At 71.9% G+C, this 49,735-nt stretch carries 49 protein-coding genes and 4 tRNA genes; 29 read left to right on the top strand and 24 right to left on the bottom strand.

Going from position 1 to position 49,735, the window contains the following annotated elements; all coding sequences use genetic code 11:
* The 5 genes from ACIRYZ_RS29980 to crcB (ACIRYZ_RS29960) form a co-directional block, all read right to left on the bottom strand.
* The coding region (locus ACIRYZ_RS29980) for a DEAD/DEAH box helicase (protein ID WP_402950115.1) at positions 1 to 1,765 on the bottom strand (1,765 nt) is incomplete at its 3' end.
* A 194-nt stretch (positions 1,766 to 1,959) separates the two neighbouring features.
* On the bottom strand, positions 1,960 to 2,685 hold the full coding sequence (locus ACIRYZ_RS29975) for a hypothetical protein (protein ID WP_402950112.1): 726 nt from the start codon (positions 2,683 to 2,685) through the stop codon (positions 1,960 to 1,962).
* 182 nt (positions 2,686 to 2,867) lie between these two features.
* Positions 2,868 to 3,242: a fluoride efflux transporter CrcB gene (gene crcB / locus ACIRYZ_RS29970; RefSeq protein ID WP_402950109.1), complete on the bottom strand. Its 375-nt coding sequence runs from the start codon at positions 3,240 to 3,242 to the stop codon at positions 2,868 to 2,870.
* Complete coding sequence (locus ACIRYZ_RS29965) at positions 3,239 to 3,607, bottom strand: DUF190 domain-containing protein (RefSeq protein ID WP_402950106.1); 369 nt, start codon at positions 3,605 to 3,607, stop codon at positions 3,239 to 3,241. Before ACIRYZ_RS29965 ends, crcB (ACIRYZ_RS29970) begins: the two co-directional genes overlap by 4 nt.
* Positions 3,604 to 4,116, bottom strand: coding sequence for a fluoride efflux transporter CrcB (crcB, locus tag ACIRYZ_RS29960; RefSeq protein WP_402950103.1), 513 nt, complete (start codon positions 4,114 to 4,116; stop codon positions 3,604 to 3,606). Before crcB (ACIRYZ_RS29960) ends, ACIRYZ_RS29965 begins: the two co-directional genes overlap by 4 nt.
* A gap of 70 nt (positions 4,117 to 4,186) precedes the next feature.
* On the opposite strand from crcB (ACIRYZ_RS29960), the gene ACIRYZ_RS29955 reads away from it, so the two are divergent.
* The 6 genes from ACIRYZ_RS29955 (at position 4,187) to ACIRYZ_RS29930 (ending at position 5,961) form a co-directional block, all read left to right on the top strand.
* Complete coding sequence (locus ACIRYZ_RS29955) at positions 4,187 to 4,528, top strand: metallopeptidase family protein (protein WP_393035019.1); 342 nt, start codon at positions 4,187 to 4,189, stop codon at positions 4,526 to 4,528.
* A 113-nt stretch (positions 4,529 to 4,641) separates the two neighbouring features.
* Positions 4,642 to 4,714, top strand: a tRNA-Glu gene (locus ACIRYZ_RS29950).
* 57 nt (positions 4,715 to 4,771) lie between these two features.
* Positions 4,772 to 4,845 (top strand) — tRNA-Asp (locus ACIRYZ_RS29945).
* A 27-nt stretch (positions 4,846 to 4,872) separates the two neighbouring features.
* Positions 4,873 to 4,946: transfer RNA gene (locus ACIRYZ_RS29940), tRNA-Phe, on the top strand.
* A gap of 176 nt (positions 4,947 to 5,122) precedes the next feature.
* Positions 5,123 to 5,539, top strand: a complete 417-nt coding sequence (locus tag ACIRYZ_RS29935) for a prevent-host-death protein (protein ID WP_402950101.1) — start codon at positions 5,123 to 5,125, stop codon at positions 5,537 to 5,539.
* Positions 5,536 to 5,961, top strand: a complete 426-nt coding sequence (locus ACIRYZ_RS29930; protein WP_402950098.1) for a cytotoxic translational repressor of toxin-antitoxin stability system — start codon at positions 5,536 to 5,538, stop codon at positions 5,959 to 5,961. Before ACIRYZ_RS29935 ends, ACIRYZ_RS29930 begins: the two co-directional genes overlap by 4 nt.
* 135 nt (positions 5,962 to 6,096) lie before the next feature.
* Here the strand turns inward: ACIRYZ_RS29930 and ACIRYZ_RS29925 are convergent, their stop codons facing one another.
* Together ACIRYZ_RS29925 and ACIRYZ_RS29920 are read right to left on the bottom strand one after the other, a co-directional pair.
* Complete coding sequence (locus ACIRYZ_RS29925; protein WP_402950096.1) at positions 6,097 to 8,523, bottom strand: helicase-associated domain-containing protein; 2,427 nt, start codon at positions 8,521 to 8,523, stop codon at positions 6,097 to 6,099.
* A gap of 183 nt (positions 8,524 to 8,706) precedes the next feature.
* On the bottom strand, positions 8,707 to 9,840 hold the full coding sequence (locus ACIRYZ_RS29920; protein ID WP_402950093.1) for a hypothetical protein: 1,134 nt from the start codon (positions 9,838 to 9,840) through the stop codon (positions 8,707 to 8,709).
* A 73-nt stretch (positions 9,841 to 9,913) separates the two neighbouring features.
* Between ACIRYZ_RS29920 and ACIRYZ_RS29915 the strand changes: the two genes are divergently transcribed.
* The 7 genes from ACIRYZ_RS29915 to ACIRYZ_RS29885 all read left to right on the top strand — a co-directional run bounded on the left by ACIRYZ_RS29915 (position 9,914) and on the right by ACIRYZ_RS29885 (position 15,159).
* Positions 9,914 to 11,152: a plasmid pRiA4b ORF-3 family protein gene (locus ACIRYZ_RS29915; RefSeq protein WP_402950090.1), complete on the top strand. Its 1,239-nt coding sequence runs from the start codon at positions 9,914 to 9,916 to the stop codon at positions 11,150 to 11,152.
* Positions 11,153 to 11,324: 172 nt separating this feature from the next.
* The gene (locus ACIRYZ_RS29910) at positions 11,325 to 11,552 is read left to right on the top strand and encodes a FitA-like ribbon-helix-helix domain-containing protein (protein ID WP_402950087.1); all 228 of its coding nucleotides are present in this window, start codon (positions 11,325 to 11,327) and stop codon (positions 11,550 to 11,552) included.
* Positions 11,549 to 11,941, top strand: coding sequence for a type II toxin-antitoxin system VapC family toxin (locus tag ACIRYZ_RS29905; RefSeq protein WP_402950084.1), 393 nt, complete (start codon positions 11,549 to 11,551; stop codon positions 11,939 to 11,941). Before ACIRYZ_RS29910 ends, ACIRYZ_RS29905 begins: the two co-directional genes overlap by 4 nt.
* A 59-nt stretch (positions 11,942 to 12,000) precedes the next feature.
* Positions 12,001 to 12,318, top strand: coding sequence for a hypothetical protein (locus ACIRYZ_RS29900; protein ID WP_402950081.1), 318 nt, complete (start codon positions 12,001 to 12,003; stop codon positions 12,316 to 12,318).
* Positions 12,319 to 12,624: 306 nt separating this feature from the next.
* The gene (locus tag ACIRYZ_RS29895; RefSeq protein WP_402950078.1) at positions 12,625 to 12,936 is read left to right on the top strand and encodes a hypothetical protein; all 312 of its coding nucleotides are present in this window, start codon (positions 12,625 to 12,627) and stop codon (positions 12,934 to 12,936) included.
* Positions 12,933 to 14,579: an alpha/beta hydrolase gene (locus tag ACIRYZ_RS29890; RefSeq protein WP_402950075.1), complete on the top strand. Its 1,647-nt coding sequence runs from the start codon at positions 12,933 to 12,935 to the stop codon at positions 14,577 to 14,579. The genes ACIRYZ_RS29895 and ACIRYZ_RS29890 overlap by 4 nt, the downstream gene beginning before the upstream one ends.
* Before the next feature lie 22 nt (positions 14,580 to 14,601).
* The gene (locus ACIRYZ_RS29885; RefSeq protein WP_402950072.1) at positions 14,602 to 15,159 is read left to right on the top strand and encodes a hypothetical protein; all 558 of its coding nucleotides are present in this window, start codon (positions 14,602 to 14,604) and stop codon (positions 15,157 to 15,159) included.
* A 333-nt stretch (positions 15,160 to 15,492) separates the two neighbouring features.
* Here ACIRYZ_RS29885 and ACIRYZ_RS29880 read toward each other — a convergent pair whose 3' ends face one another.
* Both ACIRYZ_RS29880 and ACIRYZ_RS29875 read right to left on the bottom strand, forming a co-directional pair.
* The gene (locus ACIRYZ_RS29880; RefSeq protein ID WP_402950070.1) at positions 15,493 to 16,566 is read right to left on the bottom strand and encodes an alpha/beta hydrolase family protein; all 1,074 of its coding nucleotides are present in this window, start codon (positions 16,564 to 16,566) and stop codon (positions 15,493 to 15,495) included.
* Between the two features lie 31 nt (positions 16,567 to 16,597).
* Positions 16,598 to 17,509, bottom strand: coding sequence for a zinc-binding dehydrogenase (locus ACIRYZ_RS29875; protein ID WP_402950068.1), 912 nt, complete (start codon positions 17,507 to 17,509; stop codon positions 16,598 to 16,600).
* A gap of 235 nt (positions 17,510 to 17,744) precedes the next feature.
* Here ACIRYZ_RS29875 and ACIRYZ_RS29870 point away from each other — a divergent pair, with 235 nt between their 5' ends.
* A complete protein-coding gene (locus ACIRYZ_RS29870; RefSeq protein WP_402950066.1) occupies positions 17,745 to 18,779 on the top strand; it encodes a LysR family transcriptional regulator in 1,035 nt (344 codons plus the stop codon).
* Here the strand turns inward: ACIRYZ_RS29870 and ACIRYZ_RS29865 are convergent.
* The 3 genes from ACIRYZ_RS29865 to ACIRYZ_RS29855 all read right to left on the bottom strand — a co-directional run bounded on the left by ACIRYZ_RS29865 (position 18,694) and on the right by ACIRYZ_RS29855 (position 21,445).
* On the bottom strand, positions 18,694 to 19,902 hold the full coding sequence (locus ACIRYZ_RS29865; RefSeq protein WP_402950063.1) for a serine hydrolase domain-containing protein: 1,209 nt from the start codon (positions 19,900 to 19,902) through the stop codon (positions 18,694 to 18,696). The genes ACIRYZ_RS29870 and ACIRYZ_RS29865 overlap by 86 nt on opposite strands.
* 98 nt (positions 19,903 to 20,000) lie before the next feature.
* Positions 20,001 to 20,930 carry a hypothetical protein gene (locus tag ACIRYZ_RS29860; protein ID WP_402950060.1) on the bottom strand — a complete coding sequence of 310 codons (930 nt, stop codon included), beginning with the start codon at positions 20,928 to 20,930 and terminating at the stop codon, positions 20,001 to 20,003.
* Positions 20,927 to 21,445: a SigE family RNA polymerase sigma factor gene (locus ACIRYZ_RS29855; protein ID WP_402950057.1), complete on the bottom strand. Its 519-nt coding sequence runs from the start codon at positions 21,443 to 21,445 to the stop codon at positions 20,927 to 20,929. The genes ACIRYZ_RS29860 and ACIRYZ_RS29855 overlap by 4 nt, the downstream gene beginning before the upstream one ends.
* Before the next feature lie 141 nt (positions 21,446 to 21,586).
* On the opposite strand from ACIRYZ_RS29855, the gene hrpA reads away from it, so the two are divergent.
* Both hrpA and ACIRYZ_RS29845 read left to right on the top strand, forming a co-directional pair.
* On the top strand, positions 21,587 to 25,564 hold the full coding sequence (gene hrpA / locus ACIRYZ_RS29850; protein WP_402950054.1) for an ATP-dependent RNA helicase HrpA: 3,978 nt from the start codon (positions 21,587 to 21,589) through the stop codon (positions 25,562 to 25,564).
* Positions 25,565 to 25,670: 106 nt separating this feature from the next.
* Positions 25,671 to 25,744: transfer RNA gene (locus ACIRYZ_RS29845), tRNA-Asp, on the top strand.
* Between the two features lie 381 nt (positions 25,745 to 26,125).
* On the opposite strand, the gene bldC is transcribed toward ACIRYZ_RS29845, so the two are convergent.
* On the bottom strand, positions 26,126 to 26,332 hold the full coding sequence (bldC, locus tag ACIRYZ_RS29840; protein ID WP_014137253.1) for a developmental transcriptional regulator BldC: 207 nt from the start codon (positions 26,330 to 26,332) through the stop codon (positions 26,126 to 26,128).
* Positions 26,333 to 26,819: 487 nt separating this feature from the next.
* Positions 26,820 to 27,731, bottom strand: a complete 912-nt coding sequence (locus ACIRYZ_RS29835) for a hypothetical protein (RefSeq protein WP_402950051.1) — start codon at positions 27,729 to 27,731, stop codon at positions 26,820 to 26,822.
* Positions 27,732 to 27,927: 196 nt separating this feature from the next.
* Between ACIRYZ_RS29835 and ACIRYZ_RS29830 the strand changes: the two genes are divergently transcribed.
* Both ACIRYZ_RS29830 and ACIRYZ_RS29825 read left to right on the top strand, forming a co-directional pair.
* The gene (locus ACIRYZ_RS29830; RefSeq protein WP_393034946.1) at positions 27,928 to 29,085 is read left to right on the top strand and encodes a Glu/Leu/Phe/Val dehydrogenase dimerization domain-containing protein; all 1,158 of its coding nucleotides are present in this window, start codon (positions 27,928 to 27,930) and stop codon (positions 29,083 to 29,085) included.
* Positions 29,086 to 29,470: 385 nt separating this feature from the next.
* The gene (locus ACIRYZ_RS29825; RefSeq protein ID WP_393034949.1) at positions 29,471 to 29,725 is read left to right on the top strand and encodes a DUF3073 domain-containing protein; all 255 of its coding nucleotides are present in this window, start codon (positions 29,471 to 29,473) and stop codon (positions 29,723 to 29,725) included.
* Between the two features lie 157 nt (positions 29,726 to 29,882).
* Here the strand turns inward: ACIRYZ_RS29825 and purM are convergent, their stop codons facing one another.
* The 3 genes from purM to ACIRYZ_RS29810 form a co-directional block, all read right to left on the bottom strand.
* Positions 29,883 to 30,968 (bottom strand): phosphoribosylformylglycinamidine cyclo-ligase, encoded by a 1,086-nt coding sequence (purM, locus tag ACIRYZ_RS29820; protein WP_387618686.1) that lies wholly within the window; start codon positions 30,966 to 30,968, stop codon positions 29,883 to 29,885.
* Positions 30,969 to 31,107: 139 nt separating this feature from the next.
* A complete protein-coding gene (gene purF / locus ACIRYZ_RS29815) occupies positions 31,108 to 32,691 on the bottom strand; it encodes an amidophosphoribosyltransferase (RefSeq protein WP_402950046.1) in 1,584 nt (527 codons plus the stop codon).
* A gap of 343 nt (positions 32,692 to 33,034) precedes the next feature.
* On the bottom strand, positions 33,035 to 33,913 hold the full coding sequence (locus ACIRYZ_RS29810) for a diacylglycerol kinase family protein (RefSeq protein WP_402950044.1): 879 nt from the start codon (positions 33,911 to 33,913) through the stop codon (positions 33,035 to 33,037).
* Positions 33,914 to 34,039: 126 nt separating this feature from the next.
* On the opposite strand from ACIRYZ_RS29810, the gene ACIRYZ_RS29805 reads away from it, so the two are divergent.
* Together ACIRYZ_RS29805 and ACIRYZ_RS29800 are read left to right on the top strand one after the other, a co-directional pair.
* Positions 34,040 to 35,323, top strand: a complete 1,284-nt coding sequence (locus ACIRYZ_RS29805; protein ID WP_402950041.1) for an adenylosuccinate synthase — start codon at positions 34,040 to 34,042, stop codon at positions 35,321 to 35,323.
* Positions 35,324 to 35,451: 128 nt separating this feature from the next.
* A complete protein-coding gene (locus ACIRYZ_RS29800) occupies positions 35,452 to 36,054 on the top strand; it encodes a GNAT family N-acetyltransferase (protein ID WP_402950038.1) in 603 nt (200 codons plus the stop codon).
* 468 nt (positions 36,055 to 36,522) lie between these two features.
* On the opposite strand, the gene ACIRYZ_RS29795 is transcribed toward ACIRYZ_RS29800, so the two are convergent.
* Positions 36,523 to 36,678, bottom strand: a complete 156-nt coding sequence (locus ACIRYZ_RS29795) for a hypothetical protein (RefSeq protein WP_402950035.1) — start codon at positions 36,676 to 36,678, stop codon at positions 36,523 to 36,525.
* 340 nt (positions 36,679 to 37,018) lie between these two features.
* On the opposite strand from ACIRYZ_RS29795, the gene ACIRYZ_RS29790 reads away from it, so the two are divergent.
* The 3 genes from ACIRYZ_RS29790 to metG all read left to right on the top strand — a co-directional run bounded on the left by ACIRYZ_RS29790 (position 37,019) and on the right by metG (position 39,942).
* Positions 37,019 to 37,867 carry a helix-turn-helix domain-containing protein gene (locus tag ACIRYZ_RS29790; RefSeq protein WP_402950032.1) on the top strand — a complete coding sequence of 283 codons (849 nt, stop codon included), beginning with the start codon at positions 37,019 to 37,021 and terminating at the stop codon, positions 37,865 to 37,867.
* Complete coding sequence (locus tag ACIRYZ_RS29785) at positions 37,864 to 38,076, top strand: DUF397 domain-containing protein (RefSeq protein WP_387618665.1); 213 nt, start codon at positions 37,864 to 37,866, stop codon at positions 38,074 to 38,076. Before ACIRYZ_RS29790 ends, ACIRYZ_RS29785 begins: the two co-directional genes overlap by 4 nt.
* A gap of 132 nt (positions 38,077 to 38,208) precedes the next feature.
* Positions 38,209 to 39,942 carry a methionine--tRNA ligase gene (gene metG / locus ACIRYZ_RS29780; RefSeq protein WP_402950029.1) on the top strand — a complete coding sequence of 578 codons (1,734 nt, stop codon included), beginning with the start codon at positions 38,209 to 38,211 and terminating at the stop codon, positions 39,940 to 39,942.
* Positions 39,943 to 40,062: 120 nt separating this feature from the next.
* On the opposite strand, the gene cutA is transcribed toward metG, so the two are convergent.
* From cutA to ACIRYZ_RS29760, 4 genes are all read right to left on the bottom strand, one after another.
* Positions 40,063 to 40,392, bottom strand: a complete 330-nt coding sequence (gene cutA / locus ACIRYZ_RS29775) for a divalent-cation tolerance protein CutA (RefSeq protein WP_402950027.1) — start codon at positions 40,390 to 40,392, stop codon at positions 40,063 to 40,065.
* Between the two features lie 138 nt (positions 40,393 to 40,530).
* Positions 40,531 to 41,433 (bottom strand): class I SAM-dependent methyltransferase, encoded by a 903-nt coding sequence (locus ACIRYZ_RS29770; protein ID WP_402950024.1) that lies wholly within the window; start codon positions 41,431 to 41,433, stop codon positions 40,531 to 40,533.
* A gap of 61 nt (positions 41,434 to 41,494) precedes the next feature.
* On the bottom strand, positions 41,495 to 42,169 hold the full coding sequence (locus ACIRYZ_RS29765; RefSeq protein WP_402950022.1) for an NAD(P)/FAD-dependent oxidoreductase: 675 nt from the start codon (positions 42,167 to 42,169) through the stop codon (positions 41,495 to 41,497).
* 106 nt (positions 42,170 to 42,275) lie between these two features.
* Entirely contained in the window at positions 42,276 to 43,226 is a 951-nt protein-coding gene (locus ACIRYZ_RS29760) for a hypothetical protein (protein WP_402950019.1), read from the bottom strand.
* A gap of 165 nt (positions 43,227 to 43,391) precedes the next feature.
* Between ACIRYZ_RS29760 and ACIRYZ_RS29755 the strand changes: the two genes are divergently transcribed.
* The 3 genes from ACIRYZ_RS29755 to ACIRYZ_RS29745 are packed head-to-tail and all read left to right on the top strand — an operon-like array spanning position 43,392 to position 45,180.
* Positions 43,392 to 44,447 (top strand): aldo/keto reductase, encoded by a 1,056-nt coding sequence (locus tag ACIRYZ_RS29755; protein WP_402950016.1) that lies wholly within the window; start codon positions 43,392 to 43,394, stop codon positions 44,445 to 44,447.
* 59 nt (positions 44,448 to 44,506) lie between these two features.
* A complete protein-coding gene (locus ACIRYZ_RS29750) occupies positions 44,507 to 44,779 on the top strand; it encodes a type II toxin-antitoxin system Phd/YefM family antitoxin (RefSeq protein WP_402950013.1) in 273 nt (90 codons plus the stop codon).
* On the top strand, positions 44,776 to 45,180 hold the full coding sequence (locus tag ACIRYZ_RS29745; RefSeq protein WP_402950010.1) for a type II toxin-antitoxin system VapC family toxin: 405 nt from the start codon (positions 44,776 to 44,778) through the stop codon (positions 45,178 to 45,180). The genes ACIRYZ_RS29750 and ACIRYZ_RS29745 overlap by 4 nt, the downstream gene beginning before the upstream one ends.
* Before the next feature lie 45 nt (positions 45,181 to 45,225).
* Here the strand turns inward: ACIRYZ_RS29745 and ACIRYZ_RS29740 are convergent, their stop codons facing one another.
* A complete protein-coding gene (locus ACIRYZ_RS29740) occupies positions 45,226 to 45,795 on the bottom strand; it encodes a GNAT family N-acetyltransferase (protein WP_402950007.1) in 570 nt (189 codons plus the stop codon).
* Between the two features lie 23 nt (positions 45,796 to 45,818).
* Entirely contained in the window at positions 45,819 to 46,727 is a 909-nt protein-coding gene (locus ACIRYZ_RS29735) for an NAD(P)-dependent oxidoreductase (protein ID WP_402950004.1), read from the bottom strand.
* 97 nt (positions 46,728 to 46,824) lie between these two features.
* Between ACIRYZ_RS29735 and ACIRYZ_RS29730 the strand changes: the two genes are divergently transcribed.
* Genes ACIRYZ_RS29730 through ACIRYZ_RS29720 form a run of 3 tightly spaced genes read left to right on the top strand, consistent with a single transcriptional unit; the run spans position 46,825 to position 49,600 of the window.
* Entirely contained in the window at positions 46,825 to 47,172 is a 348-nt protein-coding gene (locus tag ACIRYZ_RS29730; RefSeq protein WP_402950001.1) for a winged helix-turn-helix transcriptional regulator, read from the top strand.
* A gap of 44 nt (positions 47,173 to 47,216) precedes the next feature.
* A complete protein-coding gene (locus tag ACIRYZ_RS29725) occupies positions 47,217 to 47,726 on the top strand; it encodes a GNAT family N-acetyltransferase (RefSeq protein ID WP_402949998.1) in 510 nt (169 codons plus the stop codon).
* A 59-nt stretch (positions 47,727 to 47,785) separates the two neighbouring features.
* A complete protein-coding gene (locus ACIRYZ_RS29720) occupies positions 47,786 to 49,600 on the top strand; it encodes an NHL domain-containing thioredoxin family protein (RefSeq protein WP_402949995.1) in 1,815 nt (604 codons plus the stop codon).
* Positions 49,601 to 49,735 lie beyond the last annotated feature (135 nt).

Here is a 49,735-nt window from a genome sequence, read left to right as displayed (position 1 = left end):
AGCGACGGTCGTCACGGTCACGGCCGCCGCCGAAGCCACCGGAACGACGCTCGTCACGGTCACGGTTGAAGCCACCCGAACGGCGGTCGTCACGGTCCCGGTCGCGGTCACGCGCGAAGGCCGGACGCTCGGTGCGCGCCTCGCGGTACGACGAGGTGCGCTCCTCCGCCTGCGGCGCGGCCGCGGCAGCGGGGGCCTCGGCGGCGGCCGGGGCGTCGGTCGCGGCCTGCTCGCCCGCCTCCTCGGCGGCCGGGGCCTCGTCCTCGATGCCCAGCTCGGCCCGCTCGCGCGCCGCACGGGCGGCCAGACGGTCGGCCTCCTCGCGCAGCTCGGTGGCGCGGCGCTGGGCGCGCTCCAGCTGGCGGGTCATGTCGGCGAGCTCGCGCTCGGCGGCACCGGCGATGTTGGCGGCGCTCTCGGCCTGGACCTCGGTGAGCGAGCGGGCGCCGGTGATCTTGGCGACCTCGGCGTCGAAGGCGTGGTCCAGGATGTGGCGGCTGGCGTCGACGCCCGCGTCCTCCATCAGGCGGAAGACGCCGCGGCGCTGGTGCGGCAGCACCAGGGTGACGACGGCGCCGGAGCGGCCGGCACGGGCGGTGCGGCCGGAGCGGTGCAGGTAGTCCTTGTGGTCGCCGGCCGGGTCCACGTTGAGGACCAGATCGATGCCGTCGACGTGGATGCCGCGGGCGGCGACGTCGGTGGCGACGACGACGTTGACGTAGCCGTCCTTGAAGTCGCCGAGGACGCGGGTGCGGGCGCCCTGGGTCATGCCGCCGTGCAGCGCGTCGGCCTTGACGCCGGCCTCGATCAGCTGCTCGGCGACGCGGTCGGCGCCCATCTGGGTGCGGACGAAGATGATCGTGCGGCCCTTGCGGGCGGCGATCGCGTTGGTGATCGGCGCCTTGTCCTTGGGCTTCACCACGAGGATGTGGTGGGTCATGGTGGTGACGGCGCCGGCCGACGGGTCGACCTCGTGGGTGACCGGGCTCTTGAGGTAACGCTTCACCAGGGTGTCGATCTCGTTCTCCAGGGTGGCGGAGAACAGCAGGCGCTGGCCGCCGGCCGGCACCTGGTCGAGGATCTCGGTGACCTCGGGCAGGAAGCCCATGTCGGCCATCTGGTCGGCCTCGTCGAGGACGACGGTCTGGACGTCGTCCAGCTTGGCGGAGCCGCGGTTCAGCAGGTCGCGCAGACGGCCGGGGGTGGCGACCAGGATGTCGACGCCGCGCTCCAGCGCGTAGATCTGGTTCGACATCGAGGTGCCGCCGCAGACGACCTTGAGGCGCAGGCCGAGCACCGAGCCGAAGGGCTCCAGGGCGTCGGCGACCTGCATGGCGAGCTCGCGGGTCGGGACCAGGATCAGGCCGCGCGGGTGCTTGGCGCGGGTGCGCTCGCCGTCGGCGAGGCGGGTCAGCAGCGGCAGGCCGAAGCTCAGGGTCTTGCCGGAGCCGGTGCGGCCGCGGCCCAGCACGTCCTTGCCGGCCAGGGCGTCCGGGATGGTCGCGGCCTGGATCGGGAACGGGGTGGTGACGCCGCGCTTGGCGAGGGCGCGGACGACGTCGTCGTGCAGGCCCAGGTCGCCGAAGGTGATGGTCGGCTCGGCGGCCTCCGCGGCCTCCGCGCTCTCCTCGGCGGTGTCGGCGGCGATCTCCTCGGCCATCTCCGCGGCCTCGGCGATCAGTTCGGTGTTGTCGGTGGCGTCGGTGACATCGGCGGCGGCCTCGTTCGCGGGCATGGCGAAGCGGGCGTCGTCAACGAGAGACATGCAAAACCTTCCGGAAGTGGCACGCGCCAAAGTCCGGGTTCTGTTTCACAACCGCCTCTATGCGGTCAGCCACGGATCGCCGGAACGCGCCAAGGGCGCCAGATGGGAGTAGGGCGCCAGTCAAATGGATCAAACGAACGATCTACCACCATAGAGGACCAACGGGACCGGAGGCAAACGTCCTGGCCAGCTTGCTAGTGCGCACCCGCGTGCGGACTCGGGGCCGCGGAACCGGAGCTCCCCGGGGAGGGTTCCGGGGCCGGCGGGACGGTTGCGGCGGGCGTGGTGTGCTCCGGCTCGGGGGAGCTGGACGGACGGCCGCTCGGGGTGGCCGACGGGGTCCCGGCCGAACCGCCGCCGGAGCGGCCCTCGCCGGTGCCGCCCGCCCCGCCCGTGCCGCCGGGACCGGCGGTGCCTCCGCTGCCGGCCGAAGCGCCGCCCGGGTGGGGCGCGGGGCTCGGCCCACCGCTCGTCGAAGCGCCGCCCGGCGCGCTCTCGGGAGCGCCCGCCCCCGGCACCGGGACCACGCCGGCGACCACGCCGTTCGCACCCGGCGCGACCTCACCCGCCACGGTGGGCGTGGCCCCGGCGGGCGCGTTCTCTGCCTGCAAGCCCCCAGGACGCTCCGGGCGCCCCGAGACGCCCCCCGGGTGCCCGGCACCGGGCGAGGCCGGGGGACCGGCCGTCGCCCCCGGCTTGCCCGCCGGACCGGCCTGCCCGACCGGGGCCACCCCGCCGTGCTTCTCGTCCGCCGTCGGACCGACCGACATGCAGCCGGTCAGCCCCAGCCCGGCCACCGCCAGCACCGCCGCCGCCCGTACCGCGCGTGACCGCCGCAGCGCCGTCTCCCGCAGCGCCGTCTCCCGCAGCGGCGCGGCCACCCGCGCCCGAACCGCCCGCACCGTCCGCACCGAAGCCACCGAGCTTCCTCTCCACCGCCCCACCCGGGCCGCCCACTGGCGCGCGGCCGCTTTCGGTGCCCAACGCGCGCCGGGCGCGGCGGGACACGGGCTGCACGGCAGTTCTCGGGCGGCTCCCGACGGCTCCCGACGGCTCCCGACGGCTCGCGGACGGCTCGCGGACGGCTCGCGGACGGGCCCGCTCAGCCCCAGAGCGCCGAGGCCAGCTCCGCCCCCGCGTAGACCGCGGTCAGGCCGGCCGCCAGGCTGCCGGCCACGTTCGCCACCGCGTACCGCACGGCGCCGGCCTCGGCCAGTCGCAGCGTCTCGTACGAGAAGGTCGAGTAGGTGGTCAGCGCCCCGCAGAAGCCCGTCCCGACCAGCAGTTGGACGTGCGAGGAGGCCGCGCCGGCCGCCACCGCCCCGGCCAGCAGGCCGAACACCAGGCAGCCGAACACGTTCACCGTGAAGGTGCCCCACGGGAACACCGAGTCGTGCCGGGACTGCACCGCCCGGTCGGTCAGGTACCGCAGCGGCGCGCCGACGACGGCGCCCGCCACCACCAGCAGCCAGTTCACCGTGCTCCCCCGCCCGCGCCGCGCTCGGCCGCACGGCCGGTGTACCGGACGACCTCGCAGTGGTCCAGCACCACCAGCCCCTCGGCCACCAGCCCCTCCAGCTGCGGCAGGAACGCCCGCACCCGTTCCTCCTCGTCCACGATCACCACCGCCACCGGCAGGTCCTCGCTCAGCGACAGCAGCCGGGCCGTGTGCACCAGCGACGAGGCGCCGAACCCCTCGATGCCCCGGAACACGCTCGCCCCGGCCAGCCCGGTCGCCCGCGCCCGGTGCACGACCTCGCTGTACACCGGGCGGTGGTGCCACATGTCGCTCTCGCCCACCAGCACGGTCAGCCGCAGCGCCGGCCCGCTCAGCCGGATCACCGGGCACCCCCGTCGCGGACCGGGCGCCGGATCAGACGCCGGGTCAGCACCGCCGCCGCCCACACCGCGCCGAGCGCGCCCAGCAGGGTCAGCCCCAGGTACGCCAGCCCGGGCCCCGGCCGCCCCGCCTCCAGCAGCCGACGGATGTCCACCGAGTAGGTCGAGAAGGTGGTGAACCCGCCCAGCACCCCGGTGCCGAAGAACGGCCGCAGCAGCGGATGCGCCGGACGCCCCTCGGTGATCGCCACCAGGAACACCCCGATCACCGCGCAGCCGACCACGTTGATCAGCAGCGTCGTCCACGGGAACGCCGTCGGCCCGGTCTCCCAGCCCAGCCCGGCCGCGTACCGGGCCACCGCCCCGATCGCGCCGCCCACCGCGACCACCGCCACGGCCGGCCCCTGCCCGCGCAGCACCGGCGGCCGGCCCCGCACCGCCGCCGGGGCCGGCGACCCGGTCCGCACCGGGCCCTCCGTGGTGTCGTCCAAGGCGTCCTCCGAAGTCGTCACGGCCCCATCAAACACCGGCGTCCGCTGTCTGGCACGCCGTCACCCGAGACCCGACAATGATCCGGTGGAGATGACCCGGGAAGAGTTCGAAACACTGGTCAGCGACGCCCTGGACCAGATCCCCCCGAAGCTCGCCGCCATGATGGACAACGTCGCGGTCTTCGTCGAGGACGAACCCGACCCCGACGACCCCGAACTCCTCGGCCTCTACGAGGGCACGCCGCTGACCGAGCGCGGCGAGTGGTACGCCGGGGTCCTGCCCGACCGCATCCTGATCTACCGCGGCCCCACCCTGCGCCACTGCGAGACCCGCGAACAGGTGGTCGAGGAGGTCCGCACCACCGTCATCCACGAGGTCGCCCACCACTTCGGCTTCGACGACCACGAGCTGGACGAGCTCGGCTGGTCCTGACCCCCGCCCAGGCCCGGCCCCCCACCCGGCCCAAACCCGTTTTGGCGATCCGCCCCGCATCCCATATGCTTCTCGACGTCCCCGAACGCTGGAAACAGCGGGACAGGCCGCAAGCCCTCATCGTCTAGTGGCCCAGGACGCCGCCCTTTCAAGGCGGTAGCACGGGTTCGAATCCCGTTGGGGGCACGCAGTACACCGTAGTAAAGTGCAGTACCGCAAGACCTTAGTGGTTCGCCACTACAAGGTCCCGTGGAGCAGTTGGTTAGCTCGCCACCCTGTCAAGGTGGAGGTCGCGGGTTCAAGTCCCGTCGGGATCGCTCGTCTCGCAAGAGACGGTGCAGTACGGCCAGGTAGCTCAGTTGGTACGAGCGTCCGCCTGAAAAGCGGAAGGTCGCCGGTTCGACCCCGGCCCTGGCCACATAGCCTGACCAGGCACGATGCCCTCGAAGCAGATCGCTTCGGGGGCATTTTTGCGTTGTTTGACGCCAACGGACGGCGGACGGTCAGCGTCCTCCTGCCCGAGGACGAGTACGTGACGTACTTGACGTACTTCACGCCCGGCGCGACCCTGGTTCTCGGACGAGGAGGCTCCCCATGACAGCAGTCCACTACGAGAGCTACACCGAAGCCCGAGCGCACCTGAAGGACCTACTGGACGCGGCAGGGCAAGGTCGGGTCGCGACCGTTCGCCGGGACACCGGGTACGCGGCGGTGGTCGACGCGGGGCGGCTGCGCCACGCCCTCATGCTGCTGTGTCCGTCCAAGGCCGAGGTGGTCGCCGAGGGAGGTGGCTGGTCGGTGTTCTTCCCCGGCCTCCCGGTCGCCGCGGACGGCGGCACGTTCGATGAGGCCATCGACGAGATGGTCGACGCGCTCCGCGAGTACGCGGAGGACTGGCAGGACCGACTCCTGAGTGCTCCGAACCACCGTGACAACTGGGGCCTGGTCCAGCTGATCGGTCTCAGCGACGACGCGCAGCTCCGCGACTGGCTGCTCGGAGTCGCGAAGTGACCTGGCCTCAGCCGACACGCGAACGACACGAGCAGTTCTGCAAGGCTGAAGGCTGGGATCGCGTACGTGACGCGCGCGGTCGCACCGGCACCCACCACATCACCTATGAGTTCGGGCTCCCCGATGGGCGGATCCTGCGTACTCGGGTGTCGCATCCGGTCGACCGCACCGTGTACGGCGCGAGCATGTGGGCGCACATCCTCCGCGATCAGCTGGACGTGACGGAGGATGTCTTCTGGCCATGCGTCCTGGACGGCACGCTTCCCGATCGAGGCGCGCCCGAGCCACCACGCGAGGCGCTTCCCGTAGATCTGGTCTACATGCTGATCAACCGCGTCGGGCTCACCGAGGACCAGGTCGCCGAGCTGGACAAGGCCCAGGCGATCGCGCGACTCCAGCAGTTCTGGACCGAGGGCCACTGACACGCTGCCCTCGCTGCCGATTCAACGCGCCCAGCGTCCCGAGCTCCTACCCCGGGCCTGGAAGCTCCGAGGCGACTTCACCGCCACGACGCGGCGCACATCGCCCTGCCTGAGCGTTTGGGGCGATCCCCCTGGTCACCGGTCGGCCAGCAACGCGGCCGCCATCGACTGGGCGGTGCCCGGTCCCTTGCCGTGGCGCGGTCGTGCTCCGGACAGTGACGGCATGCGCTTGGGAGCGCGTTCCTGGCGAGCCTTCTCGATGACCGTCGTCCCGGTCTCCGCCTCCAGCACGGGGGCGTAGCCGGCAGCCCGAAGCGCGGCAAGGGTTGCTGCGGGCTCGACCGTGCTGATCAGCACGGTCGGCGCGATCCGTCGCAACCCGAGCCTGGACAGCGCACGGGCCGCGGCGAGTTCCGACACCAGCGCCTCGTCGTCGGAACGGATGCAACATGCCGAGCGCACCACACGCATCCGGCCGTGGGTCCGCGCGGTGTCCTTGATCAGGTATTCCAGGGGCTGCGGAAGCGGCCGCCCGCCCGCGGAGACGTCGGCCAGCCGAGCCAGCAGGTCGGCGGCGTCCCATCCGGAGTCCAGCGCCCGGCGGACCGCCGCAGGGGTGATCCGCCACACCACGGCATGGCCCTCCGACTCCCGGTCCGCACAGGCGGCCAGCAGGTCGGTCAGCTCCGGTGCGGCAGCTCCGGCGACCACGGCCGTAAGGTCCGCCTGGAACCGGGCGGTGGTCTGCGGCGCGGGCAACAGCGCGTCCAGGGCTGTGGACAACTGCCGAACCGCGTCGTCCAGAGCAGGACGGTCGCGCAGCACCGGCCCGGCGCCCGGAACGGCGGGGAAGTGACGGTGTGCACCCGCCCTCAGGAGCCCGAGCACGGCGCGCCCGATCGGAGTCAGCGCTCCGTGGGCGACGACCCCGAGCAGCTCCGCCTCCGCCAGGGTCGCCTCGACCCGCTCAGCCTTCCACGAACCTTGGGCGAGGGCAGTCGGGCGGAACCAGGCCGCCGTGGCGATGAGAGCGGCGAGAGCGGTCGCCCGCGCGCGAGCGGACTTGCCGGTGGCGACTCCGTGCCCGGCCGGAAGGGTGGCCAGAGCCTCCAGCACGGCATAGCGCAGATCGACAGCCTCGCCGTCCTCCGGCGTGATCAGCGCGACCGGGGTGTCATTCTCGTCCGGCCAGTAGCTGAATACCTCGGGCACCACCGCCCAGGTGGCGACGAGCGGCAGCAGCCGCCGAGCGGGTGGAGCCGCCAGCCACTCGCCGTACCGCTCGGTGGGCAGCATCCGGGCAGGTGGCTGGGATGCCGGCAGCCGCGCGCGGCCCCGTCCCCTCGCCGGGGCCTCCGGTTCCTCGGCGCAAGGGGTGATCAGGTCCGCGTTGTTCGCCAGGTCGAGCCACAGCCGGGCTTGTTCCTCCGGCATGCCGACCGCCTTCGCCAGCCGGCGGGTGTCCCGGACTGCGATTCCGCCCGCCTTGCGTACAGCGAGCGGCTGCACGGCCACCTGGCGGAGCATCAGCTCGACCCGGGAGGCCGCCTCGGCCAACGCCGCCTGCGCCTGGCTCTCGACTGCACCGTCCGGGATCTCCACCGTGCCCTCGGCCGGAGGCGGGGCGGACAGGTAGCTCGGCGCGCGGTCGTGGTCGCGCAACGCGTCGGCCACCTCGCGCGGCAGTTCCACCAGGTCCTCATCCACCGGAAGGACCAGGCCGCAGGCGGCCAGCCAGTCCGTGCCGGGATCTCCCGAGCCGCCTTCCCGGAAGGTGAACTTGCCTCCGGAGCCCGGGTAGAAGCCACCGCCGTACCGGGAGACGAAGCAGTGCGTGCGCAGCAGTGGCGGGCCCGGAACCAGTTTGTCCAGCAGGTCCAAGGCCGCGGGCGGCGCCTCGGCGGCCATGGCGCGCACGCGCTTCGCGTCCCTGAGCACGTCCACGATCTGCCGCTGCGCCTCGTCTCGAGTCCGCGCCTTCGCGAGCCCCAGCCCCTGCGCGATGTGGTGAATCTCCGGAGCGTTGAAGGCCTCGGTGAGCAGTTGTTCGGCGGGCCGGCCGTAACCGCCGCCTTCGCCCGCCTGGCGGTGGAGCAGGATCGGAACGGTGACCCTGCTTCCGGACGAGGGCAGTACCAGGGCCCTCTCGGTCAGCCGGGACAGCGCGGCCGCGGCCGCGGACCGACCCGCGCCGTCGAGCTGCAGGAATCGGAAGAGCTGGTCCCGGGTCACGGACCGGTCAGCGGGGTCGACCGCAGGCGCGTCGAGCCGCGGTGAACGGCCGCCGTAACCCATGAACAGGTGATGAGCAGGCGGGACGGCCGGTAGCGGACCGTGCAACTGTTCGGCCAAGGTCGCCACAGCGACGAGCAGTTGAAGGTCCCCGAGGCTGATCTCGCTCAGCCCCAGGGCCGTCGAGGCGTCTGTCAGCAGGTGGCCGGCCAGGTCGGTCAGGCTCGTCACCCTGGCCGCGTAGGGAAGTTCGCGCTGCTCCAGCAGTTCGGTCAGCTGCGAAGGGGTACGGTCGGCCAGCCAAATCGCGAGGCTTCGTGCTGCTTTCACCGCACCAAGCGTAGTGAATCGCCAGTGGGGACGGGACCAGAGGTTTGAAGCCAGGGGCCCTTCCACCCTCGCTTGACGCCGACGCAAACCGAAGTGGACGAGGGCATCCGAGGACGCACTCTCCCCCAGCCTTCGGCCGGGAGGTGCCCCCAGCGGACGGTGTCCCTCGCGAAGTGACTGGCGTCAGCCCCGCAGGGCCCGGTCGTCGAGCCTGCGCAGCAGACCGGGCAGGTGCCGGTGCTGGGCGCGAAGGGCGGCCAGCCGCTGCCGGAACTGGAGGCCGCGTCCGACGTGGTCGCAGGCGTCACGGAGCTGGACCAGGAGTGCCACGGCGGTGTCGTAGCGGGCCACCTGCTTACGGGCGACGTGGTTCTCGACCTCGCGCCAGATCGCTTCCTCGTCAGCGGCCAGGGCGGTCAGCTTCGTCGCCCGCGCCTCGGCTCGAACCCGCTCACCGCGCTGCCGGCGTTCGGTGGCCCGCGCGTGCGCCGCGTCCAGCAATTCCGCGACGGAGCGCTGCCCCGGCACGGTCGCGACAGTGGGTTCGCCACGCAGGCTGCGCACGAGTTCTGCTCCCAGCTGAGGCTCATCGCCCACCGCCAGGCGCAATAGGAGGTCGTCCTTCTCCGTCTCGGGAAGTGCGGCGATCAGCGGCGCCAGTTCCTTCTTCCCGGGCCGTTTCCGAGGTGCGGGGGCGGGCGGGCTGGCCTGAGCGGCGACCGCCAGCAGGTCGGCGTCGACCCGCAGGAAGTCCGCGAGCGCTCGCTGCGGTGCGGTGAGCCGGTCGAGCCCGGCCGGGACCGGGGGCTCGACCGCTTCCTGGTAAGCCTCCTCGTCATCGTCCTGCAGCGCCCAGGCGCCGATGGCGGACAGCCACGCGAGGTACAGGGCGCGGTGATCCCCGGAAGCCAGCTCGGCCCGTACCCCGGCGATGGCACCGAGCGAGTCCTCGGCGCCCTCCTCCCAGTCCCCGCCCTCGTCCTCGCTGCGTAGGTCCAGGACGAGGTGGGTCTTGGTCGTCCATGCCTCGACGCACTCGTCGAAGCAGTACGGCTCCAGCGCCCGCAGCGTGAGCTGCCCCTTGGGCACGCGCAGGATCACCTGGTGGGTGCCCCAGTTGGTCAGGTAGAGGTGAGCGTCGTAGTACTGCTCCACCATCCGCCTCGGATCACCGCGGAAGTTGCCCCACTGATATTCGTTGGTGAAGCTGGTCGCGGTGATCCGGGCTCGGGTGGACAGCGCCCGCAGTTGCTCCTGCTCGTCGCTGGTCAGCGGCCGGTCGATCGCCAGGAACTCGTAGTACTGGTACTCACTCATCGCTGCGACCCTAGCGGGACCCCCGACCCCTGATGATGAAATCCGCCAAGCCCGAGGCAGACAGGAAGCGCTGATGGAACCCGAGCAGCCACGCACCGTCGAGCAGATCCGAGGTCTCGTCAGCTGGATCGACCCGGGACGCAAGCTCACCCAGACGGGCAAGGTCACCCTCGCGGATGCGCGGGCCCTGGTCACTCTCCTGGAGACCGGCGACACCATCGACCCGGCCATCGGCGACAGGACCTTCAAGACCAAGTCCAGCCAGGAGCTGTATCACCTGAACCTGCTGGTGGAATGGGCCAAGGCGGCCCGGCTGCTGCGGGTCGCGAGCGGCCGCCTGGTGCCCGTCAAGAAGAACGCGCGCCTACTGGAGGACCCCGCGCGCGTCCTCGACGCGCTGTTCGAGGCCCTGCCGCGCATCGGCGAGGCGGTGCTGCCCTCCGGGTGGCTCGGCTCGATGTTCGCGGAGGAGTACCCGGCCGGGCTGCGGGCGGTACTGACGAGCCTCTACGCCGCCGGCCTCCCGGTGCCGGAGCAGAAGCTGCGGACTGCGGTGTGGGAGACACTGTCCGGGTTTTTCGTCCTCGACGACCTTCCCGAGGACCGTCTTCGCCTCCTGCGTCAGAGCAACGACCGCGACGTGGACCGCCTCCTCGCTGCGCTCAGGGGCCTCGGGGCCGCCCAGCAGACTGGCAAGTCCGTCACTCTCACCTCGGCCGGCCGTCAAGCCATGGCCCGGCTCCGCGGGGAGCTACGCGCTGGTGACCCGGTCTACGAACTCCGCGTCCAGCTCTCCGACGTGGATCGGCCTTCGGTCTGGCGTCTCGTCCAGGTGCCGGCAGGCATCCGCCTCGACAGGCTGCACCAGGTCATCCAGGCCGCCATGGGCTGGCAGAACTGTCACCTGCACGCGTTCAGCGCGAACGGCGTCCAGTACGGACGCCGCTCCGGTGAACTGGACTTCGCGGACGAGACCACCGCTGTCCTGGACATCCTGGTCAAGGAAGGTGGACACCTCGATTACGACTACGACTTCGGCGACTCGTGGGAGCACCGCATCACCGTCGAACGCCGGATGACAGCCGAGGCCGACCGCCACTATCCCGCCTGCGTGGACGGCGCCGGAGCCTGCCCACCTGAGGACTGCGGAGGCCCGGGCGGGTACGAGGACCTCAAGCGAACCCTCCTGGACTCCACCGACCCGGAGCACGAGGACCTGCTTCGCTGGCTCGGTCTCAAGACAGCAGCCGACTTCGACCCGGCCCACTTCGACCTGCACGAGATCAACCAGCAACTGCGCACCCTCGACTGACGAGCACAGTCCGATCCCGAGACTCCGGGTGACGCCAACGCTGACGCCATGCCCTCGAAGCAGATCGCTTCGGGGGCATTTTCGTGCTGTTTGACGCCAACGGCACAGCGGACGGTCACACCCCGAGAGCAATAGCGCTGAATTCAAGGCCGAGCAGCGCTACTATGCATGCATGGCTACCGTGCAGATCAGGAACCTGAACGACGAGGCCTACGCGATACTGCGTCGGCGCGCGGACGAGTCGGGACGATCGCTGCAGGAGTACCTCCGGCTACGACTCGAGGAGGAGGCTGCGCAACCCACCGTCGAGGAGGTGTTGACCACCGCCCGCGAGAACCTGTCGAGCAGTGTCTCGATGGCCGATATCCTCGCCGCACGGCGGGAGGGCCGGGGCGAGTGATCGTCGTCGACAACTCGGTGCTCGTAGCCGCGCTTGTTGATCGGGGCCCTGTCGGGAAGGCCTGCGCGAGCCGGATTTCGGGAGAACGCCTCGCCGCCCCAGCGCTGATCGACATCGAGGCCACGAGTGTCGTCCGAGGACTGCTGCTCGGCCGAAAGATCGAGTTCGCCGACGCGGATCGCGCACTTCGACTGTTGCCCTCACTGCCGATTCAGCGAGCCCAGCACACGGAGCTCCTGCCGCGGATCTGGGAACTCCGAGGCAACTTCACTGCATATGACGCCGCGTATGTAGCCCTTGCCGAGCATCTGGGCGTACCTCTGGTCACTGGCGACGCCAAGCTGCAGCGAGGTTCCGGGGCACGGTGCGTCATCGAAGTAATCAACTGACGGACGGGTGTCAGCCCCCGCAGTGCCCGGTCGTCGAGCCGGCGCAGCAGGCCGGGCAGGTGCTGGTACTGGTCGCGGAGGGCGGCCACCCGCTGCCGGAACTCAAGGCCGCGTCCGACGTGGTCACAGGCGTCACGGAGCTCGACCAGGAGGGCCACGGCGGTGTCGTAGCGGGCCGCCTGCTTACGAGCGACGTGGCTCTCGACCTCGCGCCAGATCGCTTCCTCATCGGCGGCCAGGGCGGCCAGCTCCGCCGCCCGCGCGTCCACTCGAACCCGCTCGGCGTGCTGCCGACGCTCGGTGGCGCGCGTGTGCGCCGCGTCCAGCAGTCAGCTGGATCGGCGCGGGACGCAAGCTCACCCAGACGGGGAAGGTGACCCTCGCGGATGCCCGAGCCCTGGTCACTCTCCTCGCCCTGGTCGTCTTGCCCTCCGCCTTCCTCCTTGCGGTCGGCCCGGGCCGCACCTCGGGCTGGGGCCAGGCGGGCATCTTCACCCGTTCCCCTCCTCCAGGTGAGGGCGGCAGGCCTCGGGATGAGCGGGCAGAAGGCTGGTGCCGTACCACGTCATCCCCATAGTGCTCATATCATCTGAGTGTCTGTATGGATGCTTAACGCCGCACGAACGAAGTGCCGTCGGGCTGGTCCGTGCGCACACTCATCATCTGATTCGGGGGGAATCACCATGGCCGACACGGTCACCGTTGATCCACAAGCGCTCACCGCCTCCTCGGGGGTGGCGAAGAACCTCGCCGAGGAAGCCGCCAAACCTGTTCAAGACGCGCTGTCTTCGGCCACCACCGCCTCTGGTCAGCTCACCGGCTGGTCGATTGCCGCAGGGCTCGGAAAGCTCGGCAGCGACTGGGCCGCGCCGCTTGACGCGCTCCGGAAGCGACTCACCGACACCAGCGCCAACCTGCAGACCAACGCCGACGCCCACACGCACAACGAGCAGGCAACCGCAGGCGCTTGGAGCCAGCAGAAGGCAGCACAGTGAGCAGTGCCTACGAACTGTTGGCCGCGTTCGACCCGCACGGACTGCGCGACGCCGCGAAGGCGTGGAAGGCGCTCGCCCACAGCATGGAGACCACGGCCACCCGGCACCGCAACCAGGTGAACGGCCCGCTGCGCCGGGGGTGGAAGGGCGCGGACGCCGAGGCCGCCTTCCCGTTCATGGACCGGACCGAACAGCGACTCGGCATCGTCCGGGTCGAGGCGGAGGCCGCCGCACTGGCCCTGAACACGGTCGCGGACCGGATGTACCAGGCGCAGACCAACCTGACCAACGCCGTGCACCGCGCCCAGGACGCCCAGTTGACGGTGTCCGCCGAGGGGATCGTCGACCTCCCGCCCGAGGGGCCAGGTGAGCACAACGACCCCGACGCGCAGGCCGCGCGCCGCAACCTCGCCGATCTCATGACCGGCTTCCAGCAACGGATCGACACGGCCATCAAGGACGCCCAGACGGCCAGCGACCAGGGCAACAAGGCCCTCGGCCACCTCGGCGCCGACATCCTCGGCGACCAGCGGGCGAACGGCGCCATGGCCGAGACCCGGACCGACGTCGCCGACGTCATGAAGGACCTCGGGCTGGCCGATCCGTACATCCCCGACGGCAAGGATCCGCAGAAGAACGCCGACTGGTGGAAGGGCCTCACACCCGACCAGCAGGAGACCTACCTCGCCCTGAACGCGGCCCAGATCGGAAACCTGGACGGCATTCCGGCGAGCGCCCGCGACGAGGCCAACCGCCTCGTCCTCGATCAGAAGCTCGACGCCCTCCAGGCCGGGACGCCCGCCTCCTTCGGCCTCGACCAGACCGCGTACGACAAGCGCAAGGCCGCGCTGACGGAGATCAAGAAGAAGCTGGAGGAGAACGCCGACGCGAAGGACGAGGAGCACCAGCTGTTCCTCCTCGCGATCGACCCCGAGGCGTACGGGGGCGATGGACGCGCGATCGTTGCGACCGGCAACCCCGACAAGGCGAGCCACACCTCGGTGTTCGTGCCCGGGACGAACACCGACTTCAACGGGGTGCCGGGCCAGATCGACCGCATCCGGCAGCTGCAGGGCTACGGCAAGCAGTACGCCAAGGCCGGCGAAACCGTCTCGGTCATCTCCTACCTCGGCTACGACGCCCCGGAGAGCCTCGCGGGGGCATCCAACCCCATGCGCGGACTCGACGGCGCCGAGGACATGCGCCGTTTCTCCAACGGCCTCAGGGTGGCGCACGGCGAGCCGAGGACCCACCTCAGCTACATCGCGCACAGCTACGGCAGTTTCGCCGTGGGCGTCGCCGACAGCGGAGGAAGCCACGGCCTCGACGCCGACGACATCGTCACCCTCGGCAGCCCGGGCATGGGCGTGCTCACCGCCGAGCAGTTGAACGTCAACCCCGACCACCTCTGGATCGGCGAGGCCACCGACGACCCCACCCGCCTGGTCGGCGGCTTCTCGCTCGGCCCCAGCCCGCACATCGCGGGATTCGGCGGGAACAACATCCACATCGACACGTCCGGACACGGCGGCTACTGGGACGAGGGCTCGGACAGCCTGAAGAACCAGGGCAAGATCATCGCTGGGAAGCCACCCCACACCACATGGAAGGAGGACCCGATCTGGGGTTCGATACCCCACTGAACCGCCAGCCGGAGAGAACCCCATGCGCAACCTGACCACCCATCCGCCAGTCACCGGCACCCGGCTTAAGCAGCTCCTGGCAGCGGCGCTGATGGCCACGACCCTCGGAGCCTGTATGTCCAGCCCCGGAACAGGGAAGAACGACCCCCTGCCCGTCAAATCCCGCCAGGAGACGCTCGACTGGGCGAAGCAGCTCACCGAGCACCTTGCCCAGACCGCCGGGATCCGAATCAACGACGAACCCGCCGACCCCGTCTTCACCTCATGCATCGGCAAGAACGGCGAGACCGCGCCCGACGACCGCTACATCCTGATCTACGGCGTCCACAGCAACGTCCCCAACGCCCAGCACAACGACGTCGTCCGCAAGGTCCGCGACCGGCTCACGAGCGAGGGCCTCAAGATCACCGAATACCAGGAGACCCAAGGCGCGGAACCGGACTCCACCGTCAGCGCACGTCACCCCAACAGCCGGTACGTCGTCGACGTCGCCAGCACCGCGGGCAACGACCGCATGGTCCTGAGCGTCACCACCCCGTGCCTGATGCCCCCGTCCGCATCGCCCGCCCCCACCTCCTGACGGGTCCCGCCAGCTGCAACGCCCGTCCGCAAGCACTTGCTTCCCGTCCCTCCAGTGCGGTGCGGCTGTGCGACTGCGCAGCCGCACCATGGAGGAATGAGCGGCCTGAGCCGAGCACCGGTTGACGCCAGCACTGACGCCAACCGGCACGGACAGCGGCGTCTCGCGACAACCGTGCACGGACGGCAGAGGCACTCACCCGGCGCATTCCAACGTTCCGGCTTGGCCTGAAAAGCGGAAGGTCGCCGGTTCGACCCCGGCCCTGGCCACAACCGGGAAGCCCCCGTGGCGAATTCGCTACGGGGGCTTCGCTCTTTTGCTCCCGTGGCCCCGTCAGGCGAGCCGAGAGGCGAGCCAGTCGGCGGTGGTGGGGAGCCAGTCGGGGAGGGCGGTGCCGAGGAGGTGGTTCCCGTGGGGGACGAGGAGCAGCTCGGCGTTCGGGGCCTCCGAGGCGAGGGTGGTGGCGTTGGTGACGCCCGGGATGCGGTCCTCGCCGCCCTCGACCACCAGGAGCGGGAGGGTGATCGCCGGGGCGAGGGCGGTCAGGTCGACCCGGGCCGCGAAGGCGCGGGCCGCCTCGGGGCCGCCGCAGCGCTGGGCGAGGGTCTCGGTGACGAACGGCACCAGGTGCTCCCAGTCCAGCCGGTACGGGCCGCTGACCGTCACCGCGGCGCGCAGCCGCGGCTCGCGAGCGGCGGCCGTCGCGGCGTAGTAGCCGCCCAGGCTGAGGCCGATCACGGCGACGCGGGCGGGGTCCAGGCCGTCGTGGTGGGCGATCGCGTCCAGGGCACGGCCGACCACCCGCTGGTAGTCCGGCTCCGGCGCGCTGGTGGCGGCCAGGACGCCCTGGCCGGGCCCGTCGATCGCGAGCACCGCGACCCCCCGGGCCAGCAGGGCCTCGGCGACCGCGTGGAACTCCTCCTTGCCGGAGTCCATGCCCGGCACGACCACCACCACCGGGACCTCCCCCGCCGGGGCGGCCTGCCCTACCCGGGCCGGGCGGCGCAGCCAGCCCGCGAAGCCCTCACCCTCCACCCGCTCCGCGGTCGGCTCCAGCAGCGCCAGCGCCCGCCGCATCGCCGCGTCGGCCTCGGCGGCGAGCCGGGCGGCGGCGGCCCGGTCGGGGTGCGGCAGCAGCCCCGCGACGTGGAACCAGCGGGCGGCGTCGCGGTAGGCAGTGCCGGCGGTGACGGTACGGCCCTCGGCGGCGGCGCGCTCGGCCGCGGAGGCGTACCGGCGCCCGGCGGCGGCGAAGGCGGCCGGCCAGTCGTGGAGGGAGGTCAGCGGGGCGGTCACCCGGTCGTATTCGAACAGGTCGAGGCCGGCGCCGTGGGCGCGGGGGCGGTTCACCTCGACGAAGGCGGGCAGCTGGTCGGCGTCGTCGACGAAGGACATGCCGAAGGACATGGTGGGAGTTCCTTTCCGGAAGGAGGGGGGTTCAGGCGACGGTCAGTACGGCCTTGCCGCGGATCCGGCGCTCGCGCAGGTCGGTGAGCACGGTGGCGGTCTGCTCCCAGGGCGCGATCCGGCCGAGCTCCGGGGTCAGCCGGCCCTGCTCCGCCAGGCGCACCAGGGTGTCCAGGTCCTCGCCGTCGGGCACGTCGGAGTCGGCGTAGTGGAAGTGCCGCAGGGTGGCCGACTCGGGGCCCTTGAAGAAGTCGAAGAAGTCGAGCGTGGCGGGCGTCCGGGAGGCCTGGCCGAACCAGATCAGGGTGCCGCGCCGGGCCAGCCGGGCCAGCGCGAGCGGCAGCGCGGCGCCGCCGGTGGACTCCAGCACCAGGTCGTACGGGCCGCGCGCCGCACCGAGTTCGTGCAGCACCTCGGCCGCCCCCAGCTCGGCCAGCCGCCGACCGCGTTCCGGGGAGGCGGTGACGACGGTCAGCTCGGCCCCGGCCGCGGCGGCCAGCTCGGTGAAGTAGTGTCCGACCCCGCCGGAGGCCCCGGTCAGCAGCACCCGCCGCCCGGCCAGCGCCCCGGCGGCCCGCAGCAGCCGCAGCGCGGTGAGGCCGGCCAGCGGCAGCGCGGCGGCCCGGACGGCGTCCAGGCTGTCGGGCAGCTCGGCGAGCGAGGAGGTCGGCACGCACACGTACTCGGCCCACCCCCCTGCCGGCGGATGGCCGACCACCCGGCGGCACGCCCCGGGCCCCGACCCGTCGGCGGCGGCCTGGACGACCAGCCCGGCGACGTCCTTCCCCGGCCGCCACCCGGGCCTGGGCGCCTCCAGCTGGAACGTCTCCCCCCTGTTCACCGAGAAGGCCTCCACCTTCACCAGCGCCTCCCCGGCCCCCGGCCGCGGCTGCTCCACCTCCGCGAACCGCACCGCCCCGCCCGCCGCCACCAGCGCCTTCATCCCCGCACTCCCTCCGCTCGATCGGACCCCCAGCTCACCGCGCCCGCCACCGGCCGGTCCAACAACCGGCGGCGGGCGACGACAACCGACGGTTGTCAGGCGAGGAGGAAGGGAGTGCGACGCGCGGCCGAAAGCCACCGACCACCACGAACGCGCCACCCACGGCGCCTCCCGCTCCGCGCCCGCCCCCGGCGGGTGCCCCCACCCCCTCCTCCACACCGCCTAAGGTGCCCGGGTGGATCTGGATCTGGCGCAGGTGCGGGCGTTCGTGGTCGCCGCCGAGGAGTTGCACTTCGGGCGGGCGGCCGGGCGGTTGGGGATCAGTCAGCAGGGGCTGTCGAAGCGGGTGGCCCGGTTGGAGGCGGCGCTCGGGGTGCGGTTGTTGGAGCGGGACGCCCGCGGGGTGGGGCTGACCAGGGCGGGGCGGCGGTTCCTGGAGCCGGCGCGGCGGGTGCTGGCGCAGGGGGAGCGGGCGGTGGCATCCGTGCAGGGGGCCGGGCGGCCGCTGCGGGTGGATGTGTGGGGGCACCTGTACGCGCCGATGCGGACGCTGGCGCGGGCGGTGGACGCGGCGCCGGGGCTGGAGGTGGAGCCGGTGCCGGGGCGGGATCTGCCGTCGGTGGCGGCGGCGCTGCTGCGCGGGGAGTCGGACGCCGGGTTCGGCCGGGTGCACGCCCTGCCGGACGGCGCCGACGCCGGGCTGACGCACCGACTGGTCCGCCTGGAGCCGGTGGACGCCCTGTTGTCCGCCGACCATCCGCTGGCCGGCCGCGACACCCTGAGCCCGGCGGAGCTGCGCGGCAGTGTGCTGCGTTATCCGGCGGCGGTGGACCGGCTGGACTTCCTGACCCGCTTCGCCGCCCGTTTCGGCATCGCCGACCGGGTCGGCTCGACCAATCTGGGTCTGGAGCACTTCGTCGACCAGGTCCGGACCGATCCGACCTGTTTCTCGCTCGTCCCCGCCGACGGCCCGCTCCCCGACCGCCCGGGCGTCCGTACCGTCCCGCTGGCCGGTCCGACCCCGCTCTACGCCTGGTCGCTGCTCTGGCGGGCCGACGCAGGCACCGACCCGCACCCCCGGCTGGAGCAGCTGCTGGAGGCGTTCACGACGGAGGCGGCGCGCAGCCGGTGGCTGGAGTACGACCCGGCCCGCGACTGGCTCCCGGACGCCGACGAGGCCGCGCTCACCCCGCCAGGGCCTGGTACGCGAGCACCTCGAAGTCCCGCGCCACCGCCGGTGGGGCGGGGTTCTCGAACATCCGCTGGGTGAGCAGGACGCCGGTCAGCCGTTCGGCCGGGTCGTTGAACCACACCGTGCCGAGCCCGCCGTCCCAGCCGTAGCGGCCGGGGGCGGCGAGGCCGGTGCGACTGGTGGCGACGGAGACGCCGAAGCCCCAGCCGGTGAGCTCGTCGCGCCCCAACAGCGGCGCGGAGTCGGCGAGTTGGACTGCACTGAGGTGGTTGGTGGTCATCAGCTCGACGGCCGGCCGGGAGAGGATCCGGACGCCTCCGGCGCCCTCGCCGCCGGCCAGCAGCATCCGGGCGAAGGCGAGGTAGTCGTCCAGCGTCGAGACCAGGTCGCCGCCGCCGTCGTCGAGGCGCGCCTGCCGGGCCCAGGCGCTGTCGGCCGGGTCGTCGTACGGGACGAGCCGGCCGCTCGCCCGGTCGCGCACGTACTCGACCGGGAGCCGGTGCAGCTGGTCGGCGGGGACGGTGAAGCCGGTGTCCCGCATGCCGAGGGGGTCGAGGACGCGCTCGCGCAGCACCTCGCCGAGCGGCTTGCCGCAGGCGCGGGCGAGCAGGATGCCGAGGACGGTCGAGCCGGTGTGGTAGCGCCAGCCCGCCCCGGGCTGGTGCAGCAGCGGCAACTCACCGAGGCGGCGCAGGAATTCGTCGGGCTCGGGGTAGTCCGTCCGGGGCGGCCGGACGTCGACGCCGCGTTCGGCCGTCGCCCGGGCGATCGGCGCGGACGGCGGGAGCATCGCGAAGCCGTAGCCGAGCCCGAAGGTGAGCAGGTCGCGCAGGGTGATCGGCCGCAGGGCGGGCTCGGTGTCGTCGAGCTCGCCGTCCGGCCGGCGCAGCACCCGGCGGTCGGCCAGCTCGGGCAGCAGGTCGTCGACCGGGTCGTCCAGCCGCAGCCGGCACTCCTCGACCAGGGTGAGGGCGGCCACTGCGGTGACCGGTTTGGTCATCGAGGCGATCCGGAAGAGGGTGTCCCGCCGCATCGGGGCGCTGCCGGCCGTGTCCAGGCTGCCGAGCACCTCGACGTGGAGGTCGCCGTCCCGCACGACGGCGGCCACCAGGCCGGGCACCCCGCCCCGCTCGACGTGCCCGGACAGCACGTCGCGCATCCGCCCCAGCCGGTCCTCCGACAGGCCCGTCACACCGCTCATCGACCATCGCTCCCTCCGCCACCGACGCCCTGTCACGCACCGGAGTCCACTATGGCGTGCGGCACCGACAACCGAGGGCGGGAAACGGCGGCGGCGGGTCAGTTGGTACGGAGCCAGTGGACGTTGGTGCTCAACACCGAGCCGTCCGCGGCATAGTTGGAGACGGACTTGGCGTTGGAGCCCGGCTTCGCGCCGACGGCGTACCAGCGGAACGGCGAGTCCCCCACGGTGACCGGAACCGCCTCGGTGGTACCCCCGGTCTCCCAGGTGACCGCGACTTTCGCGACCTCGGGCAGCACCCCGTAGATCACCACCGGCGGGACACCCATGTCCTTTCCGTCGAGGCCGAGCGAGGCGCCGCTGACGACGAACCCGTGCTTGCCGTCCTTCCCGGCCGGTGAGCTGATCACGGACAGCGCGTCGTCCGCCTGCCGCTTGCCGTCCACCGTGACGTACATGTTCACCTCGTCGGACAGCGGGCTCCAGTTGCGGTCGACGTCCTCCTGAGCCACCGGCCGCACCTTCGGGTCGGCCGCTTGCCGCTCCGCCGTGATCAGCTGGGCCTGCTTGCGGGCGTCCTCTTTGGTGGTGGCAGAGGGCCACAGGGCGGTCCAGGCCTGCCAGGTGTGGCCGTTCGCGGTGCCCTCGCCGACCTTGACCCGGAACGGGGTGAACGGGTCCCGCGCGGCCCCGGCCGGAGCGGCCGAAGCCGTCGGGGTGGCCGTCGGGGTGGCCACCGCCGTCGGCGTGACCGAAGCGATCGCAGCCGTGGAGGAAGCGGCTACCACCGAGGCGCCGCCGGCTTCCCGCCCGTACCCGCCGATCGCCGTCCCCGCTCCGGCCACGGCCACGACCAGCACCGCGGCCGCGCCACCGGTCAGCAGCCGCCTGCGCCGCAGCCGACGCCGGCCCCCGGCCATCAGCCGGTCGTACGGAACGGGACCCATCTCGATGTTCTCGGCCACGTCACTCAGCCCGTACGACACCGCGGCCTCGGCCCCGGCCCCGGCCATGTCCTCGTCGCTCATCTTCCGCCTCCGATGGTCGTCAGTCCGTTGCGTGAGGAGGCCTCCCGGAGCTTGGCCAACCCTCTGGCCGCCTGGCTCTTCACCGTCCCGACCGAACAGCCCATCGCCGCGGCGGTCTGGGACTCGCTGAGGTCCTCCCAGTACCGCAGCACCACGGCTTCGCGCTGGCGCGGGGGCAGGGCGGCGAGCGCGGCGAGCAGCACGGCCCGGTCGTCCGGGTCGGGTCCGGTCGGGGCGGGCCGGTCGGGGACGGCGTTGACCAGGTACTCGGTCGGTCTGCGCCGGAACCGCCGGGCGTGCTCGTTGATCAGGATCCGGCGCACGTAGGCGTTCGGGTCGTCGGCGGCGCGGACCTTGTTCCAGTGGACGTAGGCCCGCTCCAGCGCCTGCTGGACCAGGTCCTCGGCACCGTGCCGGTCCCCCGCGAGCAGATACGCCGTCCGCAGCAACCGCGACCACGCACCGCCGGTGAACGCCCGGAACTCCTCGTCCCGTGCGGTCTTCTGGGCTCCCATGAGCACCTCCTCAACCCCCCAGAGCCCGGAACCCCCGCCGACCGTTGCCCGCCGTTCGCGATTCCGCACCGGCGGCTGTGACACTGGAGGGGCTCGAAAACCGAGGTGCGCTCCGCCGTGCCTCCTTGCGAACCTAGAGGGATGCCCGCAGTGAGTTCTCCCGCAGTCCAGTCCGCCCCCGCACCCGCCGAGGGTCCCGGAATCGGTGAGCTGGCCGCCCGCCTGCCCGAGCTGACCCTGCGCGACGAGGTGCGGCTCGGGCGTCGGCTGGAGGGGGCCCGCCGGGTCCGGAAGCCCGAGGCCCGACAGAAGATCGCCGCCGAGATCGCCGCCGACATCGACCGTGCCGAGCTGCTGGTCGAGCAGCGCCGGAACGCCGTCCCGGAGATCGGCTATCCCGCCGAGCTGCCGGTCAGCCAGAAGAAGGACGAGATCCTGGAGGCGATCCGGGACCACCAGGTGGTGATCGTCGCGGGGGAGACCGGTTCCGGCAAGACCACCCAGATCCCGAAGATCTGCCTGGAGCTGGGCCGCGGCGTGCGCGGCCTGGTCGGCCACACCCAGCCGCGCCGGATCGCCGCCCGTACGGTGGCCGAGCGCGTCGCGGAGGAGCTGAACAGCCCGCTCGGCGAGGCGGTCGGCTGGAAGGTCCGGTTCACCGACCAGGTCGGCCAGGACACCCTGGTCAAGCTGATGACGGACGGCATCCTGCTGGCGGAGATCCAGACCGACCGCGATCTGCGCCAGTACGACACCCTGATCATCGACGAGGCCCACGAGCGCAGCCTCAACATCGACTTCCTGCTCGGCTACCTCAAGCAGCTGCTCCCGCGCCGCCCTGACCTCAAGGTCGTGATCACCTCCGCGACCATCGACCCGGAGCGCTTCGCCCGGCACTTCGGCGACGCCCCGATCGTCGAGGTCTCCGGCCGTACGTACCCCGTCGAGGTCCGGTACCGGCCCGTCCTGGAGGAGGACGAGGACGGCGACGAGGCCGACCGCGACCGGGACCAGGTCCAGGCGATCTGCGACGCCGCCCAGGAACTGCAGGACGAGGGCCCGGGCGACATCCTGGTCTTCCTCTCCGGCGAGCGCGAGATCCGCGACACCGCCGACGCCCTCACCAAGCTGAAGCTGAAGAACACCGAGATCCTGCCGCTGTACGCCCGGCTCAGCTCGGCCGAGCAGCACAAGGTCTTCCAGCGCTCGCGCAGCCGCCGGATCGTGCTGGCCACCAACGTGGCCGAGACCTCGCTGACCGTCCCCGGCATCAAGTACGTGATCGACCCGGGCACCGCCCGGATCTCCCGCTACAGCCACCGCACCAAGGTGCAGCGGCTGCCGATCGAGGCGATCAGCCAGGCCAGCGCCAACCAGCGCAAGGGCCGCTGCGGCCGCACCTCGGACGGCATCTGCATCCGGCTGTACTCGGAGGAGGACTTCCTCTCCCGCCCCGAGTTCACCGACGCCGAGATCCTGCGCACCAACCTGGCCTCGGTGATCCTGCAGATGACGGCGGCGGGTCTCGGCGACATCGCCGCCTTCCCCTTCCTGGACCCGCCGGACTCCCGCAACATCAAGGACGGCGTGCACCTGCTGCACGAGCTGGGCGCACTGGACCCGGAGGAGAAGGACCCGCGCAAGCGCCTGACCCAGCTCGGCCGCAAGCTCGCCCAGCTGCCGGTGGACCCGCGGATGGCCCGCATGGTGCTGGAGGCGGACCGCAACGGCTGCGTGCGCGACGTCATGGTGATCGCCGCCGCGCTCTCCATCCAGGACCCGCGCGAGCGCCCCGCCGAGAAGCGCCAGGCCGCCGACGACCGGCACCGCCGGTTCAACTCGGAGACCTCGGACTTCCTCTCCTACCTGGCGATGTGGCGCTACGTCCGGGAGCAGCAGAAGGAGCTCTCCTCCTCGGCCTTCCGCCGGATGTGCAAGGCCGAGTTCCTGAACTACCTGCGGATACGGGAGTGGCAGGACGTCTACACCCAACTGCGCACCGTCGCGAAGCAGCTGGGTGTCACGATCGAGGAACCCCACCCCGACGCGGAGCCGGACGCGGACCGGATCCACCAGTCGCTGCTGGCCGGCCTGCTCTCCCACATCGGCCTGTTCGACGTGGAGAAGCGCGAGTACGGCGGTGCGCGCGGCGCCCGCTTCGCGGTCTTCCCGGGCTCCGGCCTGTTCAAGAAGCCGCCGCGCTGGGTGATGTCGGCCGAGCTGGTGGAGACCTCCCGGCTGTGGGCGCGGATCAACGCCAAGATCGAGCCGGAGTGGGTCGAGCCGCTGGCCGGCCACCTGATCAAGCGCAGCTACAGCGAGCCGCACTGGGAGAAGAAGGCCGGCGCCGTCCTGGCGTACGAGAAGGTCACCCTCTACGGGATGCCGGTCGTCGCCCAGCGCAAGGTCAACTACGGGCGGATCGACCCGGAGCTCTGCCGGGAGCTGTTCATCCGCAACGCCCTGGTCGAGGGCGACTGGGAGACCCACCACAAGTTCTTCGCCGAGAACCGCAAGCTGCTCGGCGAGGTCGAGGAGCTGGAGAACCGGGCCCGCCGCCGGGACATCCTGGTGGACGACCAGACCCTGTTCGACTTCTACGACGCCCGGCTGCCCGACGACGTCGTGTCCACCCGGCACTTCGACTCCTGGTGGAAGAAGGCCCGGCACGAGCAGCCGGACCTGCTGAACTTCGAGAAGTCGATGCTGATCAACGACGCCGCGGACGGCGTCACCGAGGCCGACTACCCGGACTACTGGCAGCAGGGCAAGCTGCGCTTCAAGCTGACCTACCAGTTCGAACCGGGCAGCGACGCGGACGGTGTGACCGTCCACATCCCGCTGCCGGTGCTCAACCAGGTCACCGCGGAGGGCTTCGACTGGCAGATCCCCGGTCTGCGGGAGGAGCTGGTCACCGCGTACATCAAGTCGCTGCCGAAGGCGATCCGGCGCAACTTCGTCCCGGCACCGGACTTCGCCAAGGCGGCACTGCGCCAGGTGAAGGACCGCCAGGAGCCCTTGCTGCCGTCCCTGGAGCACGTCCTGAAGCGGCTGACGGCGGTCACCGTACCGCCGGAGGCCTGGGACGACGAGCGGGTCCCGGAGCACCTCAAGGTGACCTTCCGGGTGGTGGACGGCCGCCGCAAGCTCGCCGAGTCCAAGGACCTGGAGGAGCTGCGGCTGAAGCTCAAGCCGAAGCTCAAGGAGACGCTCTCCTCGGCGGCCTCCGGCCAGGGCATCGAGCAGGGTGGGCTGACCGCCTGGCCGGCCGGGCTGCCGGTGCTCCAGCGCACCTTCGAGCAGCGCTCCCGCGGCCACTCGCTGCGCGCCTACCCGGCGCTGGTGGACGAGGGCGCGTCGGTGGGCGTCAAGCTGTTCGACACCCCGCAGGCGCAGGCGCAGGCCATGTGGGAGGGCACCCGCCGGCTGCTGATGCTGACCGTCAACTCCCCGGCCAAGTCGATCCAGGGGCGGCTGGGCAACCAGGCGAAGCTGGCGCTCTCGCACAGCCCGCACGGGTCGATCACCGCGCTGTTCGAGGACGTGGTGTCGGCCGCGACCGACCGGCTGATGACCCTGGCCGGCGGCCCGGCCTGGGACGAGGCGGCCTTCGGCAAGCTGCACGACAAGGTGCGCGCGGACCTGTACGACCTGTCCGCGGACACCACGCTGAAGACGGCCACCGCGCTGATCGCCTTCCACAAGGCCTCGACCCGGCTGAAGTCGGTGAGCAGCCCGGTGCTGCTGAACGCGGTGAACGACATCCGGCTGCACCTGGCCTCGCTGGTGCACCCGGGCTTCGTGACGGCCACCGGCTGGCAGCGGCTGCCCGACCTCAAGCGCTACCTGCTGGCGGTGGACCGCCGACTGGAGGCACTGCCCAACCACCCCCAGCGGGACGCCCAGCAGCTGCTGAAGGTCCAGCAGGTGCAGCAGGCGTACGGAGAGCTGCTGGCGGCGGTACCGGCCGGGCGGCAGCCGTCCGAGGAGGTGCGGGCGATCCGCTGGATGATCGAGGAGTTGCGGGTCAGCTTCTTCGCCCAGTCGTTGGGCACGCCGAGCCCGGTCTCGGAGAAGCGGATCATGAAGGCGATGGACGCCGCACGGGCCGCGCTCTGAGCTGCGGGTGGGCCTTCAGGAGCCAGTTCGACCTGGGGGCCCACCATGGGCTACAGTCTGTCTTGTTCGCAGCGCGGCAAGCGAGTGAACGAGATCAGAAAACTCTGGTCCCGTGGAGCAGTTGGTTAGCTCGCCACCCTGTCAAGGTGGAGGTCGCGGGTTCAAGTCCCGTCGGGATCGCCGCAGTGCGAGAGGCCCGGAACCGTCAGGTTCCGGGCCTCTCGCTTTTTGTCGTCCTGCTCGTACCCCGGACCAGGCCCGGAGCGCAAGTGACGGACCGTGTGACTGTCGCCACCCACCCCCTCCGGAGATCGGCCCTGGAACGGCCTCCCGGAGACCCCGCTAATTTAATATGTAAAATTGCACTGTTATTCACTGTAAATCCCCCCCGTCCCGTGCGCATCAAATCGTTATGTGGAGTTCAACATTCCGACAGACCGGAAGGGGGTCCGGAAGGGATCCGGAAGGCACCCGGACGCCGACCCCCGGGCACGGCAAAGGGGCCGCTAACCGGACCCGGCGGAGTCCGGTTAGCGGCCCCTTTAAAGAGCCTTTGGCCTATCAGGCCTCAGTGCGCTGAGCGGGAATCCCGGCCAGCAGGGCGCGCACCTCCGCCTCACGGTAACGGCGGTGACCACCGAGCGTGCGAATCGACGTCAGCTTGCCGGCCTTGGCCCAGCGGGTGACCGTCTTCGGGTCCACGCGGAACATGGTGGCAACCTCTGCCGGCGTCAGCAGCGGCTCAGCATCAGGGGTACGAGCGGTCATGAGCGGCCTCCTCGGGAGAACCGAACCAGGGCGGTTCTATCCTTCAAATTCTGCACCTTGGCCCGCGATGCCCGAAATGGCATAGACGGGCCGAGTCGGTTATAGGACGAACGGCTTGTCCTGGTGTCTACAACTACACCATCCGTCCAGCCCTATCGACCAAACCGCCAAAATTGACCCCTCACGGGTTCAAGGCCGACGGATGGCGATGGACCACCCCATAACGGACAGTCACGCGGCAGTGACGTCCGGTTACGAGGGGACCAGACCCTCCATTTCCCCGCAAAGCACGCATCGACTCCAGAACCACCCAAAAGTGGGCACGCTCACGTGAAGTTGGGCTGGTTGTCCCATTTTTGCACATAGGGGTAAGTTCGCGTCAACAGTGAGTAGTGTCACGTTCGACAGCTATTGACCCGAACCAGGACCTTGGTCATCGGCGTCGCGGACCAAAGACCCCTCACAGTCATACACGGGCGGTCGGACGTCAGTTCGTGTACCGCAGCGCCTGCACCCGGCGCCACCGCTCCGTCAGCTCCCCGTACACGCGCAAGGCCTCCGCGGTCTCCCCCGCCCGCAGCGCGCGCAGCCCCTCCTCCAGCTCCCCCGCCGAACGGTCCGCCAACAGCCGCTCCGGCCCCAGCAGATGCACCAGCCCCCCGTAGTCCAACTCCACCAGCGAGCGCGGGTGGAACTCCTCCAGCCACCGCCCGACCTGCTCCGCCCCCCGCACCAGCTCCCCGTCCGGCACCCCCTCGCGCAGCGCCCGGAAGGCCCTCGCCACCCGCCGCCGCGCCTGGGCCATCGGCACCAGGTAGAACAGCGCCGCCGGCCGCCCCCGCTCCCCCTCCACCCCTTCCACGCCCACGCCGCCCGGCACGAAGCACCGGTCCTCGTCCCCGAACGGCAGGAACCAGCGCACCGGCACCTCCCACCGGCTGGTCAGGATCCACGGCCGGGCGTCCGGGTGCTCGGCCCGCCAGCGCTCCCGGTCCGCCTCGGCGGCCGCCCGGGCCACCGGCGGCACCGCGGTGTCCAGCAGGGCCACCGGAGCCCCCGCCAGCAGCTCCTCCAGAGCCTGCCAGCTGCGCAGCCTGGTCGCCCACGGGCAGACGTACAGTACGCCGTCCACCACCCGCAGGTACGCCCGCCCGCTCTCCCGCTCCGGCAGCGCCCGGGGCGTCCGGGCGGCCAGCTCCGCGAGCGCCGCCCGCTGCTCCTCCAGCACCGCCCCGGCCACCGGCTGCGCCGCCGCCACGGCGTCCGGTCCGTGCTCCGCCGCGTACGCCTGCCAATGCGCCCGCTCGGGCTCCGGGTACGCGGCCAGCGGCTCGTAGACCCGCAGGTGGGCGGCGTAGGGCGGCTGTACGGAAGTGCGTACGACGGTCACGTCCTGCATGGTCGCACGCGCCGCCCGGACCCGGGAGGGCGCGCCCCGGAACCGTTCGCGCCCGCACCGTGCCCCCTCTCATCTCACCCCTCGGACAACCGGCACAAGCTCGGACAAGAGGGCCGATCGAAGGCCCGCGCGCGACTACTCTTCGCCCTAGGCGCCCGCACCACCGCAGCGGGCCTTCGATACTGGAGTCACCACAGTGACCGACGTACAGACCCCCGCCACGCACTCCGCACCCGGCGTGCTCAGCAGGATCTTCCGTACCGAGCAGGACGGCGCCCCCGGCGACGGCCACGAGCAGGTCGTCCTCTGCCACGACCGCAGCTCCGGACTCAAGGCGATCATCGCCATCCACTCCACCGCGCTGGGCCCGGCCCTCGGCGGCACCCGCTTCTTCCCGTACGCCTCCGAGGAGGCGGCCCTGGAGGACGCGCTGAACCTGTCCCGCGGGATGTCCTACAAGAACGCGCTCGCCGGGCTGGACCTCGGCGGCGGCAAGGCCGTCATCATCGGCGACCCGAACAAGGACAAGAACGAGGCGATGCTCCGGGCCTACGGCCGCTTCGTGGAGTCCCTGCGCGGCCGTTACATCACCGCCTGCGACGTGGGCACCTACGTGCAGGACATGGACGTCATCGCGCGCGAGACCGAGTTCGTGACCGGCCGCTCGCCCGAGCACGGCGGCGCCGGCGACTCGTCCATCCTGACCGCCTTCGGCGTCTTCCAGGGCATGCGGGCCTCCGCCCAGGCCCGCTGGGGCCAGCCGACCCTGCGCGGCAAGCGGGTCGGCGTCGCGGGCGTCGGCAAGGTCGGCCACTACCTGGTCGGCCACCTGGTCGCGGACGGCGCCACCGTCGTCGTCACCGACCCCTTCGAGGCCGCCGTCAACCGCGTGCGCGCCGCCCACCCGGAGGTGGAGGTGGTCGCCGACACCACCGCCCTGCTCCAGGCCAAGCTGGACGTCTACGCCCCCTGCGCCCTCGGCGGTGCGCTGACCGACGCCACGGTCGCCGCGCTCGGCGAGTTCGGCACCTCCGTCGTCTGCGGCGCGGCCAACAACCAGCTGGCCCACCCGGGCGTCGAGAAGGACCTGGCCGACCGCGGCATCCTGTACGCCCCCGACTACCTGGTGAACTCCGGCGGCGTGATCCAGGTCGCCGACGAGATCGACGGCTTCAACTTCGAGCGGGCCAAGAACAAGGCCACCAAGATCTTCGACACCACCCTGGAGATCTTCACGCGGGCCGCCTCCGACGGCATCCCGCCGGCGGTCGCCGCCGACCGCCTGGCCGAGAAGCGGATGCGCGAGATCAGCGCGCTGCGCACGGTCCTGCTGCCGCACGCCCGCCGCGCCTGATCGGACCCGGTGCGGTGATCGTGATGCGCGGGGGGTTCCACCCGGTGGCCCCCCGCGCATCACGATGTGGAACCGGATTCTCACTTCTCCGCCCGAACGGGTGATCCGAGGTCCCCCTAGGGGGGATAATCATTCTTGGAACGACGGACCTCAGACACCTCCGGACAGCGTGCAAATCGCCGCAAAACCTCCCCTGACCTGGGAAGACCTGGTCTCGGGTGCAGTCGGTGCGCGCCACGTCACACCGACGACGTACCGTCCAGCGGCGGAAACAGGTACCGTTAATGCTCCAAGGGACGGTCCTCCTCATTCGGGCAGGCCGGTCCTGATCATGAACACGTGTCAGACTCGGGGCCGTGAGCCCCATCGTTGAGGGGGTCGACCCATGGGGCGCGGCCGGGCCAAGGCCAAGCAGACGAAGGTCGCCCGCGAGCTGAAGTACAACAGCGGCGGGTTCGACGCTAACCGTCTGTCCAACGAGCTGGGCGTATCGCCGTCCACGCCTTCGATCGAGCCGGAGCCGATCGAAGAGGAGGAGGACGACGACCCGTACGCGGAGTACGCCGCCCGCTACGCCGTCGACGACGAGGACGACAACGAGCCGGGCACCGGGCCGTCGCAGGCCTCCCGCCGCTCGTAATCCACAGCTTCACCGGACCGGTCCGGGCGCCCTGGGCGCCGGGCCGGTCTTCGGCGTTCCCGAACACCGTCCGTACCGCCCCCCGTCCGGGGACGCAAGAGGGCCCCTCCGGCGCACCGGAGGGGCCCTCCCACGGGTCGGGGGCGGATCGGCCCGCTCAGCCCGCCGTGAAGCCCTCGTAGGCGTTGTAGAGGGCCGCGCCGCCCTCGTGCTCGTCGGTGCGCTCGACGATGTCACCGAGCAGCCAGGCCTCGACGCCGCGGTCCTCCAGCAGCGACAGCACCACGTCCACCGAGTGCGGCGGGACGACGGCGACCATGCCGACGCCCATGTTGAGCGTCTTCTCGATCTCCAGGGTGGCCACCTTGCCGACCTCGGCGACGGTCCGGAAGACCGGCAGCGGGGTCCACGTGCCGCGGTCCAGGCGGGCGTGCAGCCCGTCCGGGATGACCCGGGCCAGGTTGGCCGCCAGGCCGCCGCCGGTGACGTGCGAGAAGGCGTGCACCTCGGTGGCGCGGATCAGCGCCAGGCAGTCCAGCGAGTAGATCCGGGTCGGCTCCAGCAGCTCCTCGCCGAGGGTGCGGCCGAACTCCTCGACCTTGCGGTCCAGCTTCCAGCCGGCCTCGTTCAGCAGCACGTGGCGGACCAGCGAGTAGCCGTTGGAGTGCAGGCCGGAGGCGGCCATCGCGATCACCACGTCGCCGGCCCGGACGCGCTCGGCGCCCAGCAGCGCGTCGGCCTCGACCACGCCGGTGCCGGCGCCCGCGACGTCGTACTCGTCCGGGCCGAGCAGGCCCGGGTGCTCGGCGGTCTCGCCGCCCACCAGGGCGCAGCCGGCCAGCGCGCAGCCCTCGGCGATGCCCTTGACGATCGAGGCGACCCGCTCCGGGACGACCTTGCCGACGCAGATGTAGTCGGTCATGAACAGCGGCTCGGCGCCGCACACCACGATGTCGTCCACGACCATGCCGACCAGGTCGTGGCCGATGGTGTCGTGCTTGTCCATGGCGGCCGCGATGGCCACCTTGGTCCCCACGCCGTCGGTGGCCGAGGCCAGCAGCGGCCGCTCGTAGTTCTTGAAGGCGGAGACGTCGAAGAGGCCGGCGAAGCCGCCGAGACCGCCGACCACCTCGGGGCGGTTGGCCTTCTTCACCCACTGCTTCATGAGCTCGACGGCGCGGTCGCCCGCCTCGATGTCGACACCGGCGGCGGCGTAGGTGGCGCCGTTCTGGTTGGTGGTCACTGCGTGCGGCCCTCTCGGGTCTGGTGGGGGTGGTTCGTTGCAGCGGAAGGGCGCGTCGTCCGCGGACGACGTCCCGACCGCGTCCCCGGGGCGGGAACAGCGGTGGGGCCCCGGTTCGCGGGACCCCACCGTGGGTTCGTTACGGGCGGCGCAGCGCGTCGGCCGCGCCCGCCCCGCCGAGCAGCGCCTGGACGCCGTCCAGGTCGCTGCCGCTGGTCGGCTTGCCGCGGACGGCGGGCGGCTGCTGGCCGCCCTTGATCTCGGCCTCCAGCAGGAGCTTGCCGAGCAGCGCCGGGTCCGGCAGCTCCATCGGGTACTCGCCGTCGAAGCAGGCCCGGCAGAGCTTGTCCTTGGGCTGCTTGGTGGCCTCGATCATGCCGTCGATCGAGATGTAGGCGAGCGAGTCGGCACCGAGCGTGCGGCCGATCTCCTCCACCGTCATCCCGTTGGCGATCAGCTCCGCGCGGGTGGCGAAGTCGATGCCGAAGAAGCAGGGCCACTTCACCGGCGGCGAGGAGATCCGGATGTGCACCTCGGCGGCGCCCGCCTCGCGCAGCATCCGCACCAGCGCGCGCTGGGTGTTGCCGCGAACGATCGAGTCGTCCACGACCACCAGGCGCTTGCCGGCGATGACCTCGCGCAGCGGGTTCAGCTTGAGCCGGATGCCGAGCTGACGGATGGTCTGGCTGGGCTGGATGAAGGTGCGGCCCACGTAGGCGTTCTTCACCAGGCCGGAGCCGTACGGGATGCCGCTGGCCTCGGCGTAGCCGATCGCGGCGGGGGTGCCGGACTCGGGGGTCGCTATCACCAGGTCGGCCTCGACGGGGGCCTCCTTCGCCAGGCGGCGGCCCATCTCCACGCGGGAGAGGTGCACGTTGCGGCCGGCGATGGAGGTGTCGGGGCGGGCCAGGTAGACGTACTCGAACACGCAGCCCTTGGGCTTCGCCTCGGCGAAGCGGGAGCTGCGCATGCCGTTCTCGTCGATGGCGATGAGCTCGCCGGGCTCGACCTCGCGGATGAAGGAGGCACCGCAGATGTCCAGCGCCGCCGTCTCGGAGGCGACCACCCAGCCGCGCTCCAGCCGGCCGAGCACCAGCGGGCGGATGCCCTGCGGGTCACGGGCGGCGTAGAGGGTGTGCTCGTCCATGAAGACGAGCGAGAAGGCGCCCTTGACCTCGGGCAGCACGACCTTGGCCGTCTCCTCGATGGAGAGGTCCGGGTGGCCGGCCAGCAGGGCGGTCACCAGGTCGGTGTCGTTGGTCGCGGCGGTCCGGCCGGAGCGGGAGACGTGCTCCTCGCCGGGCAGTTCGGCGACCATGGCCGCCAGTTCGGCGGTGTTCACCAGGTTTCCGTTGTGCCCGAGGGCCAGCGAACCGTGCACGGTCGCCCGGAAGGTCGGCTGGGCGTTCTCCCAGACCGAGGAACCGGTGGTCGAGTAGCGGGCGTGTCCAACGGCGATATGCCCGTGCAACGACCCCAGCGAGGCCTCGTCGAAGACCTGGGAGACGAGTCCCATGTCCTTGAAGACGAGAATCTGGGAGCCGTTGCTCACTGCGATGCCCGCGGATTCCTGACCGCGGTGCTGCAGGGCGTAAAGGCCGAAGAACGTGAGCTTGGCGACCTCCTCGCCGGGAGCCCAGACACCGAAGACGCCGCAAGCGTCCTGGGGGCCTTTCTCGCCGGGAAGAAGATCGTGGTTGAGTCTTCCGTCACCACGTGGCACGTCTTCGAGTCTAGGGCAGTTGGCACAGGCCTCCGGAACCCGGGACTGGGGGTTTGTCCGGCGGCCTCGGAGTAACGCGCGTAGACAAAACCCCTTACGGGCTGGGGATTTCGGGTGGGGGGAATTCCGGCGGGTGGCGGTTGGCCTTGTGGTTCGCGCCTGTTGGGGAGTTCGGTGCGCAGTTCCGTGCACGGAGCGGTGGTTGTCGGGGCGGGAGCGAACGTGAGCCTGCTCACCCGGGGTTCAGCCGGGGTTCACGCGGGGGCTCCCTCGGTGGAAGCCGTCGCCCGAGCCCGTGCGCGAGCCGTCACGCGCGCCTTCGCGCGAGCCGTCACGCGAGCTCTTACGCGGCCGGCAGCAGCAGTCCCCAGGAGCCCGGGTGCACCGTCCAGGTCCGAGCGCGGACCGGCCCGACCGGGTGGCCGTCCGCCTCGTAGCCGAAGCCGCGCCCGACCACCGAGACGCTCGCCGCCCGGACGCGCACGAGGGCGCCGGACGCGCGGACCACCACCTCCAGCACACCCGTGCCGCCCGCCGCGCCGCCCGCCGCGTTGCCCGCCGCGCCGTCCCCGCCGCCCGGCAGGGACAGCTCGACCAGCCGGACCGGCCGGTGCACGTCCGCGAGCAGCCGGCCGTCCGCCTCGACCCGGACCCGGGGGCTGCGGTCGGCGACCTCCGGGGCGAGTGCGTTCGCCTGCTCGGCCGCAGCCAATTTCGCCCATAGCGAACGCCAGCCACCCGCGCGGCCCACCAGCCGGCGGGTGGCGCCGCCCGTGATCCGCACCCCGCCGAGCGCCACCCCGCCACCGTCGTCCACCAGCAGGTCGAAGGTGCGCGGCGCGCCCGAGAGCACCGCCCGCGCGGCCCGCACCGGCTCCCCCGGAACCCCGAGCGCACGGGCCGTCGCGAGCTCCTCCGCACGCCCAACCGGAACCATGCCCACCGGATCGGCGCCCAGCTCACGGTGGCGATGCAGGGCCTGCAGCACCCTCTGCAGGGCGAGATCGGAACCGATCACCACCGGTCGCCGCCGACCCCGGTGCGAAAGCACCCGGTCGAGTTCGGACGGGCTCTCCGGATAGACCACCTTGACGTCCGTACCCCCGCAGAGCACGTCCTTCGCGATCCGCACCGACTCGCCGTCGGTCCGCCGGGCCACCGGGTCGAGGAGCAGCAGAATCGGCTCGGGGCCGCTGGTTGCAGGCGTGGACAGGGACGACACGACCGGTCCTTCCTCAGGTAATCTCTCGGTGCAAGAGCCCCTTGCGCCATTGCGCCAGGGGCTTCGTCTATCTCGGGGCAGACAGCGGCCTACGCAGGATGCCCCAACCGGAAGGGGTGTACGCCTGTGCCGGCACTCGTGCTCGTTGGCGCTCAGTGGGGAGACGAGGGCAAGGGGAAGGCGACCGACCTCCTCGGCGGCTCCGTCGACTACGTCGTCCGCTACCAGGGCGGCAACAACGCCGGTCACACGGTGGTCATCGGTGACCAGAAGTACGCCCTGCACCTGCTCCCCTCCGGCATCCTCAGCCCGAACGTCACCCCGGTGATCGGCAACGGCGTCGTGATCGACCCGGCCGTGCTGCTCTCCGAGCTGGCCGGCCTGAACGAGCGCGGCATCGACACCTCCAAGCTGCTGGTCTCGGGCAACGCCCACCTGATCACGCCGTACCACCGCACCCTGGACAAGGTCACCGAGCGCTTCCTCGGCAAGCGCCGGATCGGCACCACCGGCCGCGGCATCGGCCCGACCTACGCGGACAAGATCAACCGCGTCGGCATCCGGGTCCAGGACCTGTTCGACGAGTCGATCCTGCGCCAGAAGATCGAGGCGGCGCTGCACGACAAGAACCAGATCCTGGTCAAGCTGTACAACCGCCGCACCATCCCGGCCGACCTGGTGGTCGAGGAGTACCTGGGCTACGCGGAGAAGATCAAGCCCTTCCTCGCCGACACCACCCTCGTCCTGGACGAGGCGCTCAAGGCGAACAAGGTCGTCCTGCTGGAGGGCGGCCAGGGCACCCTGCTCGACGTCGACCACGGCACGTACCCCTTCGTGACCTCGTCGAACCCGACCGCGGGCGGCGCCTGCACCGGCGCCGGCATCGGCCCCACCAAGATCGACCGGGTCATCGGCATCCTCAAGGCCTACACCACCCGCGTCGGCTCCGGTCCGTTCCCGACCGAGCTGTTCGACCAGGACGGCGAGGCGCTGCGCCGCATCGGCGGCGAGCGCGGTGTCACCACCGGCCGTGACCGCCGCTGCGGCTGGTTCGACGCCGTCATCGCGCGCTACGCGACCCGGGTCAACGGCCTCACCGACTTCTTCCTCACCAAGCTCGACGTGCTGACCGGTTGGGAGCAGATCCCGGTCTGCGTCGCGTACAAGATCGACGGCCGGCGGGTCGAGGAACTCCCCTACAACCAGTCGGACTTCCACCACGCCAAGCCGATCTACGAGACGCTGCCGGGCTGGAACGAGGACATCAGCAAGGCGAAGACCTTCGCCGAGCTGCCGAAGAACGCCCAGGCGTACGTGAAGGCGCTGGAGGAGATGTCCGGCGCGCCGATCTCCGCCATCGGCGTCGGCCCGGGCCGGGACGAGACGATCCAGATCAACTCGTTCATCTGAGCCTGAGCGCTTCGAGGGCCCCCCGGGACGCACCGTCCCGCGGGGCCCTTCGCTTTGCCCAGCAAGTCCCATTTGCACTAGTACACAACAACATTGCTTCTAGTGCAGAGTCCCGCTACGTTCGGATCATGACCGCGAAGCTGCCCACGCCCGTCACCCTCACCGGCCGCCACATCCGCCTGGAGCCGCTGGAGCGCCGCCACCTCGCCGACCTCTGGGCCACCGTCGGCTCCGAGCCCGAGGTCTGGCGCTGGACCATGAACCTCCCGCCCGCCACGGAGGAGGAGCTCGGCGGCATCCTCGACGCCCGCATCGCCGAGGCCGCCGAGGGGCAGTGCGTCCACTTCGCCGCCGTCGACCTCGCGAGCGGCACCGCCGTCGGCATCACCGGCTACCACGACTTCAGCGCCAAGGACGAGTCCGTGGAGATCGGCGGCACCCTCTACGCCCGCTCGGTCTGGCGCACCGCGGTCAACACCGAGGCCAAGCTGCTGCTGCTCACCCACGCCTTCGAGGACCTGGGCATGGGCCGCGTCTTCTGGAAGACCGACGCCCTCAACGAACGCTCCCGCAACGCGATCCAGCGCCTCGGCGCGCAGTTCGAGGGTGTCTTCCGCCGCCACCGGCTCCGCCCCACCGGCACCTGGCGCGACAGCGCCTACTTCTCGATGCTCGCGGACGAGTGGCCGGCGGCCAAGGCCCAGTTGGTGGAGCGGCTTTCGCGGGGCTGATGAGCAGTCACCAGGACCGAATAGCAGTGATCTTGTCCTTTAGCCAAGAGAAGACGTAACTGCCATCGGTACTCAGGAACCACTTCTCCTTACCGTAGGTGTCGTCGGTCGTGTAATCGGGGTCCTTGTAGGTCCACTTGAGCGGGGCGGTACGAGGAGCACACGCCCGGCGGCGATCCGTGGATGCCGATCGCGGCACGGCGCCAGTGTGCCATTGCGCAACTGGCCGGCGCCTCGGACGTCATGTGGTCCCGGTGGGTGTCCGGCAGCCGGTGGTCGGGCCACTACGTGATCGTGTGTCCCAACAAGGTCTGGCCGCAGTTCACTTGTCCGGTGAGATGAAGGACGTGTTCGACACCAACTCATCGGTCCGCGCCCCGGGTGATCCGGGGCACGGACCGTCGTCATGTTCTGGACCATCTGCCGGGATTGATCCGAACCGGGCGGGCGAGAGATGGGGGGTGGGGGCTAGTCCCGCCTGCCCCGGACGGAATGGCGGGGGGCGAACTCGCGTTTTGCGGCGCGGGGCAGCCGGGGTTGCATGTTGACCAGCCAGACCAGCCAGCCGACGAAAAGGACGGCGAGGAGGAGGGCGGACAATCCGGCGACCAGGAGGCCGTTCATCGGGTCGCGGAAATGCGGTGGGGAAGGGGGTGTGGAAGGCGGAGAGGCGAAGGAAGGGACACGGCTGCCTCCGGTCGGTGATGCCGAACGCCCTTACCGTGCATCTGGTGCGCAATTACGGCTGACCGGCAGGGCTGATAGGCGACTTGGCGACTGTTTAGGCGACAACAAGTCAGCGAGTGACACGAACGACCATAGAGTCAAGGTGCCAGAGTTGCTACCGAGGGGATGGACGTTCACTCCATCGGGGGGTATCCCCCATTTCGCTAGCTAGGGCCGGGGCGCCACGGCACACTTCACCGGAAGCATCGCCCGAAGCCGCGATCCGGAGAAGAGAGTCATGCCACCCCGCTTGTCGCCGACCGTGCGCCAGCAGCGCCTTGGGATCGAGCTGCGCAAGATGCGCGAACGCGTCGGCGTGACGCCCAAAAGCCTGGCCGCCACAATCGGCACCGACCTGCCCAAGATCTCCCAGATGGAGAACGGGAAGTCGGGCATCAGCGCCGAACGGCTGCGGGTCTGGGCGCGCGCCTGCGGCTGCGCCGAAGGCCCGTACCTGGACGCCCTGCTCGCGATGACGCAGGACCGCCGGAAGTACTGGTGGGACGGCTTTCGGGGCCGGATGCCGAGCGGGATCGTCGACATCGCGGAGATGGAACACCACGCGGCCTCGCTGTCCATCCTCAACAGCACCTTCGTTCCCGGTCTGCTGCAGACCCCGGCGTACGCGGCCGCCGTGTTCGAGCGGCTCCCCGAGCACGTCCGGCAGGAGGCCGAGGCCCGGATGGCATTCCGGATTCGGCGCCAGCGGATCTTCGTCGACCATCCGAAGCCGTACAGCGCGATCCTGCACGAGTCCGCGCTGCGGATGCAGTTCGGCGGTCCGGAAGTGCTGCGCGAGCAGTTGCGGAGCCTGCTGGAGAATTCCGAACGGCCCGGGCTGGAAATCCGGGTGATCCCGTTCAGCGTCCCCACCTACACCGGGTCCGGGGAAAGCCTGTATCTCGCCCGCGGGCCGGTCCCGGAGCTGGACACCGTCCAGATCGACCTCTCCCACGGGCCGAAGTTCGTGCACACCGAAGCCGAATTGGACTCCTACCGCCGGATCAAGGAGAAGACCGCGGCCATCGCGCTCGGGACGGCCGAGTCCCGGGACTTCATCCGGGCCTTACTGAAAGACTTCTCATGAACGTGTGGCTGAGCGTGTGGCGCAAGTCGTCGGCCAGCGGTGAGAGCACCGACTGCGTCGAGGTCAGAGCCACCGGCGGGCTGGTGGAGATCCGCGAGTCGGACTGGCCCGAGGCGGTCGTGCGGACGACGCCGCGCAAGTGGGCGGCGTTCGTCCGCGGGGTGAAGGCCGGGGAGTTCGACCGGTACGCCGACTTCACCCGGCCGTGAGGCCGACGCCCGTACGCCGCAGCCCGTGCGCGGGGCCCGGCGGCGGTAGGCTTGGCAGCCCACAGTGGACCCTGCGCCTGGCACAGCACTCCGGGTGGGGTGCGCGTGCGGGAGAAATCGGAGCATCCGAGGATGGCTCGGCACCTGATCACCAGCGCCCTTCCGTACATCAACGGGATCAAGCACCTGGGCAACATGGTCGGGTCCATGCTCCCGGCGGACGTCTACTCCCGCTACCTGCGCCGGCGCGGCCACGAGGTGCTCTACATCTGCGCCACCGACGAGCACGGCACGCCCGCCGAGCTGGCCGCCCAGGAGGCCGGGCTGCCGGTCGCCGAGTTCTGCGCCCGGGCGCACGACGCCCAGAAGGCCGTGTACGACGGCTTCGCGCTCTCCTTCGACCACTTCGGCCGCAGCTCCTCGCCGCAGAACCGGGAGATCACCCAGGAGATCGCCCGCGAGCTGCAGCGCAACGGCTTCATCGAGGAGCGCTCGATCCGCCAGGTGTACTCCAACGCCGACGGGCGCTTCCTGCCGGACCGCTACATCGTCGGCACCTGCCCGCACTGCGGCTACGACAAGGCGCGCGGCGACCAGTGCGAGAACTGCACCCGGGTGCTGGACCCGACCGACCTGCTGGAGCCGCGCTCGGCGATCAGCGGCAGCTCCGACCTGGAGGTCCGGGAGACCCGGCACCTGTTCCTGCTCCAGTCGAAGCTGACCGAGGAGGTCGAGCAGTGGATCGCCGCCAACGGCGACGACTGGCCGGTGCTGGCCTCCTCGATCGCCCGCAAGTGGCTGACCGAGGGCCTGCAGGACCGCTCGATCACCCGTGACCTGGAGTGGGGAGTCCCGGTGCCGGCCGACGTGTGGCCCGAACTGGCCGCCGAGGGCAAGGTGTTCTACGTCTGGTTCGACGCCCCGATCGAGTACATCGGCGCCACCAAGGAGTGGGCGGACGCGGCCCCGGCCGGGCAGCTGCGGGACTGGAAGTCCTGGTGGTACGAGGCCGACGAGACCGTCCGCTACACCGAGTTCATGGCCAAGGACAACGTCCCGTTCCACACCGTGATGTTCCCGGCGACGATCCTCGGCTCGCGCCGCCCGTGGAAGAAGGTCGACTACGTCAAGGCCTTCAACTGGCTGACGTACTACGGCGGGAAGTTCTCCACCAGCCAGAAGCGCGGCATCTTCACCGACGTCGCGCTGGAACTGCTGCCGGCCGACTACTGGCGCTACTTCCTGATGGCGCACGCTCCCGAGTCGGACGACTCCAGCTTCACCTGGGACCTCTTCGCCTCGGTGGTCAACAAGGACCTCGCCGACACCCTCGGCAACTTCGTCAACCGGGTGCTCTCCTTCAGCCGCAAGCGCTTCGGCGACGACGTCCCCGGCGGGCACGCCCCGGGCGAGGCCGAGCAGCGCCTCGGCGAGCAGATCGCCGCCCTGCTGGCCGAGTACGAGGCCCAGCTGGACGCGCTCAACTTCCGCAAGGCGGCGCAGGGTCTGCGCGCGCTGTGGAGCGCGGGCAACGCCTACCTGGACGAGAAGGCGCCCTGGCTGCAGGTGAAGACCGACCCGGAGGCGGCGGCGCTGACCCTACGGACGGCGATGAACCTGATCCACCTGTACGCGGTGGTCTCCGAGCCGTTCATCCCGACTGCGGCGGCGGCGATGCGCGGCGCCTTCGCCCTGCCCGAGGACTCGCCGGCGGCCACCCGCAGCTGGGTCGACGCCCGGGAGGCGCAGGCGCTGGACCTGATCCCGGCGGGGACGGCGTTCACGGTGCCGCCGGTGCTGTTCGCCAAGATCACGGACGAGGACCTGGAGGCCTGGACGGCGCGCTTCGGCGGCGCCGAGGGCTAGTCGGGAGCTGGTCCGGCGCTGATCCGGAGCCGGTCGAGGGTCAGTGCGACACGCAGGCAGGGCCTCGGGGGCTTCCCCGGGGCCCTGCGGTGCCGACCTTCCCCGAGGGCGCCTCCTGAGCTACCCGGCCGTCTCCTCCGCGACCCAGGCCAGGTAGCCGGGGCTGCCGGAGACCACCGGCACGGCGATCACCTCGGGCGTCCGGTACGAATGCCGCTCGGCGACGAATCCGGCCAGGCGGTCGGCGAGTTCGGCCCGGGTCTTGAGGTCGATCCGCCACTCCTCGGCGTCCTGCACCTCGCCCTCCCACCAGTACACCGACCGGACGGGGTACACCTGTGCGCAGGCCGCCAGGCGCTCCCGCACCACGGCGGCGGCCAGGGACCGGGCCTGCTCCTCGCTCTCGTGGGTGGTGGTCACCACGACGAAGCCCTGCTGGTTCGCTGTCATGCGCCGACGGTATCCGTCGCACCGGCGGTAACCGTCGCACCGACGGCGCCCGGAGCCACCCGGCGGTGAACCCGGAGCCCCGCCGCCGCGGCCTCGGAAGCGCGGCGACGGGGCGGCTCGGTGCCCGCGGGCCCGGCCTCAGGGCCGGCGCGCGGTGTGGACGGTCATGGCGGAGAGGTAGAAGGCGTCCGGGCGGTTGAGGATGCCGGTGGGCGCGTCCTCGGCGAGGAGGGCCTCCAGGGTGGCGCGGTCCTCCGGGGCGAGCGCCTCGGCGAGCTGGTCGTGGCGGCGGCCGAGCTGGGCGTGCAGGTACTCGCGCACGGGCCGGGCGAGCGGCGCCGGGTGGTCGACCAGGAAGGTGCGGTTGCCGTTGGGGACGAGTCCGGCCCGCCGCAGCATGGCCGGCCAGTCCTCGATCTCCTCGGCGGTGTCGGGCAGTTCGGCGCGCATGGCGCTGAAGCCGTCCTCGTGGGCCGCGTCCAGCCGGGCCTGGAAGCCGGGCCGGCCGAGGCCGAAGTCCCGGGGCAGGAACCGCGGCGGCAGGCCGCTCTCGGCGACGGCGAGCAGCCCACCCGGGCGCAGCCGCGCGCCCAGGGCGGTGAGCGCGGCCTGCTGGTCGCCGAGGTGGTGGATCGCGTTGCCGGACCAGATCAGGTCGGCCTCGCCGAGCTTGTCGAACTCGGCGGGCAGATCGGCCTGTTGGGTGCCCAGGCGGCCGCCGGAGCGGGTCCGGGCGCGCTCCAGCAGGGCGGCCGACTGGTCGACGGCGACCACCTCGGCCGCCGGGAAGACCTCGGCGAGCAGCCCGGCGATCACCCCGGGACCGCTGCCGACGTCCAGGACCCTCCGTACCCCGCCTTCCCCAGACAGGCCGGACAGGCCGGACAGGCCGGACAGCCAGCGCGCGGCCTCGGTGACGGCCGCGGCGCGCAGGTCGGCCTCCTGCTCCAGGTGGGCCGCGAGGGCGTCCCAGTCGAGGTCGGCGGCGGGAACGTGGCCGTGCTGATGGCCGTGGCCGTGCTGGTGCTGGTGCGAGGACATGGCCTCTCCTTCCGGGTCGTGAGGTCGTGGGGTTGTCGGCGGGTCGACGAAAGCTTCCCGCTCAGGCGGGCACGGCGGCGCCGGACGCGCGGTAGCGGTCGACCGCCTGCCCGACCTCCTCCGCCGTGAGGTCGTGGTCCAGCGCGAAGGCGGCCGCCGCGCCCATCCCGGCGGCGGTGACCACCTGGGCGCGCGGGTCGGCGACGTTGCCGACCGCCCAGACGCCGGGCAGGCTGGTGCGCCCGGTCCGGTCGGTGGTGACCCAGCCGTTGTCGTCCCGTTCGCAGTCGAGACCGAAGAACAGGGCGTCCCGGGGCACCGGCTGCGGGAAGACGAACACCGCCTCGCGCGGCACCACCCGTCCGTCGGCGAGTTCCACGCCGCGCAGCCGCCCGTCGTCGGCGACCAGCCGGACGATCCGGCCCTCGACCACCCGGACGCCCCGGGCAGCGAGCCGCTCGCGGTCGACGTCGGTCGGTTCGAGGGTGTGCGCGAGCAGCAGCACGTCGGCCGACCACTGCCGCAGGGTCAGCGCCTGGTTGACCGCCCCCGGGCCGGTGCCGAGCACGCCGAGCGGGCGGTCGCGGACCTCCCAGCCGTGGCAGTACGGGCAGTGCAGCACGTCGAGGCCCCAGCGCTCGGTCAGGCCCGGCAGCTCCGGCAGCCCGTCGCGCAGCCCGGTGGCGACCACCACCACGTCGTGGCGCTCCGTCGCCCTCGTCCTCGTCCCGCTCATGGCGCTCACCTCCGTCGTCAGGCTGCGACCGACCATCCCGTGTCGGCAAGCGTTGTTGCCACCTCAGCAAACACCTCCCCGCGCACTTCCCCTCCAGCCCTCCCGCTCATGCGCCGGTCCGCCGCCAGTACGAGCGGGTGGCCACCGCCAGCGCGACCCCGTACCCGGCGAACGCGCTCATCCCGACCCAGCCGATCTGCAGTGCCTGCCCGGCCGTGGCGAGCGCGCCCACCCGGATCTCGGTCACCCCGGTCGCGCACAGCGACAGGTAGCCGATCCCGACCAACCCGTACGGCACCAGCGTGGCCGCGCCGATCAGCGCCGGAGTGAGCGGCAGCCAGCGCGGGACGCGACGGCCGCGCAGCAGCAGGGTCCAGCGCGGGAAGACCTGCCCCCACGGCCGCACCAGCCCCCACAGCAGGAACACCCCGATCGCCGCCAGCAGCACCGTGCCGTCCAGCCCCCAGCGCTCCAGGGCGAGCCAGATCCCGGACGAGCCGTTGTGCACGTAGTCCGCGTACATCTGGTCGCCGCTGATCCCGGCGAAACTCCCGCCTAGTCCCCAGATCAGCTTCATCACGACGTACGGCACGAAGGACAACGTCCCCGCCCAGGCCGCGAGTTGGACGGCCTCCGGAGCCGCCGACGGGGCTGCGGAGGGAGCGGCCGCTCGGGCGACCGGCCGCCGGGCCCGGGCAGCCCCGGCCAGCAGCAGCGCCCCGGCCGCCGCCAGTGCCTTGTGCACCGCGGCCGGGACGCTGTCCACGGCCTGCCCGAACAGCAGCGCCAACACGTCCATCAGCAGGCTCCAGGCCGCCACCACGGCCAGCCCGCACAACGCCCACAACACCCCGGTCAGCCATCGCGCCGACCGCAGCCGTACCGCCGCACACCCGGCCGCGACCGCCGCCAGGCCCACCCCGGCGACCGCCCACCCCAGCCAGGCGCCGCCGAGCAGCGCGGTCCCGCTCAGCGCGCAGCCCAACCCGAACCCGCCGTAGCCGACTCCCCAACCGGCCACCGCCCAACCGCTCCTGACCCACCCCTGCTTCGCCATGGCCCCAGGGTCACCCGCGCCCCCGCACCGCGGCCTCCGCCGGGACGACGATCCGGCTCCCCCGCCGGAGGGATCCCCGGACACCCCTTGCCTTGGAGCGCACTCCAACTCCTAGCCTCTGAGCCACCACCGCATCACCGACCCACCATCAGGGGGAGCACGACCATGCGCTACCGCGTTCTCGGCGGCACCGGCATCGAGGTGAGCGCCTACTGCCTCGGCACGATGATGTTCGGCGCGATCGGCAACCCGGATCACGACGACTGCGCCCGGATCATCAACGCCGCGCTCGACCGGGGCATCAACTTCGTCGACACCGCCGACATCTACTCGGCGGGCGAGTCCGAGGAGATCGTCGGCCGGACGCTGGCCGCCCGCGGCGACCGCGACGACATCGTGCTCGCCACCAAGGCGCACTTCCCGATGGGCGAGGGCCGCAACCGGGGCGGCAACTCGCGGCGCTGGATCGTCCGCGAGGTCGAGGAGAGCCTGCGCCGGCTGCGTACCGACCGGATCGACCTGTACCAGATCCACCGGCCGGACCACACCACGGACATCGAGGAGACCCTCTCCGTCCTCGGCGACCTGGTCCGGGCCGGCAAGATCCGCGCCTTCGGCTGCTCGACCTTCCCCGCCGAGCAGATCGTGGACGCCCACCACGTGGCCGAGCGCCGCGCCCTGCCGCGCTTCCGCACCGAGCAGCCGCCGTACTCACTGCTCGCCCGCGGGGTGGAGCGGGACGTGCTGCCGGTGGTGCGGCAGCTCGGGATGGGTGCCCTGACCTGGGGCCCGCTGGCCGGCGGCTTCCTCACCGGCCGCTACCGCAAGGGGCAGGAGATCGACCTCACCCGCGGCCGCGCCGCGATCAACCCGGGCCGCTTCGACCCGGCGCTGCCCGCCACGGCCGCCAAGCTGGACGCGGTGGAGGCCTTCACCGAGCTCGCCGGGGAGCTCGGTCGCACTCTGCCCGAGCTGGCCGTGGCCTTCCCGCTGGCGCACCCGGCGGTCACCTCGGTGATCCTCGGCCCGCGCACCATGGAGCAGCTCGACTCCGCCCTCAAGGGAGCCGACCTGGTCCTGGACGACGCCGTCCTGGACCGGATCGACGCCGTCGTCCCGCCCGGCACGGACCTCTACCGGGCCGACGGCGCCTGGCAGCCGCCGGCCCTCACCACCCCGGGCCTGCGCCGCCGCCCGGCCGCCGAGCGCTCGGCGGGCTAGCCGAGGCCAGACATCGAGACACTGCTACACGGCGCATTACAGCGCGATACAATGGCCGCATGAAGACCATCACGCAGCGCGAACTCGCGGCGCGGTCCAAGGCCGTACTCGACGACGTCGAAGCCGGCGAGATCTACCACATCACTCGCAACGGCACCGAGATCGCCGAGGTCCGTCCGATCAGCAGCCGCCGCCGATTCGTCCCCGTCGAAGAGCTCCAGCGGAAGTGGCAGAACGCGCCGGCCGTCGACGCAGCACAGATGCGTGCCGAAGCCGATGCCTTCTACGGCGACGAGGACCGGGTCGGCGACGACCCGTGGGAGCAGGCGTGACCGAGCGGCGCCAACGCGGGCTTCTCGACACCTGCGTCGTCATCGACCTTCCGCAGATCGATCCGCAATTCCTGCCGGTCGATGCGGCGCTGTCGTCCATCGTGCTGGCCGAACTCGCCCAGGGCGTAGCCATGGCGAAGGACCCGGTGCAGATGTTGGCCAGAGCCCAGCGGCTCGCAGACGCCGAGGCCGAGTTCGCCGCCCTGCCGTTCGACCGAGAGGCAGCTCGACGGTTCGGCACACTGGTCGCACTCACGCTCCAGGCCAAGCGGGACCCCCGCCCGCGCCGCATGGACCTGATGATCGCGGCCATAGCCGCCGCTCACGGCCTGCCGCTGTACACCCGGAACGGGGCTGACTTCGCCGGCCTCGAACAGGGAGTCGAAATCATCGTGGTCTAGGGCGACCGCCCGCCGGCGCAGCCAAGCGGTCGCCCCGCGTCCGGTTCACCCCCTCGGCGCGGCGAAGCAGTGGACGAGGACCGTACGGCCGGAGGCCCACCGCTGCTCGCCGCTGCCGAGCAGGGTCCAGCCGAGGCGGCGGTAGAGGGCCACGGCGGCGGTGTCGGTGGCGAGCACGTCGAGCACGGGGTGCAGCCCGAGCGCCCGCGCGTGCACCACGGCGCGTGCCAGCAGGTGCGCGCCGGTGCCGTGGCCGCGCGCCGTCGGGGCGACGTACAGGCGGCCGATCACGGCGGTCAGTTCCGGCCGCCCGCCGGTCCGCAGGCTCCACAGCCCGGGGGCCGCATCGCCCGGGGCGCTGCGGGAGAGTCCGACGTGCCCGGTGATCCGGCCCGCCGCCTCGGCGACCCAGGCGGCCAGCAGGCCGTCCGGGGTGAGCCAGGCGGCGGGCCGCTCGGGCCAGTCGGCGGGGTAACCGTCGACGGTGTGAACGTCGTCCAGCACCCGGACGCAGTCGGCGAGGTCAGCGGCGCGGCGCCGTCGGACGCCCGCCCCCGGACCGGTCCGCCGAGATCCGGACGCGACGACGTCGGCGCGTTCTTCAAGGTCAGCCATGCCGGTACGTTACCGGCCGCCCCTCACCGTCGCAGCAGGTCGACGACCCCGGTCAGGTCCTCCTCGCCGCTGCCGAGCTCCAACCGACGCTCCATCAGCCGGAAGTAGGGCTCCAGCAGTTCGGGGCTCACCCCCTGCTCCTCGGCCGTGCGCAGCAGCGTGCCCTTGCCCGCGACCTGCATCGCCAGGCTGGACACCACGCCCTTGGTGTAGTCGCCGCTCTCCAACTGCTCCGCGGTCGTGGCGACGGTCCGGGACATCGCGGTGAGGAAGTCGCGGAGCAGCGGCGCGAGCCCGCCCGGCGCGACGGCCTCGCCGCGGATCAGCGCGAAGGCGTGCGCGACCCCGGCGAACATCCCGTACATGGCGCTGAGCAGTGCCACGTCGTGCAGCGCCGCGCTCCCGGCGTCCTCGCCCACGTACCGGGTGTCGGCCGGGACGGCGAGGGTCGCCCCGTGCTCCTCGAACAGCCCGGCGGAGCCGCTGTAGAAGACGTACGGCCCGGCCGCCGGGACGCCGATCATCGGCGGGACGGCCATGATCCCGCCGTCCAGGTAGCGGGCGCCGCGCCGCTGGGCCCAGGCGGCGCGGGCGCGGGCCTGCCCGGGGGTGCTGGTGACCAGGTTGACCAGGTCCTTGCCGGCCAGGTCGGCGCCGGCCAGCGCCTCGTCCACGGAGGCGTCGTCGAGCAGGCAGACGACGACCAGCCGGTTCGCCGCGACGGCCTCGGCGGCGCTGTCGGCGACGACGGCGCCGCGTACGGCGAGTGCGTTGGCGCGGGCGGCGGTGCGGTTCCAGACGGTCAGCGGGTGCCCGGCGGTGAGCCAGGCCTCGGCCAGCGCGGTGCCCATCGCGCCGAGGCCGAGCAGGGTGAGCGGGGTGGGCGGGGCGGGCGGGGTCCTGCGGGATTCCTCAACTGTGTTCTGTGCCATGCCGATCAGCCTCCGCGCCGACCCCGGAAACGATCAAGTACGCACTTCGAAGTGGGTGGTTACCCTGAGGTGAGGATCGAGGTCGGAAGGGGTGGGCATGGCGACCGTGCCGAGGCCGGGGGCGTACGTCTGCGGGATCGACGCCGCGATGGACGTGATCGGCGGCAAGTGGAAGGTGCTGATCCTGTGGGCCCTGGGCGAGCGCCCGTGCTGCCGCTTCGGCGAGCTGCGCCGCCTGGTGCCGGGGATCACCGAGAAGGTGCTGGCCGCCCACCTGCGCGAGCTGGAGGCGGACGGCATCGTGCACCGGGAGGCGTACGAGGAGGTGCCGCCCCGGGTCGAGTACGCGCTGACCGAGGCGGGGCGGCACCTCAACGCGGCGCTCGCGCCGCTGGGGCGCTGGGGGCGGGAGCACGTCCTGGGCGTGGCCCCGCACCCCCGGTGACTCAGGGCTACTCCGCCACCGGGTACCAGCGGTTCAATACCGCCATGCGACCCGACCTCAGCACCCCGCTGCGCAGCGAGCGCCTCGACCTGCTGCCGCTCGTCCCCGAGCACGCCGACGAACTGGCCGCCGCCCTCGCCGACCCCGCCCTGCACACCTTCACCGGCGGCCGCCCGGCCACCCCCGAGGAGCTGCGCGCCCGCTGCGCCCGGCTCGCCGCCGGCTCCCCCGACCCGGCCGAGACCTGGGGCACCTGGGTCCTGCGACTGCGCGCCGACGACGCCCTGACCGGCTACGTCCAGGCCACCGTCCGCCCCGGGGCCACCGAACTCGCCTGGGTGGTCGGCACCGCCTGGCAGCGGCGCGGCCTCGCCACCGAAGCCGCCCGCACCCTCCTCGCCCACCTCACCACCCTCGGCACCACCACGGCCGTCGCCCACATCCACCCCGACCACCACGCCTCCGCCCGCGTCGCCCACACCCTCGGCCTCCGCCCCACCCCGCACACCCAGGACGGCGAAACCCGCTGGCGGACCGACCTTTCGCAGCCGTAGCCGCCGAGCCCCGACCCCACCCGGAATGCCCACCACCATCGATGGGGTTGGATACAGCCATGGCATCTCGTGCACGCGTACGCGCCCCCGAGCTGGTCGGGGCAGGCGGTTGGCTGAACACCGGCGGCAAGGAGCTCACCCTCGCCGACTTCCGGGGCAAGATCACCGTCCTGGACTTCTGGACCTTCTGCTGCATCAACTGTCTGCACGTCCTCGACGAGCTCCGTGAGCTGGAGGAGAAGCACCGCGACACCGTGGTGATCGTCGGCGTGCACTCGCCCAAGTTCGTCCACGAGGCCGACCACCAGGCCGTCGTCGACGCCGTCGCCCGGTACGAGGTGCACCACCCGGTGCTGGACGACCCGGCGCTCGCGACCTGGAAGCAGTACGCCGTCCGCGCCTGGCCGACGCTCGTCGTGATCGACCCCGAGGGCTACGTGGTGGCCCAGCACGCCGGTGAGGGCCACGCCCACGCGATCGCCCGCCTGGTCGAGGAGCTGGAGGCCGAGCACGCCGCCAAGGGCACGCTGCGCCGGGGCGACGGCCCGTACGTGGCGCCCGAACCCACCGCCGGGGACCTCAAGTTCCCCGGTAAGGCGGTCCGGCTGCCGAACGGCCACTTCCTGGTCGCCGACTCCGGCCACCACAGCCTGGTCGAGCTGGCCGAGGACGGCGAGACGGTGGTGCGCCGGATCGGCGACGGGCAGCGCGGCCTGGTGGACGGCGCCAGCCCCCGGTTCAGCGAGCCGCAGGGCCTCGCGCTGCTGCCGGAGGGCGCCGACTACGACGTGGTCGTGGCCGACACCGTGAACCACGCGCTGCGCGGCGTGCGCCTCGCCGACGGCAGCGTCACCACCCTGGCCGGCACCGGCCGCCAGTGGTGGCAGGGCTCGGCGACCGAGGGCCCGGCCCGCGAGGTGGACCTCTCCTCGCCCTGGGACGTCGCCTGGTTCGACGGCAAGGTGTGGATCGCGATGGCCGGCGTGCACCAGCTGTGGGCGTACGACCCGGCGGACGGCACGGTCGGCGTCGCGGCCGGCACCACCAACGAGGGCCTGGTGGACGGCCCGGCCGCCGAGGCCTGGTTCGCCCAGCCCTCCGGCCTCGCCGTCTCCGCGGACGGCGAGAAGCTCTGGGTCGCCGACTCCGAGACCTCCGCGCTGCGCTTCGTTTCACGTGGAACCATGACGGTCCAAACCGCCGTCGGCACCGGCCTGTTCGACTTCGGCCACCGTGACGGCGCCGCCGACCAGGCCCTGTTCCAGCACCCGCTGGGCGTGACCGTGCTGCCGGACGGCTCGGTGGCCGTCGCCGACACCTACAACCACGCGCTGCGCCGCTTCGACCCGGCGAGCGGCGAGGTCAGCACCCTGGCCACCGATCTGCGTGAGCCCTCCGGCGCGGTGCTGGTGGACGGCGACATCGTGGTGGTCGAGTCGGCCCGGCACCGGCTGACCCGGCTGCGGCTGCCCGAGGAGGCCGTCCGGGTCGAGTCGGTGGCGCACCGCACCCAGCGCGCGGCCACCGAGGTCGCGCCCGGCGCCTTCCGACTGGACGTGGTCTTCGAGGCGCCGAGCGGCCAGAAGCTGGACGAGCGCTACGGCCCGTCCACCCGGCTGCTGGTCAGCTCGACCCCGCCCGAGCTGCTGGTGTCCGGCGCCGGCGCGGACTCCGCCCTCTCCCGCGAGCTGGTGCTCTCCGACCAGGTCACCGAGGGCGTGCTGCACGTCTCGGCGATGGCGGCCTCCTGCGACGACGACCCGGAGATCGAGTTCCCGGCCTGCCACGTGCACCAGCAGGACTGGGGCGTGCCGGTGAAGCTGGTCGCCGACGGCGCCCGCCGCCTCCCGCTGGTCCTGGCCGGGATGGAGTAGGCGGGCGGACGAAGAGGGCGGGGGGCCCGGGGGGGGGGGGGGCGGGGGGCCCCCCCCCGGGCGCGGGGGCCACCCGGCCCGCCCCGGCGCGGCCGTAGGCGGACCCGGCGCGCGGGGGGGCGGGGGCCGGCGGCG

Origin of the sequence: Kitasatospora sp. NPDC101155 (assembly GCF_044768305.1) — a bacterium.
Lineage (GTDB): Bacteria > Actinomycetota > Actinomycetes > Streptomycetales > Streptomycetaceae > Kitasatospora.
This window is presented reverse-complemented; position numbering and strand designations above follow the sequence as displayed.

Bases quoted from the DNA above. Each gene is read 5' to 3' on its own strand.
- ACIRYZ_RS29875 (WP_402950068.1), bottom strand. From the start codon at position 17,509: ATGAAGGCGCTGGTGGCGGCGGGCGGGGCGGTGCGGTTCGCGGAGGTG.
- metG (WP_402950029.1), top strand. From the start codon at position 38,209: ATGGCTCGGCACCTGATCACCAGCGCCCTTCCGTACATCAACGGGATC.
- ACIRYZ_RS29855 (WP_402950057.1), bottom strand. From the start codon at position 21,445: ATGGGAGCCCAGAAGACCGCACGGGACGAGGAGTTCCGGGCGTTCACC.
- ACIRYZ_RS29910 (WP_402950087.1), top strand. From the start codon at position 11,325: ATGGCTACCGTGCAGATCAGGAACCTGAACGACGAGGCCTACGCGATA.
- ACIRYZ_RS29800 (WP_402950038.1), top strand. From the start codon at position 35,452: ATGACCGCGAAGCTGCCCACGCCCGTCACCCTCACCGGCCGCCACATC.
- ACIRYZ_RS29735 (WP_402950004.1), bottom strand. From the start codon at position 46,727: ATGGCACAGAACACAGTTGAGGAATCCCGCAGGACCCCGCCCGCCCCG.
- ACIRYZ_RS29725 (WP_402949998.1), top strand. From the start codon at position 47,217: ATGCGACCCGACCTCAGCACCCCGCTGCGCAGCGAGCGCCTCGACCTG.
- ACIRYZ_RS29790 (WP_402950032.1), top strand. From the start codon at position 37,019: ATGCCACCCCGCTTGTCGCCGACCGTGCGCCAGCAGCGCCTTGGGATC.
- ACIRYZ_RS29865 (WP_402950063.1), bottom strand. From the start codon at position 19,902: ATGAGCGGTGTGACGGGCCTGTCGGAGGACCGGCTGGGGCGGATGCGC.
- ACIRYZ_RS29915 (WP_402950090.1), top strand. From the start codon at position 9,914: ATGGAACCCGAGCAGCCACGCACCGTCGAGCAGATCCGAGGTCTCGTC.
- ACIRYZ_RS29860 (WP_402950060.1), bottom strand. From the start codon at position 20,930: ATGAGCGACGAGGACATGGCCGGGGCCGGGGCCGAGGCCGCGGTGTCG.
- cutA (WP_402950027.1), bottom strand. From the start codon at position 40,392: ATGACAGCGAACCAGCAGGGCTTCGTCGTGGTGACCACCACCCACGAG.
- ACIRYZ_RS29880 (WP_402950070.1), bottom strand. From the start codon at position 16,566: ATGTCCTTCGGCATGTCCTTCGTCGACGACGCCGACCAGCTGCCCGCC.
- ACIRYZ_RS29755 (WP_402950016.1), top strand. From the start codon at position 43,392: ATGCGCTACCGCGTTCTCGGCGGCACCGGCATCGAGGTGAGCGCCTAC.
- ACIRYZ_RS29740 (WP_402950007.1), bottom strand. From the start codon at position 45,795: ATGGCTGACCTTGAAGAACGCGCCGACGTCGTCGCGTCCGGATCTCGG.
- ACIRYZ_RS29770 (WP_402950024.1), bottom strand. From the start codon at position 41,433: ATGTCCTCGCACCAGCACCAGCACGGCCACGGCCATCAGCACGGCCAC.
- ACIRYZ_RS29920 (WP_402950093.1), bottom strand. From the start codon at position 9,840: ATGAGTGAGTACCAGTACTACGAGTTCCTGGCGATCGACCGGCCGCTG.
- ACIRYZ_RS29750 (WP_402950013.1), top strand. From the start codon at position 44,507: ATGAAGACCATCACGCAGCGCGAACTCGCGGCGCGGTCCAAGGCCGTA.
- ACIRYZ_RS29730 (WP_402950001.1), top strand. From the start codon at position 46,825: ATGGCGACCGTGCCGAGGCCGGGGGCGTACGTCTGCGGGATCGACGCC.
- ACIRYZ_RS29795 (WP_402950035.1), bottom strand. From the start codon at position 36,678: ATGAACGGCCTCCTGGTCGCCGGATTGTCCGCCCTCCTCCTCGCCGTC.
- bldC (WP_014137253.1), bottom strand. From the start codon at position 26,332: ATGACCGCTCGTACCCCTGATGCTGAGCCGCTGCTGACGCCGGCAGAG.
- ACIRYZ_RS29885 (WP_402950072.1), top strand. From the start codon at position 14,602: ATGCGCAACCTGACCACCCATCCGCCAGTCACCGGCACCCGGCTTAAG.
- ACIRYZ_RS29825 (WP_393034949.1), top strand. From the start codon at position 29,471: ATGGGGCGCGGCCGGGCCAAGGCCAAGCAGACGAAGGTCGCCCGCGAG.
- ACIRYZ_RS29720 (WP_402949995.1), top strand. From the start codon at position 47,786: ATGGCATCTCGTGCACGCGTACGCGCCCCCGAGCTGGTCGGGGCAGGC.
- ACIRYZ_RS29765 (WP_402950022.1), bottom strand. From the start codon at position 42,169: ATGAGCGGGACGAGGACGAGGGCGACGGAGCGCCACGACGTGGTGGTG.
- ACIRYZ_RS29785 (WP_387618665.1), top strand. From the start codon at position 37,864: ATGAACGTGTGGCTGAGCGTGTGGCGCAAGTCGTCGGCCAGCGGTGAG.
- ACIRYZ_RS29835 (WP_402950051.1), bottom strand. From the start codon at position 27,731: ATGCAGGACGTGACCGTCGTACGCACTTCCGTACAGCCGCCCTACGCC.
- ACIRYZ_RS29935 (WP_402950101.1), top strand. From the start codon at position 5,123: ATGACAGCAGTCCACTACGAGAGCTACACCGAAGCCCGAGCGCACCTG.
- ACIRYZ_RS29955 (WP_393035019.1), top strand. From the start codon at position 4,187: ATGACCCGGGAAGAGTTCGAAACACTGGTCAGCGACGCCCTGGACCAG.
- ACIRYZ_RS29895 (WP_402950078.1), top strand. From the start codon at position 12,625: ATGGCCGACACGGTCACCGTTGATCCACAAGCGCTCACCGCCTCCTCG.
- ACIRYZ_RS29760 (WP_402950019.1), bottom strand. From the start codon at position 43,226: ATGGCGAAGCAGGGGTGGGTCAGGAGCGGTTGGGCGGTGGCCGGTTGG.
- hrpA (WP_402950054.1), top strand. From the start codon at position 21,587: ATGCCCGCAGTGAGTTCTCCCGCAGTCCAGTCCGCCCCCGCACCCGCC.